Origin of the sequence: Pelobacter seleniigenes DSM 18267 (assembly GCF_000711225.1) — a bacterium.
Lineage (GTDB): Bacteria > Desulfobacterota > Desulfuromonadia > Desulfuromonadales > Geopsychrobacteraceae > Seleniibacterium > Seleniibacterium seleniigenes.
Genome location: NZ_JOMG01000001.1, coordinates 173,015 through 230,685 on the forward strand (window position 1 = coordinate 173,015; position 57,671 = coordinate 230,685).

At 50.2% G+C, this 57,671-nt stretch carries 41 protein-coding genes and 1 pseudogene (2 of these 42 running past the window's edge); 16 read left to right on the forward strand and 26 right to left on the reverse strand.

From position 1 onward, the window contains the following. From N909_RS0100785 to N909_RS25500, 3 genes are all read right to left on the reverse strand, one after another. A protein-coding gene (locus N909_RS0100785; RefSeq protein WP_029909931.1) for a CE1 family esterase crosses the window boundary here: on the reverse strand, positions 1-1,751 show its 5' portion. It extends 52 nt beyond the left edge of the window; 1,751 of the gene's 1,803 nt are visible here — the first part of the coding sequence; the start codon lies at positions 1,749-1,751; its stop codon lies beyond the left edge, outside the window. Between the two features lie 139 nt (positions 1,752-1,890). Beyond that, entirely contained in the window at positions 1,891-4,236 is a 2,346-nt protein-coding gene (locus N909_RS0100790; RefSeq protein WP_029909933.1) for an MBL fold metallo-hydrolase, read from the reverse strand. Positions 4,237-4,637: 401 nt separating this feature from the next. Continuing rightward, entirely contained in the window at positions 4,638-5,756 is a 1,119-nt protein-coding gene (locus tag N909_RS25500) for a helix-turn-helix transcriptional regulator (RefSeq protein ID WP_155005833.1), read from the reverse strand. Between the two features lie 338 nt (positions 5,757-6,094). Here N909_RS25500 and N909_RS0100800 point away from each other — a divergent pair, with 338 nt between their 5' ends. Next, on the forward strand, positions 6,095-8,074 hold the full coding sequence (locus N909_RS0100800) for a sigma-54-dependent Fis family transcriptional regulator (RefSeq protein ID WP_029909938.1): 1,980 nt from the start codon (positions 6,095-6,097) through the stop codon (positions 8,072-8,074). A 446-nt stretch (positions 8,075-8,520) separates the two neighbouring features. Here N909_RS0100800 and N909_RS0100810 read toward each other — a convergent pair whose 3' ends face one another. The 3 genes and pseudogenes from N909_RS0100810 to N909_RS26115 all read right to left on the reverse strand — a co-directional run. Further along, positions 8,521-9,363: a class I SAM-dependent methyltransferase gene (locus N909_RS0100810; RefSeq protein ID WP_051689416.1), complete on the reverse strand. Its 843-nt coding sequence runs from the start codon at positions 9,361-9,363 to the stop codon at positions 8,521-8,523. 102 nt (positions 9,364-9,465) lie between these two features. Continuing rightward, on the reverse strand, positions 9,466-10,164 hold the full coding sequence (locus N909_RS0100815) for an SDR family NAD(P)-dependent oxidoreductase (protein WP_029909947.1): 699 nt from the start codon (positions 10,162-10,164) through the stop codon (positions 9,466-9,468). An 86-nt stretch (positions 10,165-10,250) separates the two neighbouring features. Further along, positions 10,251-10,373 (reverse strand): annotated as a pseudogene (locus N909_RS26115) (IS200/IS605 family transposase); the annotation flags it as partial. A gap of 220 nt (positions 10,374-10,593) precedes the next feature. On the opposite strand from N909_RS26115, the gene N909_RS0100825 reads away from it, so the two are divergent. Next, complete coding sequence (locus N909_RS0100825; protein WP_029909953.1) at positions 10,594-10,812, forward strand: hypothetical protein; 219 nt, start codon at positions 10,594-10,596, stop codon at positions 10,810-10,812. Positions 10,813-10,919: 107 nt separating this feature from the next. On the opposite strand, the gene ovoA is transcribed toward N909_RS0100825, so the two are convergent. Beyond that, on the reverse strand, positions 10,920-13,028 hold the full coding sequence (gene ovoA, locus N909_RS0100830) for a 5-histidylcysteine sulfoxide synthase (RefSeq protein ID WP_029909955.1): 2,109 nt from the start codon (positions 13,026-13,028) through the stop codon (positions 10,920-10,922). Positions 13,029-13,389: 361 nt separating this feature from the next. Between ovoA and N909_RS0100835 the strand changes: the two genes are divergently transcribed. After that, positions 13,390-14,568 carry an acetylornithine transaminase gene (locus tag N909_RS0100835; RefSeq protein WP_036682613.1) on the forward strand — a complete coding sequence of 393 codons (1,179 nt, stop codon included), beginning with the start codon at positions 13,390-13,392 and terminating at the stop codon, positions 14,566-14,568. A 328-nt stretch (positions 14,569-14,896) separates the two neighbouring features. Here the strand turns inward: N909_RS0100835 and N909_RS0100840 are convergent, their stop codons facing one another. Continuing rightward, on the reverse strand, positions 14,897-15,898 hold the full coding sequence (locus tag N909_RS0100840) for an aldo/keto reductase (RefSeq protein ID WP_029909958.1): 1,002 nt from the start codon (positions 15,896-15,898) through the stop codon (positions 14,897-14,899). 457 nt (positions 15,899-16,355) lie between these two features. Here N909_RS0100840 and N909_RS0100845 point away from each other — a divergent pair, with 457 nt between their 5' ends. Together N909_RS0100845 and N909_RS0100850 are read left to right on the forward strand one after the other, a co-directional pair. After that, complete coding sequence (locus N909_RS0100845) at positions 16,356-17,282, forward strand: DMT family transporter (protein ID WP_029909960.1); 927 nt, start codon at positions 16,356-16,358, stop codon at positions 17,280-17,282. Between the two features lie 665 nt (positions 17,283-17,947). Further along, the gene (locus tag N909_RS0100850; protein ID WP_029909962.1) at positions 17,948-19,165 is read left to right on the forward strand and encodes a Fic family protein; all 1,218 of its coding nucleotides are present in this window, start codon (positions 17,948-17,950) and stop codon (positions 19,163-19,165) included. Positions 19,166-19,379: 214 nt separating this feature from the next. On the opposite strand, the gene N909_RS0100855 is transcribed toward N909_RS0100850, so the two are convergent. The 3 genes from N909_RS0100855 to N909_RS0100865 all read right to left on the reverse strand — a co-directional run bounded on the left by N909_RS0100855 (position 19,380) and on the right by N909_RS0100865 (position 22,623). Further along, positions 19,380-19,724 carry a hypothetical protein gene (locus tag N909_RS0100855; RefSeq protein WP_029909964.1) on the reverse strand — a complete coding sequence of 115 codons (345 nt, stop codon included), beginning with the start codon at positions 19,722-19,724 and terminating at the stop codon, positions 19,380-19,382. Positions 19,725-19,809: 85 nt separating this feature from the next. Continuing rightward, on the reverse strand, positions 19,810-21,102 hold the full coding sequence (locus N909_RS0100860; protein WP_211253897.1) for a sulfite oxidase: 1,293 nt from the start codon (positions 21,100-21,102) through the stop codon (positions 19,810-19,812). A 540-nt stretch (positions 21,103-21,642) separates the two neighbouring features. Beyond that, positions 21,643-22,623 carry a transposase gene (locus N909_RS0100865; protein WP_029909967.1) on the reverse strand — a complete coding sequence of 327 codons (981 nt, stop codon included), beginning with the start codon at positions 22,621-22,623 and terminating at the stop codon, positions 21,643-21,645. Between the two features lie 337 nt (positions 22,624-22,960). On the opposite strand from N909_RS0100865, the gene N909_RS0100870 reads away from it, so the two are divergent. Then, positions 22,961-24,091 (forward strand): IS4 family transposase, encoded by a 1,131-nt coding sequence (locus N909_RS0100870; protein ID WP_029909970.1) that lies wholly within the window; start codon positions 22,961-22,963, stop codon positions 24,089-24,091. 82 nt (positions 24,092-24,173) lie between these two features. On the opposite strand, the gene N909_RS0100875 is transcribed toward N909_RS0100870, so the two are convergent. The 5 genes from N909_RS0100875 to N909_RS0100895 form a co-directional block, all read right to left on the reverse strand. Beyond that, positions 24,174-27,248 (reverse strand): TrlF family AAA-like ATPase, encoded by a 3,075-nt coding sequence (locus N909_RS0100875; protein WP_155005834.1) that lies wholly within the window; start codon positions 27,246-27,248, stop codon positions 24,174-24,176. An 18-nt stretch (positions 27,249-27,266) separates the two neighbouring features. Continuing rightward, positions 27,267-27,815 (reverse strand): hypothetical protein, encoded by a 549-nt coding sequence (locus tag N909_RS0100880; RefSeq protein ID WP_029909975.1) that lies wholly within the window; start codon positions 27,813-27,815, stop codon positions 27,267-27,269. A 540-nt stretch (positions 27,816-28,355) separates the two neighbouring features. Beyond that, complete coding sequence (locus N909_RS25970) at positions 28,356-28,967, reverse strand: transposase (RefSeq protein WP_211253899.1); 612 nt, start codon at positions 28,965-28,967, stop codon at positions 28,356-28,358. Continuing rightward, positions 28,964-29,380: an IS110 family transposase gene (locus N909_RS25975; protein ID WP_211253900.1), complete on the reverse strand. Its 417-nt coding sequence runs from the start codon at positions 29,378-29,380 to the stop codon at positions 28,964-28,966. Before N909_RS25975 ends, N909_RS25970 begins: the two co-directional genes overlap by 4 nt. 288 nt (positions 29,381-29,668) lie before the next feature. After that, on the reverse strand, positions 29,669-29,968 hold the full coding sequence (locus N909_RS0100895) for a hypothetical protein (protein WP_029909978.1): 300 nt from the start codon (positions 29,966-29,968) through the stop codon (positions 29,669-29,671). A gap of 462 nt (positions 29,969-30,430) precedes the next feature. Between N909_RS0100895 and N909_RS0100900 the strand changes: the two genes are divergently transcribed. From N909_RS0100900 to N909_RS26450, 10 genes are all read left to right on the forward strand, one after another. Beyond that, entirely contained in the window at positions 30,431-31,093 is a 663-nt protein-coding gene (locus tag N909_RS0100900; protein WP_029909980.1) for a class II aldolase/adducin family protein, read from the forward strand. A 271-nt stretch (positions 31,094-31,364) separates the two neighbouring features. Further along, a complete protein-coding gene (locus tag N909_RS0100905; RefSeq protein ID WP_029909982.1) occupies positions 31,365-31,655 on the forward strand; it encodes a hypothetical protein in 291 nt (96 codons plus the stop codon). Between the two features lie 1,051 nt (positions 31,656-32,706). Beyond that, positions 32,707-33,690: a sialic acid TRAP transporter substrate-binding protein SiaP gene (locus N909_RS0100915; RefSeq protein ID WP_029909984.1), complete on the forward strand. Its 984-nt coding sequence runs from the start codon at positions 32,707-32,709 to the stop codon at positions 33,688-33,690. 37 nt (positions 33,691-33,727) lie between these two features. Continuing rightward, positions 33,728-34,297 carry a TRAP transporter small permease gene (locus N909_RS0100920; protein ID WP_051689417.1) on the forward strand — a complete coding sequence of 190 codons (570 nt, stop codon included), beginning with the start codon at positions 33,728-33,730 and terminating at the stop codon, positions 34,295-34,297. A 103-nt stretch (positions 34,298-34,400) separates the two neighbouring features. Continuing rightward, positions 34,401-35,675 (forward strand): TRAP transporter large permease, encoded by a 1,275-nt coding sequence (locus N909_RS0100925; RefSeq protein WP_029909988.1) that lies wholly within the window; start codon positions 34,401-34,403, stop codon positions 35,673-35,675. A gap of 104 nt (positions 35,676-35,779) precedes the next feature. Continuing rightward, positions 35,780-37,297: a UxaA family hydrolase gene (locus N909_RS0100930; protein ID WP_029909990.1), complete on the forward strand. Its 1,518-nt coding sequence runs from the start codon at positions 35,780-35,782 to the stop codon at positions 37,295-37,297. Positions 37,298-37,459: 162 nt separating this feature from the next. Next, positions 37,460-38,077 (forward strand): hypothetical protein, encoded by a 618-nt coding sequence (locus N909_RS0100940; RefSeq protein ID WP_029909992.1) that lies wholly within the window; start codon positions 37,460-37,462, stop codon positions 38,075-38,077. Between the two features lie 26 nt (positions 38,078-38,103). Continuing rightward, the gene (locus tag N909_RS0100945; protein ID WP_029909994.1) at positions 38,104-38,727 is read left to right on the forward strand and encodes a hypothetical protein; all 624 of its coding nucleotides are present in this window, start codon (positions 38,104-38,106) and stop codon (positions 38,725-38,727) included. Positions 38,728-38,732: 5 nt separating this feature from the next. Continuing rightward, the gene (locus N909_RS0100950) at positions 38,733-40,040 is read left to right on the forward strand and encodes a hypothetical protein (RefSeq protein WP_029909996.1); all 1,308 of its coding nucleotides are present in this window, start codon (positions 38,733-38,735) and stop codon (positions 40,038-40,040) included. An 18-nt stretch (positions 40,041-40,058) separates the two neighbouring features. Beyond that, complete coding sequence (locus N909_RS26450; protein ID WP_084167316.1) at positions 40,059-40,241, forward strand: PEP-CTERM sorting domain-containing protein; 183 nt, start codon at positions 40,059-40,061, stop codon at positions 40,239-40,241. Here N909_RS26450 and N909_RS0100955 read toward each other — a convergent pair. From N909_RS0100955 to N909_RS0101005, 10 genes are all read right to left on the reverse strand, one after another. Next, a complete protein-coding gene (locus N909_RS0100955; RefSeq protein WP_029909998.1) occupies positions 40,197-41,810 on the reverse strand; it encodes a flagellar assembly protein A in 1,614 nt (537 codons plus the stop codon). The two genes, N909_RS26450 and N909_RS0100955, sit on opposite strands and share 45 nt — an antisense overlap. 138 nt (positions 41,811-41,948) lie before the next feature. Continuing rightward, positions 41,949-44,225, reverse strand: coding sequence for a methyl-accepting chemotaxis protein (locus N909_RS0100960; RefSeq protein WP_029910001.1), 2,277 nt, complete (start codon positions 44,223-44,225; stop codon positions 41,949-41,951). 200 nt (positions 44,226-44,425) lie between these two features. Further along, a complete protein-coding gene (locus N909_RS24265) occupies positions 44,426-46,627 on the reverse strand; it encodes a methyl-accepting chemotaxis protein (protein ID WP_051689418.1) in 2,202 nt (733 codons plus the stop codon). Between the two features lie 438 nt (positions 46,628-47,065). Then, positions 47,066-49,150, reverse strand: coding sequence for a TRAP transporter permease (locus tag N909_RS0100970; protein WP_051689419.1), 2,085 nt, complete (start codon positions 49,148-49,150; stop codon positions 47,066-47,068). 77 nt (positions 49,151-49,227) lie between these two features. Beyond that, positions 49,228-50,265: a TAXI family TRAP transporter solute-binding subunit gene (locus N909_RS0100975; protein ID WP_169739558.1), complete on the reverse strand. Its 1,038-nt coding sequence runs from the start codon at positions 50,263-50,265 to the stop codon at positions 49,228-49,230. 210 nt (positions 50,266-50,475) lie between these two features. Further along, positions 50,476-51,240, reverse strand: coding sequence for a dimethylarginine dimethylaminohydrolase family protein (locus tag N909_RS0100980; RefSeq protein WP_051689420.1), 765 nt, complete (start codon positions 51,238-51,240; stop codon positions 50,476-50,478). Between the two features lie 225 nt (positions 51,241-51,465). Continuing rightward, positions 51,466-53,349 carry a TRAP transporter permease gene (locus N909_RS0100985; RefSeq protein WP_051689421.1) on the reverse strand — a complete coding sequence of 628 codons (1,884 nt, stop codon included), beginning with the start codon at positions 53,347-53,349 and terminating at the stop codon, positions 51,466-51,468. Positions 53,350-53,427: 78 nt separating this feature from the next. Beyond that, positions 53,428-54,381, reverse strand: a complete 954-nt coding sequence (locus N909_RS0100990) for a TAXI family TRAP transporter solute-binding subunit (protein WP_029910011.1) — start codon at positions 54,379-54,381, stop codon at positions 53,428-53,430. Positions 54,382-54,812: 431 nt separating this feature from the next. Next, on the reverse strand, positions 54,813-56,186 hold the full coding sequence (locus N909_RS0101000) for a sigma-54-dependent transcriptional regulator (RefSeq protein ID WP_029910015.1): 1,374 nt from the start codon (positions 56,184-56,186) through the stop codon (positions 54,813-54,815). A gap of 3 nt (positions 56,187-56,189) precedes the next feature. Beyond that, positions 56,190-57,671: the 3' portion of a sensor histidine kinase gene (locus tag N909_RS0101005; protein ID WP_051689422.1), read on the reverse strand. The gene runs 375 nt beyond the window's last position; the window shows 1,482 of its 1,857 coding nt (coding positions 376-1,857); its start codon lies beyond the right edge, outside the window; it ends in the stop codon at positions 56,190-56,192.

A 57,671-nucleotide genomic window follows, 5' to 3' on the forward strand; every position in this document is an offset into this window, starting at 1 on the left:
TCCGTCCACATTTTCTCTGCCTGATCTTTTGGGGGCCAAAAGTGTGGTACATAGTCCGTGACTTGCCAGCGATACTCTGCCAATCCACTACCATCGTTAAAGATTTTTGTCGTTTTGCGCCCATCAATCTGCGTTTCAGTAGGAGTTGCATTATCCTCTACTCCATCTGGAGCTTCAGGATATCCGTTAATAACAACACGCCAAAACTTACGGGCTGCTTCCTGGCTATCGATACCAAATGGGTAAGCGTTGTCTGGCTCATCGCCTCCTCTACATTGCCAGACAGGAATGGGAACATCAGTCCGAATAGTAGGGTAATTGGTATAATTTTCGTACATATCGGGAAGTAAGTGGCCAGAATAGCAAGGCGCAATCCCTGCAAATAATTCCGGATATTCGACTGCAATCCGATTGGTGAAGTAAGCCCCCATGGACGTTCCATTTAGGATGACCCGAGAGGTGTCTATGGCATATTTGCTTTCAAGCTCTTGTAAAAGTTCAAGAATATATTCAACATCAGGATTGGGACCAACCAGCTCAGTAGCAAAATCGAATTGCCATGTTGCATTTGTACCTTGGGGATAAACAGCTATAAACCCATGCTTTTCTGCAGTAACGTGCCATTGAGTCAACATGCCCTGCCAGCGAGCAGACCCTTTACGACCGTGGAGCGAAAGGACCAGGGGCAACTTACCCCCATTAGCTGTCAGCGCCCCATAATTCGAAGGAAGGTAAGTCAACCAACGGTGAGTACCGCCAGCAGCCTCCGAAAACTTTTTAGACTCTTCAATGAGTCCCATTTCAGCAATTGATTCCCAAGGATGAAGGCTACCATTAACTCGGGTATCATCGAGAAAACGTAGAACTTTCGAAAACATATCGTTCCAAATTGTGCGGCTTAATTCTTTTCCGGTAAGCTCAGGGGATTTAAAGGTTGAAATTCTCACTTCACTTAATGAATTGTCGACATTTTGGTAAGAAGTAGTGGTGAAATTCTCATCGCTAATATCTGTGCCGGTTGCAGTGGCCGCAATATTGTTCAGATTTTCACCTTTCCAATATTGAGCTTGTTTGGTTTCTGCTGTACTCAGCGAGTCATTATCTGTCATCATCCACACTGCCATGGATGTATAGGGAAGCGAAGCTCCAGCCGGTTCTGAGCCTGTCGGCAGATTAAAGACGGCATCGTCAGCTGTCCCCCGAATTGAGGCCACTGCTGAAATGACTTGAATGGTGCTTAAATTGGAACCAATCATTGCAACTTGTTGAGCAACACTGCCTCCAGTCCCGATTCCGGTGAGATAGACCGGATTTCCACTCGATAAAGTGTATTCTGAACGAATGTATTCCCAAATGGCCAAAGTGAAAGCCACTTCATCTGCGCCGTCTGCAGACCGACTGGTATTCCAGCTTCCATCAATCGCATTAGGAAAAACGACAACAAAGCCATTTTCCTCAGCAATTTCCTGCCAGCGGGTGTTATCGGCGCTAATTTGTCCGGTCTCTCCGTCATCATGAAACGAAAAAACTAAAGGTATCTGTCTGGCATCGCTTTCATAGAGATCATCGTAATTTGAAGGCAGATACAAAGAGAATGTCCTCTGTTCATCACCAACAGTAACGGAAGCTTCCACTAATGAAAGGCTTTCAGATTTATCATGATTGCTATCGCTGTCGCAGGCATTCAGTACAAACAGCATCGCCAAAAAGGGAAAAAAACAGATGATCCTTGAAATATACTTATTCAACATAACTGTCCTTCTCTTGCGAGAGATTGCATCACTGCAAACGTTCAGAGTAACACTTGGGTCTCTGAAATGTTCTCTAAAACCCTAAGGTGTGCCTGGTTTCAGGCACACCTTAGATACACATTTTCTGCTGAAAGCGGATTTAGTGTTTCTTTGCCGCCGTAAAGGTATTTGCGACAGCATCCTGAACAATAATTGCACTGGCCTTGGTCAGGTCGACATAATAGGTGCCACCGTTCTGTACGCTATTCAGAATGGCCTGAGCATCAGCCAGTGAACTCAGGCGTTGGGTTCTCAGTACTTCTGGAGTCCCTTCTGCCGCATGCAGAGATTCGATTGGCCCACCGACATAATCGATAGCAGTCAGAGTTTTATCACCATTGATAGTTGCATAGGTCAGCTCATCTTGATGGTAGCCATCCGGCAGGTAACCCTCGTAGTCATCAACAACATCAATATAGAATTGAACGTAGTAACCGTCTTCGTCTGCTACATAATTATCCTTGGCAATGACGATACCGTCTTTAAGCAGAGGAATAAGTGGATTGACATTCTGGGCACCGTGGAAGCCACGAACGATTTTGCCACCATCTTTCAGAATAACCTGCGCATCAAGAACCCCATTTTCTCGACCAGGTTTAAATGGACCGGTGTTTTCGATACTGCTGTAGCTAGCGTTGTTTAGCTCACTGATACCGTTGGTTGCTACCTGATAACGTTTTTCACAAAAGTTCATAAATTCAGTAGCGATACCATCCTTGTCGTTTGCCATGGTCGAGGTCAAAGCATCGAGCATAGTCAGTTGCTTGCCGGCATTAGCCGGATTGTTGTTGTAGGCTTTCAGCGCCTGATAAACCTCAACAATGGGATATTGGTTGGTGTGCTGAGGAGAAACATAATCGACTTGAATATTCTGTGCCAGCCAGGCCAGGCCCAATTGGAAATTCAGGCGTTTCCAACCGTTGCTTGCGGTCGGGGTGTAAAGGCCGTTGAAACCGTAACCGCCCATGTAGCCAAAGGAAACATATTCTCCCGTGTCCGGGTTTTTAACTTTAAAGACAAATGATGCCGTTCCCGTGGTATGTCCGGGGGTCGGGGTGGCCATGATCTGGATGTTGCCATAGTCCATCCAGGTGTCGTAAGTGTAATATTGAAATTTTTCCCGAAGAAATGTTTGTGACGCAGGCAATGCCCCAGCAAGATCCCAAGTATTGCCTTGAGCATCCTCAGTGATCCCGTCGATATCTTCCTTTGGACCCCAGACATTAACTGATCCACCAGCATTCTCAATCATGGTAATCAACTCGACTGCCGTACCATAATGGTCACCATGACCATGGCTGAGCATCCAGTCGGTAACATTACGCGGGTCGTACCCCATAGCCTCAATATTCTTCCAGTATTGATAACCACTTGATGGCCAACCAGCATCAAACACAAACAGTCTATCGTCTGAAGTATCGTTCGGGGTTCCCATGTCAGCAACCATAAGGTAGATGGCTACCTCATTATCACCGATATAATAGAAACCTTTGACAATTTCAAAAGGTTCAGTACTGTCAGCATAAGGGGTTGAGGAAGGTTTACCTGAGACGATGTCGACGTAAGCTTTCCCAGAAACGGGATCGGTTCCTTTGTCGGCCAGCAATTGGCTACCGGTCGGAACATCCCAGGCAGGTTTGCCGTCCGATTCGTTTTGTGGCAGGAAATAATAAATGGCGACGACTTTTGCAGCATCTGCTTTGGTGAAGTTTTTATCAAAAACCAGGTAGGCTTCCTGCCGGTTGATTGTTGCGTAGTCATAATCTTTAGTTACAGGAATTGACGCAAAATCTGATACACTCGACAAACTGTAATCATCAGTATTGATATTATAGATGAGGGCGCTATTGGAAACAGTATAGGTTTCTTCATATCGCTTCATCGGTTCCGGCAACGCGCGCCCACTGATATCTTCGGTGAGCACGCGACCATCACCAACCGTGATCGTTTTGGTGCTGGAAGCGTCTTTTGCATAAACCCAGCCAGCAGCAACCATCCGACCTGCTTCGTTATTGACTGGCGATAATTCCGGACCATACTTCATTGAGTCAAACACCGGTGTACCGGTTGAAACGCCCAGAACCTTGTTAAAGGTCTTTGATGGATCTTCTGGAACTGAGGCAATGTAACTTTCGGCGGACGATGTCGCGACATAATCAACCAGATAGCCCTGAACAAGATTTTCCGTAACGCTGTCAATGTTATCTGAAGCGGTCAGGTCGGATTGAACCGTGATGTTCCCTCCCTGGGTCATCATATCAACGATGACATACGACTGGCCATTGCCATTATCAATGATTTCCGGATCAGAAACTATCAGACCATATTGCTGTGTTGTTGCTGTGGCACTGCTTTTAGTGTTGGTGTTATTGTCATCGCCACACGACCAAAGCAATAGACACAAAGGAACAATTAATAGAGAAAACCACAGTCTGATTTTTTTCATATTTCCTCCCTAAATTTAAATAGTTGCCATAAGGCAAGTTAAGTTCAGTAACCAACGGAAACTGAACGTAGAAGACCAAATAAAAAAGAAAAATATTTCGCTTACTTATTTCAATTTTAAGATATCTCTATCAAGCTTTACTTAAACGTACAGACATGAGTCGCTAGGCTCGGATATAAATTATTATTTTAATTATCTTTCAAACCTTTATATAATTTTCCAACTTCATTCAATAATCAGAATATCAACATAACAATTTAAACAAATTCCGCATTATGATAGCGCTATCATTTATATGGATATTAATTTTTATTCCGGACCTTGTCTTCCAAATCCATCCTTTTTTTTATAGATACTTCTGATAAATTTGATTTACTGCAAAAAGAAGTTAACGCTCGGGATTAGTAAGCTCTGTAGCGTGCCGGGGTTTGCTTCATGTAGCGTTTAAAGACACCCGTTAAGTGCGACTGACTGGAAAAACCTGTTGAGGTAGCAATTTCTGCCAGGCTTTTCTGGGGTTCGGAACGCAATAGATAAGCTGCACGGTCAATACGTTTCTGAGTAACATATTTGTGAGGTGGGGCTCCAAAGGTTGCACTGAACAGTGCACAGAAATAACTCGGACTCAAGTCCAATGCTTCGGCCATGTTTTCGATTGTCAGATTTGAGCCGAGAGAGGCGTCGATAAGTTCAGTAATTTTTGCCTTATGCTTAAATGACATCTTCTGTGGGGCATCCAGTGTCAAACTCTTGATACCATAATGCTGATCCAGCAGCCCCAAAATGGTAAGCGACAGTCCTTCTGCAAACATTGGCCCATTCCGTAAGCCCATTTCCAGTTCTTGCGCCAACAAAATAACCAACCTTCTGAACTTGTTATCGACGCAGCCAAACTTTGTTTGCAGATCAAAAGTATGGGACCGTTCAGGTAAATAACGTTGGATAAAGCTTTTGGGCAGGCTCAGGCGCAACCCCATCCCCGCCTCACCGTCTCCGTGCCCACTATCCAATTCATAGCTGGCACCATGAACATGAAACATGGGCGGCATACTGACCACTTCAGTGCGTTTAAGTCCCTGCCGGATCCAGCGAGTTCTTTTCCCTGTCACCCTGAGCAAAATCATGGGGATTCCAGTAAATTGCGGTCCAAACTCTGTAGCAGTTGCAACAACAGATTTAACAATCTGCGGGCCATGCCAATCAGGCGGAGTAAACAATAGCGGCTGGCCGTTTTTTTTCAGAACCTCTGAGCAATGGCTTACCAGCAAGGATTTATCTTCAATCACCTTGAGTGCCTTCACTGTCGTTTCGACTAAAAGCCATCCATGAGTGATAGGGGCACCTCCAGACAGAAGATTTCTATTGGATTCCAAAGCCCCAACTAAGTTTTTTTTCAGACAGTTGCCATCCGGAAAATCAAAATCGCAACTAGCCCTTTTCTGATTTGGAAACGAGCAATTTTCCGTAATGGCAATAAAATCAAGGACTTGTACTGAGACGTAGTACTTTACGTCCCACAAGCAAGTCCGCAGATTGACGCCGCCACAGCGGAAAAGAGCCGTTTCCGGACAAAACTAGATAACTCTTGAGGATTAAGCAGCAAGATGAACTTTGAACCATGGTAATTTCATAACTGGGCGTTTCTTAGAATGAGCAAAACACATACCAAATATTGTTCTATCCGAAATTGTGCAAGCTCATAAGCGGGAATATTTAAAAAAACAACTGTTTAGCCGAAAAACCAATGGCACAAACCAGAAAATTGATGTAACAGAGAAGATCAACAACAACACTTTGTTGCAAACTGCAACAATCATGGCATATTGTCAAATATTTGTTGCAGAAGAAAGGCATCCGAATGGCGAAAATCCTCTATATTGTTCCTAATGAACAAGGAAAAATAAGAATAAATGCCCTACTTGAAGAGCATCGGAAGGATTATATAAAGTCTTACCCCGCAAGGAGCTATGTTGACGTTGAGGTCGTCGTCGGAATCGACGCCGTCCCTCTTGTCCCAAGAGGACTGAATGCCGATGCCATCGTTGCGCGCGGCATATTGGCAACCAATCTCATTAAGGCGATCCCTTCAGTCCCGGTTATCCGGGTACCAGTTACGACTGCCGACATAACCCTCGCGGTGCAAGCCCTGGAAAAAAATGGTCAGCTCCAGCATAAAATTGCCGTCATCGGACTGGGCCTTGTTCCTTATCAAATTCAAAGAGCCGAAGAGATCTGCGGCAAGGAGTTGATATTAATAGAACCTCACCACCATGCCGCCGGTACAGGCGCCATATCCGACCTTTTCAGATATGCCTTAGAAAATGGCTGTCGTCATTTCATAGGAGGAGCAACGGTCGTCAAGCTTGCACAGTCCGCCGGGTTCCAGGCAAGGCTATTACATTCAAGTTCAGAATCAATTTGGGCAGCTCTTACACAAGTTCAGCAAATTTCTGAAATTAAGCGTCAATCGCGTGAGCATACCGTACGTTTTGAAACAATTTTCAACCATTCTGGTGAAGGTATCATAGCGATAGATCATGAAAAGAAAATCGTGCAGATCAACCCTACTGCGGCCCAAATTCTCCAGGTCGATGAAATAAACTCGTTGGGTTCCAGCATTGAAGACATTATTCCTGATAGCACTTTCAAATCCCTGTTAGCAAAAAACAGGAATTATTCAAACGTCCTCCTGAAATCAAAAAGTAACCAAATCATATTAAACAAAGATGTCACATCACTTGGAAATGAAGAGATCGGAAGTATTTTAACGTTCCAGGAGATCTCCAGAGTTCAGCTGAGAGAAACCAAGATCCGTAAAAGATTACACCATAGGGATCACCATGCAAAACACACCTTTGAACACATTCTTGGCAAGAGCAAAATCATGTGCGACACCATTGGAAAAGCAAAATCATTTGCTGGCGTCTCCTCAAGCGTACTGATAGTCGGCGAAACAGGTACAGGAAAAGAGCTTTTCGCTCAGAGTATGCATAATGCCAGCATCAGAAAAGATGCATCTTTCGTTGCCGTAAACTGCGCAGCCATACCTGACAATCTGCTGGAAAGCGAATTTTTCGGTTATATTGGCGGTGCGTTCACGGGAGCAGCAAAAGAAGGAAAAATGGGTCTGTTTGAAATTGCTCACAATGGAACTATTTTCCTCGATGAAATTGCGGAAATACCATTAAGCTTACAAAGTAAATTACTGCGGGTCATTCAGGAAGGCGAAGTCATGCGTTTGGGACATGACAAGATCATTCCCGTCGATGTAAGAATATTTTGCGCCACCAATCAAAACCTTTGGCAACTGGTGGAAGATGGCAAGTTCAGGGCGGATCTGTATTTCCGCCTGTCCGTATTGCACCTGAATATTCCATCGCTAAAAGAACGACAAGAAGATATCGAAATTCTCGCAGATCACTTTATCAATCAATTTTCGTCCAGCCATGCCCTGCAAAAAGCACACTTAACCGTTGCGGCAAAAAAAACACTTCGCACTTACCCCTGGGTTGGAAATATCAGAGAATTAAGTAATGTCTGCGAACAACTCATAGTTCTGAATCAGACCGGATCAATTGATAAAGAGGAAATACAAGCAGTCTTGAAATCCAGATATCAGAACCACAGAAATACACAAATTTCTCCACAACCACATAAGGCTGAAATATTTCCCCCAGTGTCATTTTCTCTCCATAACCAGCAAAGAAACCTTATTATTGAGGCCCTTCGTGAAAATAATTTTAATCGCAGCAAAACGGCGCAGAGCCTGGGTATCGACCGATCCACCTTATGGAGAAAGATGAAAGAATATAATATTACTCCTTTCTCCCTTGGCTGATATTGGATTGTCTCAAATCTTGAAGAGCTTTAAAAGCAGGCCTGGGCGCAGAAAACGCATGGAAAAACAAAGTGGAGAAATGCGATTTTTTTGTACTGGTCTCCAAAAAGCATGAGGAAAAATGGGTTTTCAACAAGAAACAGATCTATGAAATCATTTTGTACAACAAGCAAGTCTACGGAAACCGAACAGACAACAAAGAAGGCAAGCAGGTCGAAATGGATCTTGATATCGAGGTAAACGGCCGTCCGTTAACGTCTTTATTTGAAAAAAATTGCAATAATTTCGATCCTATCATTGAGGCGCTACGGGTCCAAAGATCCAACTGAGAGGCACAGAGCCCCTTCGCCTCTGATTTTTAAGTAAACATAACAAGTCTAAGCAAGAGAGTTGCCCTTTTACGCCTTAATTCCTTTTATGAATTAGACACATAGCCAGCAAGACAATTATTTTCTTCCAGCGATAATCAGGTGGTGATTTATGAAACTTGAGCCTGGAAGATGGAATGATGCGACATCAGGAAGTGGGGCCAGCCAATCTATCATTTCAACTGGAGCCTTTTTTACCATCTGAATCAAATTCTGTACAACTGCGTCAGAATCTACCACCCTCCTTGCCCATTTATCGAATTCGTGCCGCTTGGTTAAGCATTCAGTATGTTCAATTATAAATCCTGCCGATCTGAACATTTCACACCATTCATCCTCTGAGTACGCCCTGTTGTGCGCTGGATCCCGAAGTTGTTCAAAGTCATCTATAAGTCGTCCTGCAGCTCTATTTTTCGGTAATACCTGATCCTGCATGACAAAAAGGCCACTCGGTCTGAGCACCCGATAGGCTTCATTCACAAATTTTTGGCATTCGGGAAAATGATGAGGAGCTATCCGGCAGGTGACAAGGTCAAAAGTCTTATCTTCAAAAGGAAGATCTTCGGCATCCGCATGTTTAAATTCAATGTTAGTCACATTTTTTTGATTGCGTACAAATTGTTCTGCGGATGCAAGCATATTTGGAGTGATATCCGTAGCGACAACCTTCTTTACATATGCAGAGAGAGCCAAAGCAGTATGTCCCCCTCCTGTTGCAACATCAAGGGCCTCCCAGGATTTTTGAGGATTTGCTATGGCGATTAAGCGAGCAAGATCATCCCCTTTGGCATGGGTTTCACTTTTTACATAAGCATCGCCAACTTTGCTGAACGATTCAATAGAGCGTTGTTTAGAGTCGTTTTTTGTCATCAGAAGTGCCCTTTCTGCAGCGGGGTGCCCAAAGTTCTGTGCCAGGTTCATAAACTGAGGTGTTTCTCCAGCCGCCCGGGGAAACGGATCGCCAACTTGATCCGATTATGTTTCGCTCAACTTCAAACAGTTAACATTATAGAGAGCACGATTTTACCACCTCACAGGCTTACCAAAACGATCCAGGTATTGAAGGCCCGTTTTCCCTTCTTGAGAAACAATAGTATCAACAATATCGCCAATCACTTCTTCAACGGTAAATTTAGCTTCTTTGCCGCCCATGTCTGTTTTAATCCAGCCAGGGGCTAACAGTAGAAGTGCGTGATTTTTTCCCTTTCGCACAGCAAAACTTCTCATAATCATGTTCAGTGCTGCTTTACTTGCTCGATAAACGTCGTTACCACCATTTTCGTTGTCGGCAATGCTCCCTTGTCCCGATGACATAACACCAACAACGCCACCCTGCCGAACATTCTCGGTGAGTTGTTCAAGCACCCGCATTGGGGAAAGCGTATTCGTCACCATGACGCGAACAAACTCTTCCGTTGAAATCTCACCGATGGTTTCTTGCATGCCCTTTTCGTTGGCGACACCCGCACTCACAAAAAGGAGGTCCAATGATTCTCCAATTAAATTGGATTTAAGGCGTTCAATTTGAGATGGGATTGTCATATCGAGATATTTGACCTGAAGTTTACCATCCCACTTTTCAGCCAGACTATGGAGCTCAGTTCTGTTGCCCTCTCGGACAGTTCCAATGACGTTCCAATTTCGATTTAATAGTTCTTCTGCAATAGCGAATCCAAGGCCTCTTGAAGCCCCGACAATGAGAGCCGTCTTGATTTTCGACATATTTCCTCCACCAGATTCAACGCATTGGTGCGTAGCGTCTCAGCTGTAAAGCGATTAGGGGGCCGCCTGAAGGCTGCTAGTTGAGCATGACCTTCCAGAACCAAGTTTTCTCGCTGCCAAGCCAGGTCCCGAATGACTTCTCCAAGATGCTGCCGGATTGGACCATAAAGTATTTTCCGGCGGCACTTCGGTATCCAAAAATGTAGCATGGTCCTTGCTTTACTATACCGGATGACTTAAAGCTTTGTATGTTGTTCAACAGAAGCCTCCTTTTCTGTAAACGTTGAGAGGTTCAAAGAGGGGAAGCTTTCAATGACTTCAGGAACTGTCAAACTTTTCGGGTCCCCCGGCAACGCCAGGAGGATTCCATTCGTACTCAATTTGTATAACTACGGCAACCTACTGCATGCACTCAGGAGGAATCAACTCATGTCCACACGAAAATCTCCTAAAGACCTCGAACTCAAACCAGAAGATCTAGGGGGCTTTGATATAAAGGATTTAAAATGTCACGCTTGCAGCGGCTACGGTAGTTGTGGTTATCGGATGTATCGATTGCTGGATGGAAAACCCGTGCTTATATGTCAATTACGCAAACAGCAACTTATTGAAGAACGCGACCAACAGAGTGCTGAAGCATCAGAGTGACTCGTCCCCTGATGCTCCAAAGCCTGTTTCGCTCTTCCAACAAAAACTCTTATTCCAACGGCCAATCGGCAACACTGTGTGAGCACGCAAAACATCAGATATCAGCATCAGGGAAGTTTCTCCCAGATAGTCACCTGTGAGATCGTATGTTGAAACTTGCGTGCTGTTTCACGGATTACAAATTCTATATCACGTGGTTCTTTGACCAAACGGAAATGGCTGCCGAGCTTCTCCTTGAGGCCATCCAAGGTACTGAATGGTTCACCAGCAATACGGATTCCGCCAATCCAGTTTTCCTTTTTGGTAAACTCTTCCAGCCAGGTGTAAGGCGAAGCGATAACCAGCAGTCCCCCAGGACGCATCCGTTCATGAATGCCCAACAAAAACTGCGCCGGATCATAGAGACGATCAAGCAGGTTTGCTGCCAGGACCAGATCATAGTCGGTAAACTGCGGCTTCAGGTTGTGCGCATCCCCTTGCGAAAACTCAATTTTGCCGGCAAGTCCGGCGAGACCCAAATCACTCAGTCGTACTTCATGGAAGGAGACGATTTCTCCCTCTTCCGGCAGTTGGTAATGGGTGACGCCCTTTTCTTGCAGCTGATGGGCAATCCGGATAAAACGTGCTGAAAAGTCGATACCTGTAACAAAATCAAAATGTTTGGCCAATTCGAAACTGGCCCGACCGACCGCGCAGCCAAGATCAAGGGCACGTTGTTTGGGCCGGTCTGCCATGGCTTGAAGACTGATTTTCACCAACTGCGCAGGAAAATTCGGCACAGAGAATTTATCCGGTCCAAAATGAGCATCACAATACTGGGCCACGGAATCGTCAGTTTCGTACATCGCTTCTATGGTTTCCAGCTCCTGTTCTGCGGCAACATAGCGGAAACCGGCATGCTGAAAGAAGTGCCTGCGAAATGCGTAACGTGAATCCCGGGTAGCCTCGTTGCCGGTGGAAATCCACGAGCCACCCTTGATGAGATTGTGCTGAGTGTCAAAGGTAGGCGTGGAGAAATCGTCGTACCAGGGGTGCACTTCGAACCCGGTGAAACCGCTGATCGGTGTTTCGGTCCACTGCCAGACATTACCGATCAGATCAAAAAAATCACCAAAAGGAAAACGGTTCACCGGACAGGAAGAGGCCCAGAATTCGAGGTTAATATTCCCTGGCGCGTGTTCCCAGTAAGGCTGATCAGGGATTTCATGCAGGTCGTGCAATCGGTACCATTCGTCCTCGGTGGGCAAACGGATCGGTAGACCAGATTCACTGGCTTTCCAGTTGCAGAAAGCCTTGGCTTCGAGATAGTTCACTTCAACCGGCCAATCCCAGGGCATGGGGATTTCCCGGGCCATGGTCCGCAAGCGATAACCGGGGCCATCCTTGACCCAGAAAAGTGGTTGTTCCGCCTTGCTGAACTCAAGCCAACGCTGACCCTCAGCAGTCCACCAGCCCTCATTTTGGTAACCGCCCGCCTCAACAAACTGCATAAATTCCTGATTGGAAACCAGGTATTTTCCGGCCTGAAAATCATCCACATGAAACTGGTGACGACCATACTCATTATCCCAACCGTAAAGTGCATGGTCTTTCTTTTTACCAAGAATGACGTTGCCACCAGCAACCGGCAGAAGTTCATTATCTGGAGCCGGTCCTGTTTCTTCGCAAATCTCCCAGAGAGGCAACGGACGCACTTGGTCGAGCGGTAAACGACGAATAATCACGGAAGACGTTTCCAGGTGAATACGCGAATGCTCAATCCCCATCATGATTGCCCAAAAGGGGTTGTCCCAAGCGATAGGCAGTGAAAGCGGAAGAGTCTCGATCACCTGATCAACGCGGGCGCGCACCTGGTCGCGGTAGGCCTTGACTTCGGCAACACTTGGCCAATCATAATTCTCATCATTCAAGTCGTCCCACGACATCTCGTCAACACCGATGGCAAACATCGCCTCGTAATGAGGATTGATGCGTTCATCAATGATTTTGGCGACAACCAGCTTGTTGATGTAAAAAACAGCCGTATGCCCCAAATAGAATATCAGCGGGTGGCGCAACTGTTCTGCGCGCAGATAGAAGGCATTATCATGAGCCAGAGTGTCGTAGAGCTGTTCATCGATAGAGAAGGATTTATGAAAATAATCACGGATTTGTTCACGTTTATCTTCCGCTGATCCTTCATTGAGGACAATGGTACGAGTTTTACGCAGGTCCATGGTATTTCCTTTGTCTGCTCATGTCAGAGTAATTTCGTCATTATAACAAAATCAGCAACGATTATTGATGATCCGAAATAGGTACGCAGACTGAAAGTTTTAAAGTGGAAAGCTAAACGAAGGTCAAACGTTTCACACCGCTCCAAAATAGATTGACAAGAGTTTCAAAGCTCGGCAGACTGACGCGCATGATTCGACGTCAACGCTACAATTCGCTGAAAATTTTTGCCTTGCAAGGTGCGATAGAGTAGCGTGCGTTAGTATCGACACACATATAAAGCCCCCAAAACCCGCCTTTTCAAGGCGGGTTTTTTTGTTTTCTGCCTTGGTGCAACGAACACCAGACTGATCAGAGAGGAGTATCATCGTGCAGCAGAGCAACTTTAATTCCCTTTTAGCGATCACCAACAGGCCTCCCGTTGTCATGGTTGAAGGTCATGGTTCCTGGCTTATCGATAGTGACGGCAAACGTTACCTCGACTTTATTCAGGGCTGGGCCGTTAACTGCCTGGGGCACACTCCTTCCCTGCTGGTGGAAGCCGTGAACAGGCAGGCAGCACGCCTGTTCAACCCAAGCCCGGCTTTTTACAACGACCAGGCAATTCGCCTGGCGAATCTGCTGACAGAACATAGCTGTCTGGACAGGGTCTTCTTCACAAACTGCGGAGCAGAAGCCAACGAAGGCGCCATCAAGCTGGCTCGCAAGTGGGGCAGCCTTTATAAGCATGGCGCCTATGAAATCATCACCATGGACAACAGTTTCCATGGCCGTACTCTGGCGACCATGTCAGCCTCGGGAAAACCCAAGTGGAAAGAATTATTTGAACCGAAAGTCCCTGGATTTATCCAGGTTCCCTTTAACGACCTGGCAGCAGTTGCCGCAGCAGTCTCGGAACACACCGTAGCCATCATGGTGGAGCCGATTCAGGGCGAGGCCGGGGTTATACCGGCAACGAAGGAGTTTCTGCACGGTCTCAGGCAACTTGCTGATAAGGAAAATCTTCTTCTTATCCTCGATGAAGTCCAGACCGGCATGGGCCGTACCGGAACTCTTTTCGCCTATCAACAGGCTGAGGCTGAGCCGGATATTATGACGCTTGGCAAAGGTATTGGCGGCGGCGTTCCCCTGGCTGCCGTACTGGCAAAGGAGATGATCTCCTGCTTTGAGCCAGGGGATCAGGGAGGCACGTATAACGGGAATCCCCTTATGACGGCAGTAGGTGTCTCGGTTATGGAGGCAATGCTTGAATCCAGCTTTTTCAGAAAAGTCCAGGAGAACGGGGAGTTTCTAAGAAAGCAACTTGAGGAACTGTCCCGGCACCACGGACTAGGGGTGGTACGTGGCAGCGGAATGCTCCTCGCGCTTCTGCTGCCGACACCAATCGCATCCACCATAGCAGAGCAGGCTTTTGAACAGGGACTGATCATCAACGCACCACGCCCTGATGTGCTTCGCTTTATGCCTGCGCTGAACGTCAGCCGGGAGGAAATTGAAACCTGTATTACGATTCTTGGTGAGGTTCTTACCCGGTGTAAATGAAAAGGGTCATGACATAATGAGGCCCCTTATAAAAAATCTTATAAGGGGCCCAGCGTCACCACCTGACACGCGTTTTGGCAGTGGCTCAGATTTACATGCCGATGAATACACTTACAGTTAGCTAGTTGGCATCCGGAAACTCCGGATGCCAACGCATAAGTTTTCAGATTGGAAACGAGAAATTTTTCGTTGTGACAAGGAAATCAAGGGGTTATGCGGAGGCGTAGTTCTGTACGCCGCACAAATAAGCCCGCAGATTGACACCGCCACGGCGGAAAAGGGCCGTTTCCGGATAAAAACTAGCTATTCTGAAGTTACCGAGTTCAAATCAGCAGTATCGTTCCGGCCCCACCCATTGCGCCACAGAATACCGGTCGCCATGCGCCCACCCTATCGGCAGGCAATTCTCTATCGCCTGCAAATCGCTCTCACTCAGCGAAATATCTGCACCTGCGGCTAGTTCCTCCAAATGAGAAACGGATCGGGTGCCGGGAATAGGCAAAATGTGCTCCCCCTGGTGCAAGAGCCAGGCAATGGCAAGAGAAGCGGTCTTGTGCCCCATCTCCTTGGCGAGTAAGCGGAAGCGGTCCGTCGCGGCGATATTATGGTCATAATTGGGCTTCAGAAACCTTGGATTGTTTTTGAGAAAATCGATCGATTGGCATTTTTCAAATGAATGCGGATCATCTGTCAGCAGGCTGCGCCCGATCGGGCTGAACGCCACCAGTGAGGTGCCAAGATCTCTGGTTCTTTGCACAAGCCCCATTTCCGGCGATCGCGTCGAGAGTGAATATTCAGATTGCACAGCACCGACAGGATGAATGGCTGCCGCCAACTGGAGTGAGGCTGGAGCGATTTCGGAGAAGCCGAATTGTTTGATCTTGCCGGATTTGACGAATTCGGCCAGTGTCTGCGTGACCTTTTCAATGGGGCAATTGGGATCGCGCCGATGGATATAAAAGAGTTCAATCTGCTCAATGCCCAGACGCTTCAGGGATTTATCCAGTTCCGCTTGCAGGTGGCTGAAGCTGTTGTCAAAATGTCTGCGGCCATCCTTATCGCGTGTTATTGCAGCCTTTGTCGCGATCTTGAAAAAATCATTTTTGTGATGGCCCTGGTCTTTAAGAAATGAACCGATCCGTTCCTCCGACACACCCTGGCCGTACACGTTTGAGGTGTCAATATGATCAATGCCGAGGTCCAACGCCTTGCACAATATGGCATGTGATTTTTCCGTATTCGTTGGCCCGTAGAAGTCGGAAAATGACATGCCGCCTATTCCGACCGCGGAAACAACCGTCCCGATATTCCCTAGATTTCGCTGTTTCATTTTTTACAATGCCTCCTCGTTCGACACAGGTCTGGCAGGGTTGATGGTGTTGGGGATTTGCAGAATGTTTCACTCCGAAGCAAGGCCGCTATATTATATTGGTGCCACTATAGCACTGTGCAAAAGCGATGTGTCGCGCGAATCACCGGCAGCGCTCTCAACAGGGGAATGAATTAATATAAGAAAACGATACTCGGCCCTCCTCCCACTCAACTTGAGTCACCGACCTGGTTATTAAAAAACAGTCTGCCGATTTCGGGAGTGGCGGTGACTGAAATAGAAGTTAAACCTAAATGGCACCTGCTGGCCGGGGTTTTTGATTGACAGTGGTGTGCCCTGTCCCCTACAACGATAAACAGCTCGGTTTTCGGGAGGGGAGCAGTTTACAGCGCCACCGACGCGATCACCGAAAAAACAATCTCCTATCCACGTGACCTATCAGATCGTGCAGACAGCCATGAAATCGAAAAAACCTCTCGTCTCAATTATTCTGGGGACACTGATCGGCGCCTCGAGCGGTTTGTTTATTAAAAGCATCTCGTTCAGTTCCCTGGCCTTCAGCGGCTTCCGCATGGGAGTGCCTTTTCTCATTCTCCTGCCCATGATGATCAAAAAAGGCCTGGTCCTTGGTCCGAGAGTATGCCGGAAAAAACTCTGGATCGGCTCTCTGTTCAATGCGGCACGGATGCTTCTCTATATCCTGGCTTACAAACTGACCTCCATTGCCAACGGAGTGGTTCTGCTCTATCTGTGGCCCCTGTTTGCTTTGCTTCTGGAAGCAGCGGTCCGGAAAAAGAAGCTGAAACTTAAAGAGATCGGCCTGCTCTTTCTTGCCCTGGCGGGTGTGATCTGCCTGAACCTGGAGAAAGGATTCTCCCTCTCTCCGAATGACCTTATGGGAAGCGTCTGCATGGTTGCCTCAGCTTTTATCTTTGCTGCATCCGCCTTGATCTTCAAAGATGCGCTGGCGGATCACAGCGAAGTGGAAGTCCTCTACTTCCAGAATGCCCTGGGAGCAGTTGTCTTTTTACCCTTTATGCTGGCAGAGTTGCCAGGAACTGCGGCGGTGGAAACAGGAGTGGCTGCCATATATGGCCTGCTGGTGGGAATTATAGCTTTTGGCTGTATGTTCTACGCGATGAAGCGGATGCCGATGTTCCAGTACGGAGCCCTGACCTATCTCGAGGTCATCTTCGGCGTGGTTCTCGGCATGCTGTTTTTGCAGGAGGGGTTCAATCTGTTCAAGGGGCTGGGAATCCTCATGGTATTGAGCGCCAGCATCCTGTCCCGTTTTGCTGGTGATTCGGCTGAACCTGCTGTGGACAACGCCGACAGTGGCCCTGCCCAGTGTGCCACCATGGTTTCTCCGGAGAGTAAAAGATAATCCCGATAGCAGAAATTCACACTACCGGGCTACGTGCCTTTGGAGAAAAGCGGGCAGTTCCCAGCTAGTTGCCATCCGGAAACTCCTAAGGGCAACGGCTAAGTTTTCAGATTGGAAACGAGAAATTTTTCGCTGTGGCAAGGAAATCAAGGGGTTGCGCGGAGGCGTAGTCCTTTACGCCGCACAAGAAAACCCGCAGATTGACACCGCCACAGCGGAAAAGGGCCGTTTCCGGATGAAAACCAGCTAAATTCTAGGGAGAACCCTCGTACAGTTGGACCATCCTATCTCCAAACATGACATCCATGAAATATACAGTAAATGGCCCTGTCTTCCTCCCCTTCACGCCTCGTGTCCCGTACGGTTAGTTCTCTATCCCAATTCCGGTCCTTTTTGCCGCTGTCGACGTTCTGCCTTCTCGGCTTAGCCCAAGCCAGGCCTGCGGTGGCAAGCCTTGACAGCAACAAAAATAACTCAAAATTAAGACCAATAATTCACCGAACGGGACACTAGAATCAAACCACTCTTGCTATCATATGTCTCGACCGGCCACAGCATCGGCCAACTAGCCATTGTAAAAAAGCAAAAAATCCCATAAACTACTGATTTAAAAGATTGAATAAAAACAATGAACCGGCCAAAAGATCGGCCAAAAAGAGAACCAAATGACAGCAACAGCTATATACAGCAGCATATCCCAGATGGAACCATTATTCCCCTCAGTCAATGACTCCAGCCTGACCGATCTTGCCATCGAAGTTATTCGGCGATCAGCGGCTCTGAGCACATCCCTGCACCCTCTGACAAGAGGAGCTGTCGTTGAATTGGTTCGCGCAATGAACAGTCACTACTCCAACCTGATTGAAGGCCACAATACTCATCCTGTCGACATAGAACGGGCTCTGGAAAAAGATTACTCACAAGACCCTGCGATGCGGGCGATGCAGATGGAGAGCGCTGCCCATATCGAGGTGCAGAGACTCATCGAAGAAAAATTACAGAAAAACCCTGATGATGATATTTGCGACCCAGCGTTTCTCAGCTGGATTCATAGCGAATTTTACGCCCGACTCCCCGCAGAGTTCTGCCAGGTCAAAACCCCGGACGGCAAGACCAAGCAGGTTTTCCCCGGTGAGTTGCGGAAAGACGAAGTGACTGTTGGCCGCCACATAGCGCCGACCTATGAAGCTCTAGCGAATTTCCTTGGTCGTTTTCAAACAGGCTACAGCCCAACCAGGCTGAATGCAGTCAACAAAGTGATTGCAGCAGCGGCTTCTCACCATCGCCTCACCTGGATTCACCCGTTCCTGGATGGTAATGGCCGCGTCACTCGCCTCTTTACTCACGCTTATTTGATCAAGGCCCAGATTGACGGGCATGGCTTATGGACTGTCTCGCGCGGATTTTCACGAAATCGGACTGACTACCTATTTGCCTTGCAAGGAGCTGATGAACACAGGCAAGGCGACATGGATGGTCGCGGCAACCTGTCGAACCGTGGCTTGGTCAGATTCTGTACTTTCTTCCTGGAAACCGCTCTGGACCAGATCGACTTTATGGCTATGCTTTTAGACCTTGATGGCCTCCAGAAAAGGATTGCCGGATACGTGGAGCGCCAGGTTAGCTATGGAGAACTGGTGCCAGAAGCGAGCTATTTGCTCCGCGAAGCTTTATTACGGGGCGAAGTTCCCCGAGGAGAAGCTGCACGCATAACAGGACGTCCAGAACGGACAGCACGCCGCATCCTCAAAAAGCTGCTGGACAACAAGCTGCTTCAAGCCGACACCGAAAAGGGGCCGGTAAGACTTTCCTTCCCGGCAAGTGTCGCTGGATATTATTTCCCCCGGCTCTACCCCGAGGGCGTTGAAATCTCAATGGGATGATTTTATAGATTTATCAATATCTTAAAACGACGGTTTGATTACGGCCATCGGTACCAGCGACCGCAGTAAGCACTATTAATGGCATATTTGGGATCGCGAGCCATCGTGTTACTTATAAAGAGTTGCAAAATTTATTAGCCCATGTTTATTTTATTTCTGGAAATCTAAAAGAACACCCGGTCACCTGTTTTCAGATGACCGGGTGTATTGCCTTTTACTCAGGAAAAGTAATCTGCAGTGGTGGACGGCGTGAGGTGGCCGTTGGGGCGTAGTGTTTTGCCAGGTAGTCGAGAATCGTGTTCTCCAGTTTTGGTTCCAACTCCTGCAGCCCCTGTTTATCCTGCATCCAGCGGATCATATCGATCCAGCCGTCCCGGTCTGCCTTGTTCTGGGTAATCAGCATAGCGGAATGACAAACGGTGCAGGTCTCTTTTACTTCGGCAAAGCCGGGGGCAATGATCAGCCCGGTGTCTTTGTCCACCTCCGGATCAGCCGCCCAGGCTATCGTCATCATCACCAAAACCAGCAGCGGTAGCATAAGTAAGTATTTTAGGTGCATATGAGTCTCCCGTCTCATTTAATTGTTGCTATTTGGAAACTAGAAATAGCAACCAACAATTACAGGCAAGTTTTCAAGTCGGAGGCTAAATCGCTTTAACCGCTACGCGATGACAGGCGTTATTTAAATAGCCGCGCGGGTTCCAGCCCGGAACGACCATCGGCTGCATGGTGCCGTTCTCATCCGTTGCGCGCGCCCAGATTTCGTAATAGCCCGCCTGCGGGAAGCTGACCTTGGCTGACCAGTCCTGCCAGGCCAGGCGGTTGCGTGGTGCTTTGAGATCGCAGGCATGCCACGTGCTGCCAAAGTCGATGGAGATATCCACGGCCTTAATCGCAAGGTCCCCCGCCCAGGCATGACCGCGCACTTCCAACTCCTGCCCTAAGGTGGCCAGGGAACCGGAACGTGGTGAAGTAATCAGCGATTTCACCGGCATCGATTGGATAACCGCCATATCCTTCTCGGGAACCTTGGTGCCGGGGGCGACGGGATAGGCCGGGACGCGGTAGGACATGCCGGTCATCTTGGGACCATCATGCTCCTTGTTGCGGATGACGATGCGGTTGAGCCACTTGCCGCTGGTAGAGGCTGGCCAGCCGCCGGTGATCAAGCGCAATGGGTAGCCATGCAGCGGCGGAATATCTTCGCCATTCATGGCCCAGGCGATCAGGGACTCATCCTCCAGGGCTTTCGACATGGGTACCCCGCGCGAAATAACCACCTTGTTCGGGTCACCGCTGACATGGGTATCAGTCCCGTAATAACCGATGTAAACAGCATCATCCTTAATGCCGACATATTCCAGCACATCACGCAGGCGCACCCCGGTCCACTCGGCGCAGGAAACCGCACCGACACGCCACTGATTCCCTTTGGCAGGCGGGTTAAATTCTGAGCGTCCGTTGCCGCCGCACTCAAGCTGGATCTGGTAAGTATAGGTCTTGAACTTCTTTTTCAGATCGGCAATCGACAAGGATACCGACTTTTTCGCTGATTCCCCTTCGATGGTCAGTTTCCAAGTTGCGGCATCGACCTGGACCGGCGGTATCCCGTTATTACGGACGAACATCTTGTCGTAAGGGGTGACGCTGTCATCAAGAAAATGCGGGGGTGGTTCAGCGTTGAGGGGTTTGTCATTCAAGATGATCATCTCGGGTATTTTGCCGTCAATTTTTTTCATGTCGGCTGCGTGGGCCATACCAACAAGGCTCACTCCGTCCGGCAGCAGCTTTTCAAAGGGAATCTGCATACCGATGGCCGCTGCCATGGTGGCGATGCTCCCGTTGCGGAGGAATGAGCGTCTGGAGGGAGAGGAATTGGTTTCTGCCGGATCGAACTGAGAGCCTTTGTGCATTTTGGGGTCCTGAGTGTTGGCCATAAATACCTCCCTGTACCGATTGGTTTTAGGTTAACCCATTAAAGTATAGAGGGTTTTTATAATATTTCTGATATCTAGAACATGTTTTTACTTTTAGATACTTGTAGGGACATGGGATGGCAAGGCTAACAATGCTGCTGGGGAAATCGTGGGAAAATCGGGACACTTCCGAATGGCGCTCGTTTAAGCAACTTCGCAGTAAACTCGGGACTGTCCCCAGAGTCATCGGGGGCTGTCCCAAGAGTTTGCGAGCCATGAAACTGTAGGGGTTAGCACCGCAAAGACCTGGGACAGCCCCCGTGCGGGGACAGTCCCGGTTTTGCTGCCATCTGCTCTTAAACGAGCGCCATTCGGGACACTTTCCATTTTTTTTGTGGTAAACGCCCCTGTCAAAGAACGCTTAAAACTCTACTTTTCAACGGTCTACTTGACGGAGAAGCTTACGTAGCCAATTGATCCTTGCCTTGAGAGCAACGGACTTCTAATCCGTAGACCAAGAAACCGAAGCCTCTTAGTGGACCAATAAAAACGTCATGAGGGTCAGGTCTCGTTTTGACTTTTGCGAAGACACTGCTCCATATCTTCAAAGATCTTACGCACAACCTTATCTGTTTTCAGCGCTTTCTGCGCTCGGACAATGCCGCTGCTGACAGTGCTGTAATTGGCAATTTCAAAGCATTGCCCTATTTCAGCCAAAGTCTTACGTGAATATATGCGCAATAAATACATGGCCAAATCTCTCGGCTGATTCGTTTCACCACGCCTCGAAGTCAGCAGCTGCTCCCTGGTTATGCAATAAACTCGACACACAGCGGCTTCAATATCCGTGAACTCAACAGACAGTATTGCAGATTGTGGAACATCTTTAGAGCGAGGTGACGAACCAAACCGTCTGCGAATCCTATCAATAAACCCTGCTGACCCAAATATGGAAGGAAGGTTCTTCAGAGAATAAAAATGCTGCACTTCTGGAGTGTTATCCTGATCAACAAAGTGGAGATATCCGGCAAAGGCCTCTTTGGGGGAAGGTGAAAACATCGCCAGCAATTTATCCCTAAAGACCCACTCCCAACCCTTCCGTGATGGCAGATACGCACAATGACTGCTCCACGGATATGCTTCAAGCGATTCGGCCATTTTGGCTTCAAGGGGATTACGGTGGATATACCGAAGCAGTTGCAATAAATGTTCATCATCTTCAACAAGTACGGCCTTATAGCGACCTCGAAACAACTGCCCATCAAGTCGGTGCGTGCGATTAAATCGTTGCGTATAGACACCATTAAGATGCCGCAGACAACGCCCAAGATTACCATCCGGTGTTTGTACCAGAAGATGATAATGATTAGACATCAGACAATAAGCCGCCACACGCAGATTCCACATGCGCGCGGTATCTTTCAGAATCTCCAGGAATAGCTGGAAATCATCCTGATCAAAAAAAATATCTTCTTTCCGGCGGCCACGGTTCATAACATGGTACCAGGCACCGGGGTATTCTATTCGGAGAGGTCTGGACATGAACAGAGCATAACAGCCAGCAATCAAAAGTCAAAACAAGACTTGACCCCTTTGCCCACATAACATGGTACCAGGCACCGGGGTATTCTATTCGGAGAGGTCTGGACATGAACAGAGCATAACAGCCAGCAATCAAAAGTCAAAACAAGACTTGACCCCTTTGCCCAGACCCCTTTGCCTCATGTAGCGTTCGGCCTCGCCAGGAGAGCTACGGTAGGATTTTCCTAGATGTATACACTGCTGTCTCATAGATTGATCAATAAAAACAATGGCCTGGAGCCCACTTGTGTTACAATGAATTCGCCAAAATCACATTGAAAACAAGGAGTTCCAAGCCATGGCGCATTGTAGCACTGTTCTTTCTCAAATTGTACGTATTTTCCCGAGACATGAATTTCAGGCTCTGGCAAACAAACATCACGCCGGTCAGAAATTCCGCTCGTTTTCCCGTTGGACTCAATTTATAGCCCTGTTGACAGCCCAACTGACCGGCCGCAACAGTCTAAGGGATATTACCGATAATATCGCGGCTCAAGGCAGCAAGCTCTACCACCTTGGTGTCAGGCCATTCAGCCGGGCAACCTTGGCCAGAGCGAATGAAACACAGCCTCATCAGATGTACGAGGCCTTGTTTCAGCAGTTATTGGCTCGCTGCCAGAGTTGCGCACCGCGAAAGCGGTTTAAGTTCAAGGAGAAGCTCTTTCTCCTGGATGCATCAATGATTGACCTGACGCTGTCCCTGTTTCCCTGGGCAAAGTACCGCAAAGAGAAAGGGGCCGCTAAACTTCATATCGGTCTGGATGCAGACGGCTATTTGCCAGCCTTTGTCGATCTGACTGAAGGCAAGGAGCATGAAATCAAGGTCGCTCGGCAACTGGGCTTTCCCAAGGGCTCCTACGTTGTTTTCGACCGGGGCTACACTGACTACACATGGTATCAGGAGCTCACGAAAGCAGAAGTCCGCTTTGTCGCCCGGCTGAAAAGCAATGCGGTCACCATTCCCGGCAAGAAGCGTCGGGGCCGGAAAAGTCCAGGGGTCCTCTTGGATCAACAGATTCAGCTGCAAGGCATCGTGGGAACTTTCCGCAAGGTCGTGTATCTGGATGCGGAGACCGACATCACTTACGAATTTGTGACCAATGCGCTGGATATTCCAGCGGCAACGGTCGCTGAATTGTACAAAGAACGCTGGCAGATTGAGCTGTTCTTCAAATGGATCAAGCAAAACCTGCGCATCAAGAGCTTTCTGGGAACCTCGCGCAATGCCGTGATGACTCAGCTCTGGATTGCCCTGTGTGCGTATCTGGTGCTGGCGTTCTTGAAATTTCAAGCGAAGATCGGACGCTCCATGCAGCAGATGTTGCGAATATTACAGCTAAACTTGTTCGAACGACGCGATTTCAAAGAACTGTTCTTACCGCCAAAACCAAAAATACCTTTATGCAACAAGCAGTTATCTCTTATTTGAAACTATGAGACAGCAATGAGATGTATATCAGATATATGAAGGAATGTTAGAGACACAGTGATAACTTTCAGACCTAACCAACCTAATGAGTTATGACTTTATCAAGGTACTTTGAACCACGATTGTCAAAAGCTGGTCGAGTCCCTTCAAGTATGTCTACTATAAGCTTATTAATTGTTGGGTTTTCTATTGATCCAGACTTATACTCAAGTCTGTGCCCATCTTGTTTATTAATAGAGCAGCAAATAACCTGTTCAGCATCGCAAACTACTGCGAGATTCGGGTTATGTGTTATCACAACAATTTGCCTACGTTTTTTCACCTCTTTGATGCAAGGTACTAGTAAATTATAGACAGTTTGGTTGTCTAGGTTTTCTTCTGGTTGGTCTATGATAAGCGGGACATCGTCTTGATCAACCAACAAATAGAAAACTAATAGGAGAGCACCGCGTTCCCCCGGAGATAGTTCGTGTAAATCCTTCCCAGAAATCCCCATCGTATATTTTGGTTTGAGGTAATCGAAACTGTATATAAAATCATATAGTGATTTTGCTGACTGCCCCTTCCTAACAATGTCCTTTACTTCTGTTTTTGATTTACCGTCACGCTCGTCTATCAAAAGACTCTGTAGTAATCGCTCAATGAATTGAGCAACACCATCCTCAGATGCCAGGTCACTATCTAAAACAAGCTTTGTAAGTCTTTTTCTCCCTTCTTCAGTACCACAGTATGTGCCACGAACTCCTTGGCTCACATGAGTGAAAAAAGTGTCAACGAAACCTGTGTCAGCTATCTCAACATTAAAAAGCAGTTGCAATTGTTTCTTCGCTACGGGGTCTGAATTTATAAATTCCTGAACAGGCTTATAAAGCTCCCTATAAACACCAGCTAAAGTGGCCTTCTCCCTAAATATTTCTTTTGCCTTTTCAGTAGCTAATCCTCGCGTCTTTTCTATTTCTTTAGGAATATTATCAAGACTGCTTATTTGGAATTTATAGTATTCAATACTCTCAGGTGCTTCTTTTGATCCAATAATATCTTTACGCGTTTTATTCCACGCAATCATTTTGGAGAGATATGCCTCATAGTTTTTATGCGGGGCGTCAAGCTGTCCCTGAATAGATTTTAGTTCATCCTCTATTATCTTTTTATTATTAACATGTGAATTTTTTTGCTCCTCATTTAAAAGATCTTCTAGATCAGTCTTTTTCTTAATCAACGACGATCGCTTGCTAATAACGGACTCTTTTGAGAGTTTGATCGTAAAAATATCTGTCTCTTTCAGATCAAGAGTTTCAATATCTGGTTTAGCATCAGCTTTGAATGAATCTGCTTGACGCTCAAAGTTATCAATCAAAGAAATTAGTCTTTGAGCTGCTGAAATATTCAGGTTGATGGTGCCAAGTTCTTTCTTTGTGTCGGCAATTAGTGAATCGGCCTTTTCTAGAGCTTCTTTCTTTTCAGATAGTTTTTTTGTAAGTGATTCAATCTTTTCTTTTTGTTCAACAGACGCTTCAGGTTTAGGTATCTCAAGAGGCTTGTTATTATCATGCGTATCAAGCTCATGTTGTTTAGCCGCTAACGCACCTTCTAATTTAGTGCGATAATCAGATGAAGCTTTTTTCTCAAGAGAAACCAATCTGGTTGTGACTTCATTAAGCTCTTGCTTGATTATTTCTACTTTCTTATTTGCCTGGGTAGTCTTATAGTCAATCAAATCTTCTAGGCTTGTTTTCCCAAGCCTGTCTTCATCTTTAACGTGAGAAAAGATAACTGAACGCAACTCCTCATCGAAGCTCGTTTCAGCAGTCGAGTCTAATTCATTGCAAAGCCGCTCTAAATAATTTTGCGGAATATATTTTACCAGCTCATATGACTTGGGATCAGGATTTTTGTCCAATGAAACAGTTTCTTTGACTCCACTAGCCCATTCTATTGTCCCCTCAAAATGGGACGATTTATTGTTTTTTGTTTGACGAAATCGCTTATCGCTTAAAAATGAAAAAGCTTCTGTATTTTGGGTTTTACCAAGCAAGCCCACCGTTTCACCGAGAGCACTCTTCCCATTACCTTTGTTACCAATAATTGCAATTAGCCCTGGGTTAAAGGAAATTTCACAGTCAAACCAATGCTCTTTAAAAGTTGACCCTGCCTTTTTATTTATCTTGATCGATTGAATGAATTTTGTAGGGTGACTGTCTAGAATTTGCAGTTGCTTAGGATAGGCCCCGACATAAGTTCGCTCTCTTGGCTCAATCAGCGTCTTACGTAAACCCTCGAAAGTTGGGTCGGCTTTAATCCATGTTATTTTATCCCCGGGGAATACCCCATAATCCTGTATTTTGTGGGCATCACTACCAGAAACTGCTGGTTTGGGTTGTCCACCCATTGTCTTAAGGAAATTATCGAAGAACTTTTCATTTTCAGGGCTTTTCCTTGCCAAAAAAAGATCGATATTACTCTGTGATCGTGTTTCAAAAATATCCGCCGATCGCATAAAGTATTGATCGGCGCATGGATGTGCTGCCCAATCTAGTTTTTCTAGTCCATCGGACGTATCGTATGGAAGAATAATCAGGCAGGTGCCTTTTGGAATTTCATTTTTTGCACTTATTAGCGACTCACGACTTATTTCAACCGTTTGGCTCCCAAGCTGTAGAAGATTCAATGGATCATCTGCGTAGTTACCTGTAAATCCATGAATCGCTGCCTTATCTGGAGGAAGACTTCGTGCAAATTCAATCAAAGCCTCTTCAGATATTCCACGCCCAGAACCACTTATCCTTAAGGCTGACTTGAAATCAGCTCTTTGTTGTTTCGTTAGTTTGTCAGAAAGAAGGACTTGAACGTTAAGACGATAATTTACAGGTGCCTCAACTCGAAGCTCCATCCCTGGAAACACAGTTTTTTTGAGGGTCGCCCTACCAGAAGCAACATAAGAGGCAAGCTCCTCATATCCATCAAACGTCCAATAGTCGACAATACAAAATGCCGCAATATCAGAGTCATTAATTTTCTGAACAATACCCTTTAAGGAAGTTTCCTTTTCAGCACCCGTCATATCTGGGAAACGTTTCCCTCCATTCCAATGAAAAGAAGCAGGGGTATGAATATGCAAATCCCATTTGCGCCAATAAGAGCCTTGAAAAAAAGCCATTAAAACCTCCACCAAATATTAATCCAGGGCATCAATAAACTGATCCTGATGAAGAACCAGCAAATTTCTGGTGTTAAAGGTATTTTTCTCTACCCTTGTCAAGAAGCTCAAATAGTGATTAAGCTTCACAAAAGCCCGAAGTTTTTCATCTGTCCATGCAACTGCCAATCCTATTCGTCCTAAAGCCGAGGCATTAATTGCTCCTCCCATAAGATGTTTTCTACTGACATTGTTTTCTATTTCTATTGCCAAAAAACATCTTGAATTTTCATTGAAGAACGCAACATCATGAAGATTAATTTGAGCATTATGATTCCCGAACATTTGCATATTCATGTTATGGAAATTCAATAACAACTCAAGGAAATCCCACGACTCATGAACCATTTGATTGTAGTCTTCAATGTACCTTTGGTTGACGGCAAATGGTCCAACAGCAGCATCTAAACGAGGAGAATACACATTCGCAACTCCTGTCATCGTTCGCCACTCTGTCTCAATTGGCGTATTCGGATACACAACACGCAATCTGTTGGCAATCTCATGTTGATATTCTTGCAAATCCACAATACCCCCTTACTGAATAATCTTCATATTATCTTTCCTTAGCAGCATAAAGCTTTCTGACATGTTTATTTATAAATGCATTAAGCCCATCGCCTGACCTTGCAAGGGCAACCATCTGTTTAATGTTTTGCTGCCCGGCACTTGCAATGGTGTATCGATATATTGAACCATCCTTAAATTGCACTCGTATAAAATCCGCACCTATTTCATGAAAAATCCGGGACATCCATGATAAATAAAGTCAAGGGGAAAGCGGAGGTTTCCCTTTACCTCACGGGCATCCTCCCGGTGGCGACTCTGTTTTTCCTTGTCCCTTGCATCCTTCGATCTTTTTGATCTGTCCTTTTGGTCCGCTAAATCAGCGACCAGACATCCATGTGCTGTCTCCGGGATATCATCCCTTCACAGAAGATTGAGTTTGGGCCAACCCGCCGACCTTGATACACTCCCAATGTCGTGCAGCGAAGCTCACGTAGTCCCTAATCCGCAAGGCCCGGCGGGAAGATCGTTTGATGTAAAGATTATCTGTTTTTCTTCAACTCAGGCGACCTGAGATTGTCTCTCCTCAAAAGCAGTACCACGTCGATCAACGGCCAACAGATATTCAACCAGCTTGCGTGCAACAGCTAAAGTGGCTCGGTTGCGATTGCCTTTAGTCAACTCTTTTTCATGCAATTCTGCCAGTTGTGCATTCCATCGTGGAGCCAGTTTGGCGGCTTCGATCAGCATGGTCTGGAGGTGCTTGTTGCGCTTTTTGGAAAGTGGTCCTCGTTGCTCTTTTCCGGCCGATTCCCGTTGTGCGCTGCAAAGTCCGCAATAGCTGATGGCTTCCCGGTTTGTGTGAAAGCGGGTTGGATCACCGATCTCCAACACCCAGGTCAAAGCCATGATCTCTCCAACCCCGGCAATACTCATCAAAAGCTCAACCCTCCGTCGAATCAGCTCATTCTCTCGAAGAGTCCGAACCAGTGTCTTCTGGATGGCGGTAAACAGCTCAAGATTGCTGCGGCTCAGTTGTAACAGCTCTTTGACCGAATCGGGCACATCATCTACCCGCGCCATCAGTTGATTGAAGTATTTGCTCCCATACAGCCGTTTTTTGTCGTAGGTCGCGCCGACCTCCATCATCAATCCGGCCATTTTGTTCTTCATCTGCACTGCCGTGCGAACCACCATGTTCCGATAGCGAAGAATGCGCCGTCCCGTAGCTCTTCGGACATCATGTGACATTCTGGCAAAAGATTGACGCGCAGAAGGTCCGCCAACTTCTCTGCGTCAGCCCGGTCATTCTTCTTTTTGGCTGCGGTGATTGCTTTGAGCATTTCCGGGTGCGCGACTTTTAACTCAACGGCGTGAGGCTTTAGAAAGTCGTAAATCCAACCGGTAAAGAGTGTCGCTTCCATGGCCCCCATCCAGGGACAAGACAATTCCGCCAGCCAATGTCGTAGCGCGTTTCGTTCTGCGTTCACAACCCCTTGTCGAACGCTCTTTCCGCTCAGGGTTTTAATACAGAAAGCGATGGTTTTCTTGTGGACGTCCAAACCGATGTAATGAATACTTTCCATGGAAGCCTCCTCTCTGGGTCTGACTCAGGGCGATTGATTCGACCCTGCCGCTCATTATGAGCCGTCCGCCAGTTGGAGGCTTCCGCTTTCTTACTTATGCATTCAAACACTTCCCATATTTTTTCTTGGCATAAGCCTCCACGTCAAAGAACGCTGGAAACTCTATTTTTCAACTCTCTACTTAATAGGTATGCATACGTAGCCAATTGATCCTTGTCTTGAGAGCAACGGACTTCTAATCCGTAGGCCAAGAAACCGATGCTTCTTAATGGACCAATAAACAAAACCTTAATCACAACGGCAGGTCGGGCTCCTCGTCCCATCATTACAGATCCAATAACCACTGGAACCGCAGTAAGCAACACCACCATGATGCGAGCAGCAACCGCGTTTTTCATCGACCTGATAAATCGGGTTAATCGCCGTGAGTGTTATCTCGATCGGTTTATTCATCTCTTTGTCAACAAAGAGAACAGCATTTGCAGTGTCATCTTCATTGACACACTGCTGTGTTGTAGCAAAAACGGAAGAAGGGACTAAACAGACAAGAAAGAACAGGACGAGAAAAGCTTCAGCAACGAGCTTCATGAACACCCCCCATTTAGAAGGCACCAACGTGCCGAATTCATGAAAGACAAAATCCTACGATCAGCTCCCCCTCGCTATTTAGGACACCCCTCCCTGCAGACTGTTTTTTTCAATAAAAAAAGCCGCAGTTCCTTATCAACAGGCGCTACGACTTTACATTTACAGGATGCCGTTCAAACGAGCACCCTTTCAAAAATAACAATGTTTGGCAATACTAAACCATCGTCCACTCGACATCAAGAAAAACTTTAAAAACAATCACATAGGAAAAACAGTCCCCCTCCGCAATAATAATTTCCCACCTTTTTGATAAGCAGAACAAAATAAAATATGCTATATGCGGAGCATATCTGAAATTGCAATGAAGAAGCGGAGCATAAACCGTTCAATGATGATACACCGGTCTCCCCTTCGATTCAGATACGAGTCAAAAAGACAATTGAACTGCAAAAAGAGGATGGCATGAATACTGTCGAAAGAGAACTTCGCTCCCAGATCATCAGCAAGGCCTTGTGGATGAACAACTCCGGTCTCAACCAGGGCACATCGGGCAATATCTCTGCGCGTTACGAAGATCGCATGCTCATTACTCCCAGCGGCATCCCCTATGAAACCCTGGAGCCGGAATCTATCAGCTCGATGCCAATCGATGGTGAATACGGAACCTGGGAGGGTCTCTTCAAGCCGTCCAGCGAGTGGCGCTTTCATCTGGACATCATGAGAGCCCGGCCCGAGGTCAATGCGGTTGTCCACACCCATTCCATTTACGCAACAACCCTGGCGATGGCCCGCCGCGACGTGCCAGCTGCCCATTATATGGTGGCCATTTTCGGCGGTGACAGCGTCCGCTGCTCTGAATATGCGACCTACGGCACCAAGGAACTCTCTGACTATGCCCTGCAGGCATTGGCAGGCCGGAATGCCTGTCTGCTCGCCAATCATGGCATGCTGGTCACCGGTCCCAGCCTGGAAAAAGCGATGTGGCTGGCCCAGGAATTGGAGACACTCTGTCGCCAGTACTATCAGGCTCTGCTCATTGGCGGCCCGGTCATCCTGTCTGACGAAAACATTGCCGACACCATGAAAACAATCTCGTCTTACGGGTTGCAGGATAAAAAGGAATGAGGTTGAGGAGGGAGTTCGCCGCGGAGACGCTGCGCGTATAACCGGACGCCCGGAACGGACAGCGTGCCGTATTTTCAAAAACCAACTGAGCAACAACTGCTCTACGCCGACACCCAAAAGGGACCGGTCCGACTCTCTTTTCCGGCAAGCATAGCGGGATACTATTTCTCCAGATCTTACCCAGAAGGCATCGAAATATCAGCAGAATGAATGGATCTTATTGAGATCAAACTATTTTTCTGCCCCTCTGTCAGTCGATGAGGATTGTTTTATGGACAAACAAAAACTGCTGTACGCAACAAACATCCTTGGCTGTCTCATCACTTCATCGTTATTGATCTATGACTTGATCAACTATAAAAGACCTGTTCTTTTAGATAAGTTCTTCCCTCTCATAATTGCGATATTTATCGGATTATCTTCTTTAATATTTGGAAAAGAGTGGATGAACATGTCAATAATCCCTCCAAAAAGAAAATACTCAAGAAAAATAAATATAATTTTTAGTGTATTCGTAATCGTAATTTCTCTAGCATTATTTTTTATACAGATCAAAAGATGAGAAGGTGCTTCCTACAAAATAATTTCCCGTAAATTCGGGGCCGACCAAGCAACTCGCATAACCACTTGCCACAGAAACGACTTGGGAGATGGAACGATAAATTGGGGAAAAAGAGCATCCACGCGCCTCCCCTTTCATATACGGCCAGCCGTGAGAGGCTCATCACTCGCTAAAAAGAATATCTTCCACTTCCACATCAAATCCGCACTTTCAATTCGCATCGGCATAGAAGAGCACACCACCTTTATAGACTTTGTGAGCTATTTTTGAAACATATAGCCTCCAGAGGAAATGATTTGCTTTAATAGTCTATACTTTGGCGAGATCAAAGAAGGGAATCGGGCAGAAGTGGAGTATATCCTCATCGGATCACTTCTCAGCTTCACATCGGCACTGGTTATCGGGCAGTTGGTTAAAATATTCATTGCCCCTCCCCTTTGACGATCAGTGCCCCACAGCCTTAGCCGGAAGAGGCGACCGCCTCCTCCCTTCCGAAGCGGTCAAATCCTTCTGAAAGAATCGTTGGAGGTCGGACCAAGATAACATACTAATATCACTAAGTTTCAATCAATATAAAGGAGTGTTTTCGGCCTTAAACACCTCTTTTCAACCATAAAATCATACTCGTAACCATGAAGGGGGAAACCATGCCCCGTTCATCACCATTTCCTGCCAGGCAATGCCTAGCATGACCATGGCAATAAATTACGGCACAGCCAACATGTCTAGTGGCTTTAAATTCATAGTCCATCTTCAATTTGCCAATCGAGTGCGATGAATTGAAAAATTCATTAGCTCTTCATCCAGGCATTCAAAACCTAAATGATTCCACAATCCGGAACAATTGATCTTATTATGCAACAATTTTATAAAACCCTGTTACCAATGATTGACATTGCCCACCGTTTGCTATAATAAAATCGATACAAGTCATTGTAATATCTTAAAATATTTGAATTTTGATTTTATTAACAAAACACACGAATCCTCACCCGGAGGACTAAAGGAGCAGGATAAGAACAACACTTAAAACCAGAAGAGGAGAGGTAAGATGAAAAGACGTTTCGCACTACTGTTAGCTCTGATCATTGCCGTCTCGACCTTAACCCCAACCCATGCTTTTGCCGTTGAAAAACTGAAATGGGCGCATGTCTATGAGACCAGCCAGCCCTACCACAAGTGGGCACTCTGGGCTGCCGATGAGATCAAAAAGCGCTCCAACGGCAAATATGAGATCGAAGTCTTCCCCGCCTCTTCCCTGGGCAAAGAAGTCGACATCAACGAGGGCCTCTCCCTGGGCACTGTCGACATCATCTACACCGGCAATCAGTTTGCCGGCCGCACCTACGGACCGATATCCATCGCCGGCTATCCTTATGTTTTCCGCAATCTCGACCACTGGAAAAAATTCATGGCCAGTGATCTGTTCAGGGATCTTGCCGCCGGCTATGAAAAAGCCGCGGGTCACAAAGTCATCACCGCGACCTATTATGGCCAGCGTCACGTTACCGCGAAAAAAGAGGTCAGCACCCCGGCAGATATGAAGGGGCTGAAAATCCGCGTTCCTAATGCCCCGGCCTATACCATCTTCCCTAAAGCGACCGGCGCCAACCCGACCCCGATCGCTTTTGCCGAAGTTTACCTGGCTCTGCAACAGGGGACGGTCGATGCACAGGAAAACCCGCTGCCAACGATCCAGGCCAAGAAATTCTATGAAGTACAAAAGTACATCAACCTGACCGGTCATATTACCGACAGTCTGCTGCTGATCGTTGGCGGTCCGTTGTGGGACCGACTTGACGATGCCGACCGCAAACTGTTCCATGATGTGCTCATGGAAGCGGCCAACAACTGTACCGCCGATGTGGAAAACAAAGAGAAGGAACTGGTCGGCTGGTTTGAGCAGCAAGGCAATATCGTTAATCAGAAAGTCGATGTCGCGGCCATGCAAAAAGCCACCGAAGAGTACTACAACAGCCACCCCAAAGAGGTGCCCTGGCCCAAGGACATCTGGGATCGTCTGCAAGCCCTGTAACCGATCGTTGACCAGCTGAACCATGAAAGGGACGAAGATGACAGAGCCCAACAAAACATCGATCGACGCGAGTTCCCTGGATGATGAACTGGATGCCCCGATCGACTGGAAATCCTTTGGAATCGAAGACTATGTTGTGTTTTTCGTGTTTTGGATCCTGGCTCTGGACATCTTCGTCCAGTTCTTTTCCAGATATGTACTGGACGATTCCATCGGCTGGACCGAAGAAATCGCCCGCTATCTGCTGATTTCGGTCGGCTTTATCGGTTCGATCATGGCGGTACGCAAGAATACCCATATCATGGTCGAATTCCTGTTTCGCTATGTACCACCCAAATTCGGCACTATCCTGACCTATTGCGCCGATGTCGGCCGCATTGCCTTCTTCGCGCTGCTGGCCCTGACCTGTTTCAAACTGGCCGGGAAAACCCGGCAGATGATGGTCTCCATCGAGTTTCCGAAAAGCGCCATGTACTACATGGTCAGCATCTGTCTGGCAGCGATGGCCATCCGCTCGATCCAGGTTCTGATCAAGCATATCAAGCAGGGCGGCAGCCGAATCAGCCTTGAACATGCTCAACACGCCCTTCGCCCCCCGACAGACTGACAAGGAGGCATCTGTGTCCAAACGTTTTGGTCTTAAATTCAATGCATTTTTAATCGTTCTGGCTGCCCTCTGCACCATCGGTCTGGCGGTTGCCGGTGAATCGATCGCATTCCTGTTTGCGTCTGTGTTCCTGTTCCTCATCACCGGGGTTCCGGTCGCTTTGGCCCTGGCCGGATCGTCACTGCTTTTTGTCCTGATCACCGGCAAGGTCCCGGACGTTGTGGTCGCTCACCGCATGGTCAACGGAATCGACAGCTTTCCGCTGTTGGCCGTTCCCTTCTTCATCCTCGCCGGGTCTCTGATGAACGCCGTGGGCATTACCAACCGGATCTTTGCCTTTGCCACGGCCTGCGTCGGCTGGATGTCCGGCGGGCTGGGGCATGTCAATATCGGTGCTTCGGTGATTTTTGCGGGGATGTCCGGTGCGGCAGTGGCCGATGCCGGCGGGCTCGGCACCATTGAAATCAAGGCCATGCGCGATGCCGGCTATGACACGGATTTTTCTGTCGGCGTGACCGCGGCATCCTCAACCATCGGCCCGATTATCCCGCCTTCACTCCCCATGGTGATCTACGGCGTCATGGCTTCGGCCTCCATCGGTCAACTGTTTGCTGCCGGTTTTTTGCCCGGTCTGCTCATGGCCGGGGCGCTGATGGTCATGGTCTGGTGGTATGCCCGCAAACGCAAATATCCCCGTGACGCGGCCTTTTCCATCAAGGTCCTCTGGTTCACCTTCAAGCGCGCCTTCATGTCGCTGATGACGCCGGTGATCATTGTCGGCGGGATTTTGAGCGGTGCGGTCACCCCCACCGAAGCCGCGGCAGCCGCTGTGGCCTGGGCCCTGTTCCTGGGCCTGATTTGGTACCGGACCCTGAATTTCCGTCGCTTTATCCGGGTGTCCATGGAAACCATCGAGACCACCGCCATCATCCTGCTGATCGTGGCCGGGGCGTCGATCTTTGCCTGGATTCTGACCAGTAACAAGGTGACCGAACATTTTGTCAACATGGTGACCGGCCTGACCGACAACCCGATCCTGGTCCTGCTGATTCTGAATGTCATCCTGTTCGTGGTCGGCTTTTTCATGGAGACCATCGCGGCCATCACCATTCTGGTGCCGGTCATGCTGCCGGTGGCAACCCAGGTCGGCATCGACCCGGTTCATTTCGGTGTGATCATGGTCCTCAACCTGATGATCGGCCTGCTCACCCCACCCGTCGGCATGGTGCTGTATGTGCTGTCCAGGGTGTCAGGGGTGTCGTTTGAGCAATGTACCAAGGCGACCATGCCATTTTTGATTCCGCTGATCCTGGTCCTGCTGCTGGTCACCTTTATCCCGCAGTTCTCCATGTGGCTGCCGAATCTCATCTACCACTGAACTTCAGGAGCCAAAGAGTGCTATAAATAAGGAGAGTCCGTTACAAATGACGCATAACGAATGACCAGTGACCAGTGACCAGTGACCAGTGACAAAGGATGACCATGACAAAACCCCAAGTGATTCGCCTGCATGCTGACGACAATGTAGTTGTTGCGACAGATACTCTGCCGGCCGGAACCGCCATTACGGCGGAAAAGATCACCTGCAGCGAGGACATCCCGGCCGGGCACAAAGTGGCGACCAGAACCATTGCCGCCGCCGCTCCCATTTACAAGTACAGCCAGATTATCGGCTTCGCCAAGGGTGAGATCGCCGCCGGGTCTCATGTCCATGTCCACAATTGCGAAGTTCACGACTTTCAGCGCGATTACGCCATCGGTTCCGACCGCCGCCATCTGCCTCTCCTCCCGGAACAGGAGCGGGCCACCTTTCAAGGTATTGTGCGGGCCGACGGCCGGGTCGCCACCCGCAACTATATCGGCATTTTATCCACGGTGAATTGCTCGGCCACGGTCTGCCGCCGGATCGCCGCCCATTTCAATGGCGCGGCCCTGGCAGACTATCCCAACGTCGACGGCATCGTGCCGCTGGTGCACACCACCGGCTGCGCCATAGCCAACAGCGGCGAAGGCTATGACACACTGATGCGTACATTGCGGGGCTATCTGCACCATCCGAACTTTGCCGGAATTCTCCTGGTCGGCCTTGGCTGCGAGGTGTTTCAGATCAAGGATATTCTCGGCCAGCAGTCCACCAGTGCGATGATCCGACAACTGACCATTCAGGCCCAGGGCGGCACCAGCAAGGCCATTGCCTCAGGGATAGAATGCATCAAGGCGATGCTGCCCCAGGCCAACGCCATCAGTCGCCAGGAGGTTCCGGCCAGTCACCTCAAGGTGGCCCTGCAATGCGGCGGCTCCGATGCTTATTCCGGGATCACCGCCAACCCGGCCCTTGGCGCCGCCTCCGATCTGATCGTCAGGCACGGCGGCACCGCGATCCTCGCCGAGACCTCGGAAATCTATGGCGCCGAGCATCTGTTAACCCGCCGCGCGGTCACTCCACGGGTCGCAGAAAAGCTGATTGAGCGGATCCACTGGTGGGAAGATTACGTCCGCCGCAGCGGCGGGGAAATGAACAACAACCCGTCACCCGGCAACAAAGCCGGCGGGCTCACCACGATTTTGGAAAAATCCCTGGGGGCGGTTTCCAAAGGTGGCACTTCGGATCTGGTCGATGTCTACCACTATGCCGAGCCGATCACCGCCAGCGGCCTGGTGCTGATGGACAGCCCGGGCTATGACCCCTGCTCTATCACCGGCGAGGTGGCCAGCGGCGCCAACATCATCTGCTTTACCACCGGGGCCGGTTCAGCCTACGGCTGCAAGCCCTCCCCGTCCATCAAGCTCTGCTCGAACAGCCGGACCTACAAGCTGATGGAAGAAGACATGGACATCAACTGCGGCGTGATGATCGATTCCGGAGTGACCCTGAGCGAAATTGGCGAACAGATCTTCCACCAGATCCTGAGCGTCGCCTCCGGCACCAAAACCAAAAGCGAACTGCTCGATTATGGCGATTCCGAATTCATCCCCTGGCGGCTTGGCGCGGTCATGTAGGAATCGGGGCACGCATTTGAGTTGTGACAACGATGATCCCGGCAAAGACAAAAAATCACTGCAAATTCGAGAAACAAAAGAAAAAAAACAGAAAAATGTCAGAATACGGGGCTATAAAGAAATGAAATCCGAAAGCTGAAAACCATCATTTCAGGAGGGGATATGAAAAATTGTATTTTCTTGGCAATAATTTGCCTGGCCCTGGCTGGTTGCGTCAACAAACATCCCTACCCATACACAATATCTGCAGACCTTCTCAAAACAGATCCGTCAACGGCGAATTGGATCCTTGAAGACATTCAAAACGATTCAAGTATTCCCATGACGGTGCAAAAGCAGACCGACCTGACAGAGAAGATCGCTCACTACCTGCAAGAGAGCGGTTTTAATATCATCAATCACCAACAGTTTTCTGAAACCTGTCACCGTTCTTGCTTTGTCATTAAACCCAGAATCATTGAGACCAAAGCGGAGATTTCCCAGAATGAAGCGGGCTGGCATGGGACGTCTGAAGATCCTTTGAATTTCTGGAGTCACTTTTCGCCTGGTCGCGCTGGAATGCAATTCATTGAAGGAACAGCCCAGGCCCTCTCTCTATACGTAGAAATTTACGTGGACAACCAGAAGTGTTATGAAAATGCCGGTGGAATTGAACTGGTTGGAAAATACAATAAGTATTCTTTCAGAACCACGAGCAAAAAAGAATTGGTCGAAGATCCAAAAAAATTTCAAAAAGCCATGGAAATCGCTTTTAAGCCTTTAATTGAAGTTCTCGAATAGCCTAACTGAGAACCAGGAAGACGGATATGAAGCACTTTCTTCTTTTCCGGTTATTTCGAGCAAATACCCTTGGTCAACTGGCGGCAGAGCACTCCCTCATCTGCGCCGGATTCATCAATGCGGTAACGGGCTCCCTTTTGCTGGTGACCATTTTGTCCCCGCTCTTGTCTCTATTCACCCCGGCCCTGACGTTTCTGCTGGTCATTTTATTCGGTCCCCTGCTCGGTTTTTTGATCTCATCTTTTTATTCCAGGGTAGAATATGTTCTCGGCAAGTTATTTAGTGGCAAAGCAGCACTCGAACAGCTTTATCGGCTTTATGCCTGGTCGCTTCTCCCATTTGCCCTGGTCTGCTTCATTACGATATTCGCCCTGCAGCGGTTTTCTTCCCCCGACAACTTTCGCTTTGCCATGACTGGTGGAGGAATCTTCCTTTTCCTGGCCGGTCTGGTTAGCTTGCGAAATTATGGCATCAACCTCAGAGCCGTTCAGAATTTCTCTGTCATTCGCGGAATCGGTTGCCAGTTCTCGTCACTGCTGACCGCCCTGCTGCTAATGGGCGGCCTTGCCTGGCTGCTCTATTTTATGCTCGGAACCGTCCCGGATAATAGTTATTTGGGATTGTGCTTAAATGGATACTTCCATCGGTGACCACAATGTCCTCGTTTCAAAAAATCCGTCTCCTGCTTATCCTCTTATATGCCGTTTTCTTCCTCGGGCTCTGGACATACGATGAAACACCCATTCCTTCAAGAGTCACCCTGATGACAGAGGAAACTCCTGCGCTGCTATCCGCCAATAATCTCTGGTTAGCGATGCTGGGCTGTTACGCTCCGGAAGGGACCCGGCAGGTCGAAGTTGGCAAACAACAGCTTGAGGCCACCCAAAAAGCCATTGAGAAAAAGGATCTGGATGCTTTTCGGAAAGCTGCTCTAATAAGGCGACCGACATTTGAATATGAGAGAGAACTTCCCATCACGCTTTTTGAAAAGGAAACTTTGATCTCATATGTTACGGCTCATGCGGACCAGGCCAAAGCTTTCCTCCAAAAGAATGAAAAACTTCTCCAGGGATACAAAGCACTCAGGGCCTTTGACCGCTATGAGGAACCGTTGAAGATAAGCTATTTTAGCCCGACACCGGATTTCTCCCTGCTCAGAAGCGGGCAGAAAAGTTTTTTCATGGAATTGGCCATGATCGCCGCCGCTGGCAATATGACTGACGCACTGGCGGGGCTCAAAGAGGACACCGGGTTCTGGCGGTTTGTTTTGCGCAATGCTGAAACTCTTTTCCCGCGGATGACTGCAATCGGCTGCCTTCGCATGGATTTTAAATTTGCAGCTGAATTGGCCGACCATCCCCCCATCAGTCCGACAGGTCAGCAGTACCTCGACGATATTTTAATGCCTTTGGAAGGGAATGAATTACTATCGCCCAAAGTTGTCCGGGGACAAATCGGCCGAATATTGGCAGGGTTGGCTCTTGAAAGCAATTTCTGGCCAAAGCCCCTTTTGGTGGATGGCTTTTTTTTCAAACCGGAGGCCACCCTCAACCGGGAATTTCTGAAACAGCAAAAATATATTGACCTTGCCGAACTCTCTTCTCGGGATTTTGCCCAAGCCGTAACCGACGATATCAATATTTCTAAAATCAATCCGCCATTGGACGCATCTTTTCTTTATAACCCGGTCGGCGAAATATTAACGAGACTATCGCCCGGGAATTACTTCCCCGTATACATCCAGCATGGACTCAATCTTGAGGGGGTACGCAGGATGGCAAAATTAAAAATCATGGCAACGACAGAAAAAATCTCACCGAAAGAGATGTCGCAATTTCTCAAAACTCACGCCACCGATCTGGGCAATCCCTACACCGAAGAAGCGATGAGTTGGGATCAAGACAAAGGCAAGATTTTTTTTCAGGCTCCGCTGAATACAAAATTCAAGAGCCAATATTTTTAATTTGGTCAAGCTGGAAAAATCACCGCCGCAGCAGCACCGGTTCCGGAACCGGCAACGGTGCTACTGCTTGGGACCGGGCTGGCAGGGTTGATTCTCTATCGTAGGAAAAAGTTGAGCACAGTGGCAGGCGGTTATTCTCCCACAAGGAGTCGTCAGCTAAGCTGGTGGCTCCTCAGCCGTCTCTTCCTCCTCCCACAATGACTGCTCGATCTCGTCGGCCAAAAGGGCCATCGGTGACATGGGGAGAAAACGCAGCCCCCCGTCCCTGGTATTCTCGATGATAGAGACTGGTCCGCTGCGGGCGATCTTGATCTCTTCGCAGCAGTTGCCGAGAGTGAGGAGCACTCCCTCGAGCAGTTGCCCCTGGACATTGATCTTGGGATTGCGGCTGTTGAATTCCTGCGGTCGGGAGGCGGCGATTTCGGAACTTAGACGGGCTTTCTCCTCTTCCAGTTTGGCCAGATGGTCATTGAGGATATGCAGCCGTTTGCGGGCGGTTTCCGCATAGGTGGTATTTTTGGTCAGGGTTACATGCAACTGGGAGATCCCCTCGGTCAATTTTCGCAGCTGCTGATTGATATTCATCTGTCGCTCCCGCAGATACTCGAAACGATCTGCGTCCGGGAAATAAACCCCGGCGGTCAGATCGGTGCGCAGGGCGGAATTGCTGCCCAGGGTCTTAGCCTGAATCCCTTCCAGGGCGATGCAGCGACCACCGATAATGGCCCCTTTTTCGACCATGATCCGGCCGGTCGATTTGACCAGGCAGTTGCGAATTTCATTGGCGACCTGGATATGGCCGAAACTGACAATCTCGACATGATTAAGAAATTTGGCCTTGAGGTCGCCGCGGCAGACGATCTTGCCGCTGCCCTTGCCGGCCATACTGACCAGTTCGATGGAGGAGTCGGATTCAAGCAGGCAGGCGCCGACATGGCCGTGCACCTTGATCCCTTTTTTGGCAACGATATTGAAGTCGTCGAGGACATCGCCCTTGACTTCGACATAGCCGTGAAAATCGATATTACCGACACTCAGGTCAACATCACCGCTGATCACCCATTGATCCACCACGGCCAAGGTCTTTTTTTCCAGCAGGGCGCGACCGGACTTATCGGCAAATGCCACCCGGCCATTATATTTAAGGACAACGCCTTCACCGGCCTGTAATTCAAACGGCTGTCCGCTTTCGGCAGGGATCGGCAGGCCGTGGGCGGTCATTCCCGGGATTCCGGCGGTGGGGGGATGAACGATGCCGAGCTTTTGACCGGGTTCAATTTCGCTAAAGGTATTCAGCTGTTTGAAATTGACACTGCCTTTTTCGTCCTCAACGAAAGAGGCCCCCTCTTTGCCGGTCTTGACCTGCAGTTCAAACCAGCCATCGGTCCCCTTGTAGGCGGGAATGCCGCGGGCAATGACCACAGGCGCCAGTTTCTGGCCGAGTTCAATGGCCGCGCAGAGTTCGTAGACCGCTTCATAATCGATGGTCTGGACAACTCCGGCCTGATTCAGCAAGCGGATCAGCTCGACCGGGCAAAGGCCCCAGCGAGAATCAGGTTCGCCGGCACCGGTCTCTTCAGCACCGCAGCCCCCGGCGTCAGAGTCCGCCGGGGCGGCTTTGGCCGCAGGCTCCTTGAAGCTGAAATCCGCAACACACTCCATCCCGTCGTGCTGCAGCCGCAGGCAGACTTTGAACGCAGCGTTTTCTTCACATAACAGAATGTCGGTATCAGCTGCTAACGATTGCTTTTCTTCATTGCGTGTCGCCATGACCAGATCCTGATTGAATGCAATGGTTCTGAAAATCTATCCTCCGCGCCAAACCCTCTGCTTTTTCATCCGACCCTCTATTCATTTGCGGGCTTTTTGCCCGGTTGTTATGTCAGTGCTCTGCTTTTCCACAGCCGCCTAGAAACGGCCGAACTCTTCATCATCCAGACGGATTATTTTTTTAGCACTGTCCCGCTGCACAGCAGCCCAGTCCCCGCTCGGTTCCGGTTGTTTCTGCGGCTTCGGCAACACCGGCTGGGGGGCCGACGGAGCAGGGCTTGCAGCCACCCCCCGGGCCAGGACAAAACGGCTCAGCAGGTCCTTAAGCTGGGCCGACAGATCAGCCAGTTCCTGGGCTGCGGCAGCGGACTCCTCAGCCGTTGCAGTACTGTGCTGGACCGCCTGATCGATCTGACCCAAACCTTGATTGATCTGGCTGATCCCTTCGGCCTGTTCGTTGCTGGCGGCGGCTATCTCCGTCACCAGATCGGTGACCCTGGTGATCGAAGCAACGATCTCATCCAGAGCTGCGGAGGTCTGTTCGGCAATCCGGGTGCCGTTGGCAGCCTTTTCCACCGAACCTTCGATCAGCTGAGCGGTCTCCTCGGCAGCCTTGGCGCTGCGTGCCGCGAGGTTACGTACCTCTTCGGCAACAACGGCAAAACCTTTACCATGTTGTCCTGCACGAGCGGCTTCAACAGCCGCATTCAAGGCCAGCAAGTTAGTCTGGAAGGCAATTTCATCAATCACCTTGATGATCTTATTAATATTCTGCCCTGCTGCATTAATTTCGCCCATGGCGGAAATCATCTCCGCCATCCGCTCACTGCCGGTGGTTGCAGCACTCTGCGCACCATTCGCCAGTTCTTTAGCCAGACCGGCATTCTCTGCGCTCTGCTGAGTCTGCCCGCCGATTTGGTTCATGGAGCTGCCGATTTCCTCCAGGGACGCAGCCGACTGTGAGGCCCCCTGCGACATCTGCTGGGAGGTATCCGAAACCTGGCGGCTGCCAACATCAATCCGCTGGGAGACCTGGGCGACATCATGCAGGACTTCATTCAAATTGGAGACCATGGTCCTGAAGGCCTGCCCCATGCGGTCACGCTCGGAGCCGACCAGCACATCGACCTGCAAGTTCCCCTGAGCGATCTGTCCGGCCTCCTCGGCCTTGGCGGCCAGGCTGTCGATCATCCCATTGATAGCGGTGGCCAGTTCGCCGACTTCGTCCGTGCTCCGATAGGCCACGGTCTGACTGAGATCGCCGACGGCAACGCCATGGGCAGCGCCCACAAGCCCTTGCAACGGGCCAATGACACGCCGCGTGATCAGGAAAACGGTCGCAAAGATGATTATCACCAGGACTGCAGCGCCACTGCCGAACCGCCAGTTCAGCTTGCCGATGGTCGCAGCCCCGGCCGCTTTGATGTCGGCCGACAATTGTTCAATATTGTTCATATTGTAGACCAAAGCCATCATGCCCACAATTTTTCCGGAGTAATCGTTGACGGGGAAAACATTCACATAATGGTGGTCAATAACCTGGTGCTGTTCGCTCTGCCCGCCCTGGTCAAGCACCGCTGCCGTCAGCAATGGTGTGGTCTCTTCCGGCCGGGTCGACGACAGAAAGACATATTTTCCTCCCAGGACCGGATTTTTCGCCGGATCCTGTAATTTTTTGGCAATTGGCAGAAAATCCGCCAGCATATAGACGGCGATCTGATAGCTGTCATCGGTATGGTTGGCGCTAACGACATCGGCAAAGGGGATCAACACCTCGCATGAACCCAGATGTTTGCCTTCCCGGGAAGTAATCGGGGAAAGTCCGCGCAGGGCAAAACCGCCTCGACCGATTTCGATCCCCTTGATCGGCTTGTGATCCCCCTGGTTGATTTCGACCACGGTCTTCCGGAACGAGGACAGATCATCTGATACATCGAGCTTTTTACCGTCCCGCTGGACCTGCCAGCCATCCCGCCACAATCGGACCAGGCTGCGAGCGCTGGGGGTATGAAAATGGAGCTGCAGGGACGGCTGGCCGGTTTGCCGTTTATAACCGGCAATGTAGGGAGCCATGACTTTACGCAGATGCTCACGCGCCATTTGCAGTTCATGATCATTTTCATCATTCTGGTCGCCAAGCAGCGCCAACCGGTAAGCAGTCTGTACGTCAGGGATTTCGGTAAAGATCGAAGAGAGCTCCAGAGCTTTGGTGCCGAGTTGATCAATACTGGTGTAAATATTGAATTTACGTTGTTCCGCTTTGCTTTCCAGGTTTTCCCGGGCAAAATTCAGGGAAGCGTCCTCCTGGCTCGCCACCAGCCCCTCCACTGTCCGGTTGATGGCAAACACTGTCACCAAAGCAAAAACCAAAACCAGAATCGTCATCGGCAGAACAAATTTCGTTCTTATCTTCATGCAGAACTCTCCGTCGAAAACAGCGCCCTCTTTCCGGATTCGATGATTGGACACTTGGATGAAAAAAATACAACTCAACCCTTGACCACCAAGGGTGCTTCAATAGGACTCTCGCTTCGTTGAACGGCCGCAGCTGCCCCTTCCGACCTTCAGAGGCATATATTTTAGACAGCAAATTAAAGCCTGCCGTTCCTCCTTGTTTAATGCAGCACAAACCGCTTCAGCATGTCCTGCATCTGCAGCGCCTGACCGGACAGTTCTTCTGCGGCGGCGGCACTTTCTTCAGCGCTGGAGGTATTCTGCTGCGTGACCTGATCGATCTGGGCCAAGCCGCTGGATACCTGGCTGATCCCCTGGGCCTGCTCATTGGAAGCCGCGGCGATTTCTTCCAGCAGTTCCGCCACCTGATTGGTCCCGCTCATGATCTCTTTCAGTGCGCCGGCGGTCTGCTGCGCCATCTGGTTACCACGATCAGTTAAGGCCACCGAACCTTCGATCAATGCGGCTGTTTCCTTGGCCGCTTTGGCGCTGCGGGCGGCCAAATTGCGAACCTCTTCAGCCACCACGGCAAACCCTTTGCCGTGCTGGCCGGCCCGGGCGGCTTCCACGGCCGCATTCAAGGCCAGCAGGTTGGTCTGAAAAGCGATCTCGTCGATGACTTTGATGATCTTACTGATGTTTTGCCCGGCCTGGTTGATTTCCGCCATGGCCTCAACCATCTCCGCCATCTGCCGATCGCCTTTTTCCGCAGCCTGCTTCGACTCTCCGGACAGGCGGTTGGCGGTGCCGGCATTTTCGGCATTGATTCTGACCTGGCTGGCCATTTCATCCATAGATGCGGTGACCTCTTCCAGAGAACTGGCCGATTCGGTGGCCCCCTGCGACAGGGCCTGACTGGCGTCCGCAACCTGCCCGGCCCCGGTGGCGATCTGCTCACCGGCCAGTTGAATACTACCAACCATGTCCCGCAGGCCTTCAAGCATTGCTTTCAAAGCATGACCAAGCTGATCATGCGCAGAGGCAACTGTCACATCCCGAGTCAGGTCGCCTCTGGCAATGGCTTCGGCCAACTCGCTGCGCCCCTGCAGGCTCTTCGCCATCCCGACCAGCACCGAGCCAAGCTCGGTGATCTCATCCCGGGCATTATAAACCTTGCATTCACGGCAATCCCGGTAGGTGCCGTCCGTCAACTTGACACAGACCGGGTTGGGTCCGAAGGTGCCGCTATCGATCCAGCAATAAACCTCTTTGCCAAAACTCGGACAGCTGTTCTGGCCGCAATGATTGACGACCGAGCAATTGACAGGACCCCCCATGGGTAGATCCTGGTCCCTGGTGTCCCCTTGACCGTATTGACTGATCACCGCAAAAGCCCGCTGCAGCGGCCTGGTAATGCTGCGCGAAATGATGAAGGCAAGCCCCATCCCGACTAGCAACGCCACAATCCCGATCACACTGATCCCGGTCCGGGTTCCGACCGCGGCTGCAATCATCTTGTCATCGGTCATGATATGCTCGGTTGAGACCCTGATCATATCGTGCAGAATTCCCTGTACCTCCTGCAGATAGCGCTGGGTTTCACCGGCAAAAATCAGGTTGGCCTTCCGTTGCCCATCCAATGCCGCGGTTGCGGTCCGGGTTGCATCGGCCAGTGCCTGTCTGGTTTCTCCCAAGGTTGGGATCACCACCTCGGAAAAATAACCGGAAGCTTCGGCAAAACGCCCTGCAGCCAGCAAGTCATTAATCTTCTTGCCGTATTCATGCAGTCGCTTATGGGGTTCTTCAGCAGCACTCAGGATGGCCCCAAGCTCCGGGTTCCGGCGCGCTTTTTCGCCCTCCTCTCCATACAGAAACTTGCCATAGCTGCATTTGGTCGGATCAAACTGAACCGCAACCGAATCAGCTTTCGCCAAAATGGCGCTTTGAATCTGATAAATCCAGTTCATATGCTCCAGTTCTTTCTCGGTCAGAAACTGGGGCAAATAAGGATCCGCCGGCTGAAAAGCCTCCTTTATCTTGCGCGCGGATTCATGCAGCAGCTGATGCGGCTTTTCCAATGCTTTAAAAGCGTCGGCCAGTTCAGGAACCAGCGCTTCGGCCTGCTGCCGACCTTCACCGTACAACCACTTGCCAAGGGCGCACTGGGTATGGTCCATCTGCACACTCAAATCGGTCACATCGGCATTGGTCAGAAAGGTTGACACTTGTTTAACCCAATTCAGATGATCAACTTCCCGGGCCAGAAGTTCGCCCCGCAGCTTGTTTCCGGCTGCCATCTCTTTGCCGTTAGCCACAGTTCTGGACAGACCGGAAATCCCCCAGAGCAGCGTGACAAGCAACAAAGTCAGAATAGAACCGGTCAGCAGCAACATCTTGTAGTTAATCTTCAATCTCTTCAGCATGTCAGTTCCTCTCTTCAACATTTATGATTGGCCTGGTTGCATGGGCTAAACATCGCTAATTTACTGCAAAATTAGTACCAGCCAATTATTCAAATATCTTGCTGTTTTTGTTGAAGATTTTTGACACGTCTCAAGAGCCGGGTTTCAATCTAAGTTGATCTCCTTTCTGCAATCCCTACATAAGCTACTGATATTAATAGATTTTCAGTGTTTTTAAAAAACTTGCGGCTGCAACAAAAATTGCACCGTTCCTGTAACTTCAAAAAATTGTAATAGAAACCTAACATAAACATAATGAAATTAAAATAATCATAATAAAAAAGTCCGGCAAAAAAGCCGGACTTTGATCATTTACTGGTCATGACGCTATGTTTTTCGGGTTTTGGACCGGTGCAGCCCTTAGTCTGTTCAACAGGTCTTCGCTCCGGCAAAGATCTTTCAGGCTGGAGCCTGCTGCAATTTGTTGCCGCTTTTGTCTTTATGTTTACTCAGGATGAACAGGCCGATGAGAACGACTAACCCAGTCAGATGGACCAACCAGGAAGCCGGCCACAGCAATGCGGCGGCAGCGGCCAGCGAGAGCAGCCGGAACGGCAGATTCAGCTTGGCTTCCATGAAGCCCTCAATTCCAGCGGCAAAAGCGTACAGGCCGAAAAAGGCGAAGAAAAATATGGTCAGATCCCCGGACCAGGTGCCGCCGATAAAGGGCGTATAGGCAAACAGCAGCGGTACCACATAAAGCCCCTTGGCCAGTTTCCAAGCCTGCAGTCCGGTCGCCATCGGTTTGGTGCCAGCAATAGCCGCGCCGGTAAAGGCTGCCAATGCCACTGGCGGGGTCACATTGGAGTCCTGGCTCAGCCAGAACACGATCAGATGCGCCGAGAGCAGGGCAAAGGTCAGACTGTGCTGGCTGAGAACCGCTTCGCGCACCATGCCGGCCATGTCCATGGGGATGGCGTCGACAATAGCTCTGGCCGTGGCCGTATTCATGGGGTTGCCGATCTCTGCCAGATGCTGCGGTGCCGCGAGCATGAAAATCGCCTTGGCGGCCTCCGGGATCTGCCCGCTGACCAGCGCCTTGACCATCAGACCATCGGCGATCAGTCCGTGCAAGGCAGGCGCTGACAGGGTGCCCAGAACAATGTAGGCCGCCGTCACCGGCAGCCCCATGCCGAGCACCAGGGACGCCAGCGCGATGAGCAGGATGGCGATCACCAGGCTGTGACCGGCCCATTGGTTGATCATCAGCGAAAAGGTATTGCCGATACCAGCCGTTGAAATAACATTGACGATCAGGCCGACGGTGCAGAGCAGGATGGCGGTCATTACCATATTCCGGGCGCCCAGCGCCATGGCTTCAATGATTTCCTTCGGCCCCATCCGGTTGCCGGTCAGCCAGGACGAAGCAACCACGGCGATAATACTGATCCCGGCCGCATAGGTGGGGGTAAAACCGTAAATCAACAGTCCGATCAGCACACCGATGGGCAGCAGAAAAACAATCCCGCCTTTTTTCAAAACCTCCAGGGCGGCAACCTTCTCATCGTCAAGGGCGGTCACATAACTTCTTTTCGCTTCGATCCGAACGAAGAACGCGACCGTCGCAAAATAGAGAATGGCCGGCAGGATACTGACCAGCACAATAGTGTTGTAGGAAATCTGTGTATAAGTGGCCATGACAAAGGCCCCTGCGCCCATGATCGGCGGCATCAGCTGCCCCCCGGTCGAGGCAGCAGCTTCGGTCCCGGCGGCGAACTTGGCCGGGAAACCGGCCCGTTTCATCAGCGGAATGGTGATGACTCCGGTCGAAGCGGTGTTGGCAACCGCAGAGCCGGAGATCGTACCCATCAGACCGGAGGCCAGCACCGCGACCAACCCGGGTCCGCCGACCATCCGGCCTGCCACGGCGCGGGCCAGATCGATGACAAACTCCCCGGCCCCGGAGCGCAGCAGAAAAGCACCGAACAGGATGAACATGAAGACGTAGGATGAGGAAATCAGCGCAATGGTGCCGAACAGGGCATCATCGCCATAAACACTGCGGAACAGAATGGTTTCGGTGCTGAGCCCGGCAAATTTGAACACCCCGGAGATATCCGCCCCCCACCAGCCGACATAGGTCAGGGCGATGATGATGAGAACGGGAATAAACCAGCCAGCCACCCGGCGGGTAAATTCAAGGGCACAGAGGATCAGTACGATTCCGGCGATCCATTCGGGCGTAGCCAGGCGTACCCCTCGGGCATAAATGGCATCTTCCATGGCGATCATGTAGATGGCCGAACTCGCCGCAGCCAGCCCGAGAAGGACATCGGGAATCCGCCACGCCCAGGACGGATCTTTCCGCAACGGATAGACATAGGCCGCCATCAGGGCAAAACCGGCAAAATGCAGGGCATTCTGCCACAGGGACGAAAGCACGGTGAATACATTGAACCAGATATGCAGCAGAGCGATAGCGACCCCGAGGACAAGCAGGATTTTTGATTCAGTCTTAAACGGCTCGGATTCTGTGGCTGTCATAAGAAAGTAAGCTCCAGATATAAAAACCCGGCCACCCCTTGAGCAGGCGGCCGGGTAAACCGGCAATCAGGTGACGATCACTTGGCAATCAGACGGGCGGGAACTTTGATGCCGACTTCCTGGTAATACTTCAAGGCACCCGGATGCAACGGCATCGGCAGCCCTGAAATCGCTTTTTCAATGGCCATGGCTTTGGTAGCGCCATGGATCGCATTCAAGAACGGCAGGTTTTCATAAATCGTTTTGGTGATTTTATAAACGGCATCTTCATCAACATCGGCGCGGACTCCGAGGAAGTTCGGCTGGGCGATGGTGTTGATGTCTTTCTTCTGGCCGGGATAGGTGTCGGCTGGGATGACATACCGGGTCCAGAGTTCCAGGCCGCCATCGGCCTGTTTAAGCTGCTCATCGGTGAAGTCGAGGATGACCATGTCGTCACCGAGGTTCGCCATCGCCTTGGTGATGGCGCTGGCCGGCACTCCGGCCGGGATGCCGAAGCCGGCGATCTGGCCGTTTTGCAGGGCATCGGCCGTCGGGCCATAGCCGACATAGATCAGGTTATAATCCTTGTCAATATCAATGCCGAGGTTACCCAGAATAACCTTGTTGGAGCCGATGGTGCCGGAGTTCTTTTTCCCCATCGACATGGTCTCGCCTTTCATACCAGCGAGATCCGATGCTGTCCCGGTTTTGGCAAATTTTTTGAGAACCCCGTAATGTTCAACATTCTGCCAGAGCATGGTCACCGAGCGCAGGTTTTTTTGCGGACCTTCGCTGGCAATCGGCCCGGTGCCGTTCCAGGCATAGGAACCGAAGAGCCCCTGCAAGATGGCGAACTGGACTTCGTTTTCGCGCAGCAGCTTGATGTTTTCACCGGAACCAGCCGAATTGATCGCTGACATGCCAATCTTTTCCGTCGGCTGGAGTTTGACTTTCACCAGAGTCGACAGAGCAACCCCGACCGGGTAATAAGTTCCACCGGTTGAAGCGGTGGCCATCAGATAATTCCGTTCTGCCGGAGCGGCCTGTACACCGCTGCCGAAACCCAACACAAAAGTCGTCGCAACAACAACAAACACCAGCTTCCTGAAACATCTTGCAAGTGACATTTTCATCCTCCTCGACAGTAGGGGGGTAGGTGGTGGTCAGGGAAAAGTCCCTGACGATGTTTGTCCGTTCAACAGGCTTATAATCCTTTCCAACAGCTGCAAGCATACCAAAAATAACATAGTTTTATAGTTGTTTTATAGGTTTGTAACAGAAAAAGCCGTATGAGCGAAGATCATACGGCTGACAGAGGTGTGCAAAGGGGGAGTCTGGGCTGATTAAAATCGCAGCGAGAGGCAGGTCAGACCGCCGTCGATTTTCGCAAACTCGGAGATATCCACTTCGATCACCTCCCGACCACAACCGCTCAGCATCTCCTTAAGCGCCGGAAAGCCGGCCGGCATTAACAATTTTCCATTGATCGCAATACAATTGGCCGCGGCAGCGGAATCCGCTCCGACATTGATTTTTTCAAAGTCGGCAAACCCCGGAAATCCGAGCAGGCTTTCCGTGCCGAGCAGGGTCCGCTCGGCGATCCTGGTCACGCCGGTTTTCAAATGCAGGCACCCGCGAACCGGAACCGCACTCACCCGCAGACCGTACGCGCTAACGATCTCGCTCAATTGCTCGATCCCCTGCTGGTTGGTCCGCCCAGAGAGTCCAACATAAAGACAGGAATCGACCGCCATGACATCACCGCCGTCCAACTGACCGGGAGGCTCTATCCTTCTGACCTCCGGGAAAAAATCGTCCAGCACCGGGGCTATAGCAGCGACCTCCCGGCGCCGCGAGTTGGCTCCCGGTGCGGTCAAGATCGCACAGTTTTTGATGAGCACCGCCGTGTCTTCCACAAAGGTCGAATCGGGGAACTCCTCCAGCGGGTCCAGGCAAATCACCTCCAGCCCACACCGCTGTAGAGCCTCAATATAGGCATCATGCTGGGTCAGCACCCGCGGATAAGACGGCTGGCCAAGGTTCGAGGTGGAGAGGCCATTGCAGATACTGCGGCCAGGGCGGCGAACCAGGGCGTATTTAAAGATCATGACAGTTCCTTTCTACCAGGAGAGGTTGGAGATGTCGCAGAATATACGATCAGAGACCGATTATTCAAGCCCCGAGGCCACCATTCCTTGTAGGCTTGGCCACTTAGCGAGGAAAAAAAATCCGCAGAAGCGGGCAGTCTTCTGCGGATCATTAGCAATGAATGGTTCTGCCTCAGACACAGGCAGGAAAATAAACTCAGACCGGCAACGGTACCGAAGAGGGGCTCAGTTCTGCACCGGCAGGGTCTTTTTAAAGGCCGCCTCTTTAAATTGCAGAAGGACCAGCACACCAATCCCGATCGCCAGGCCAACCAGCCGGTAAGGCCAGTGCGGGAAGAAACAGAGCACTCCGGTGGCGATGATCAGCGCACGACTCCAGGTGGCCAGTTTGGATTGGAAGAAACCGGCAAAGCCGACCGATAACAGGTAGCCGGCCACCGTGGCAGAAACAATGACCCCCACGGTCTCCAGCCAGGTTCCCTGCAGCAGCAACGCCGAATCATAAGCAAACGCAAAGGGGACGATAAACGCAACCACACCGATACGCATCGCGGTCACAGCAATCTTCATGGGACTGTCTCCGGCAATCGTTCCCGCCGCAAAGGACGCCAACGCCACCGGCGGAGTCATGTTGGACAGCACCGCGAAATAGAACACAAACAGGTGCGCGTTCAAAGGGGCAAAACCGAGCTTGGTCAAGCTGCTGACCCCCAGAGCCGCGGCGATGATATAGGCCGAAGTCGTTGGCAGCCCCATGCCGAAGATAACCGCCAGCAAGGCGATCAGGAACAATGCCATGAAGGTCGAATCCCCGGACAGGGTCGAAATCAGCGCCCCGATCTTGAAGCCGATCCCGGTCAGGGCGATGGAACCGATAACGATCCCGGCTGAGGCGCAGGCAATGGCGATGACGGGTACGGATTTCCCGGCCATGATCAAGGCTTCAACCAGACGTTTGGGTCCCATCCGGTAACCACGATTGAACAGAGACACGCCCCAGGCCAGGATAATGCCGACCAGGCCGGCCAGCATCGGGGTTTTCCCCATCAGCAAGGCGACCACCAGCACCAGAATCGGCAGCAGCAGAAAACTGCGCTGCAGCACATGGGACCAGCGCGGCAAATCCGCCTCTTTCAGGCCGACAAAACCATCCCGCTTGGCCACATAGTGGATCATCAGCAGCGCGGTCCCGTAATAGAGCAGCGCCGGCAGCAGCGCGGCAACCATGATCACCTTGAACTCTACCCCGAGATAGGCGGACATGACAAAGGCCCCGGCCCCCATCAGCGGCGGCATCAACTGCCCGCCGGTGGACGCCATGGTCTCGATCCCGCCAGCCAGCACCGGCGCGAAACCGGTCCGCTTCATCATCGGAATGGTGAAGTTCCCGGTCGAATAAACATTGGCCACGGCCGAGCCGGAAATGGACCCGAACAGACAAGAGCTGACCACGGCGATTTTGGCCGGACCGCCGATGGATTTACCGGCCACCCGCGATGAGAACTCCATAAACCAGGGACCGACCCCGCTGACTTCGAGAAAGGCTCCGAAGATCAGGAAAATCACCACGTAGGTCGCGGAAACCCCCAAGGGCATGGAAAAAATGCCGTCCTGGGTCAAAAACAGGGATTCAATAACCTCCCGCAACGAGAAATCCTCACCGCGCATGATCCCCGGGAAATAGGCGCCGAACACCATGTAAAAGGCAAAAAAGGAACTGATGATGGTCAGCGGCCAGCCGAGCAGGCGGCGGGTCGCCTCGATCAGGCAGAGCACCAGGACAATCCCCAGAATCAACTGGGCATTGGTCACCGGGTCGACCTGGTCGATGCGAAACAGGATCAGATCGGAATTCCAGATGCCGTAGGCACCGGGCAGGATGGAGATAAATGCGAGAATATAGTCGTAAAAAGGAACCCTATCCTTGGGCGATTTGTTGCTGAACGGCCAATAGATAAAAGCAATCGGGAAAACCCAGGACAAGTGGACCATACGTTGCATCCAGGCTTCGAGAACCCCGAACGCTGCCGTATACAGGTGAAAACAAACGCCGAGAACCAACCACAGGCCAAGCAGGATGTTCAGTGTTTTATTATTAAATTCCCTCATGCAGGAGCTCCTTACTCAGGGGAAAACCGGGATCACGCCCAACTCTGTGCGTGATCCCGAGATATTGCGCAGTCTTGATTACTGTTGAGCTTCGAAAAATGCTTTTGCAGCGGGGTGCATCGGCAGTTTTTTGGCAACTGCGCTGGTCGCATTGAAGGCTTCGAAATCTTTGATGGTGGTTGCCAGGTTGTCTTTGTTTTCCAACAGGGTGGCAGCCATTTTCTTGACGACATCGTCAGGCATGTCTTTGCGGACGATACAAACTGTGTAATCGCCGACAGTCGGGATGTTGGAGGTCACACTTTTGTAGATACCGGGTTCAATGTAGTGGGTTCCGGTCCCATAGGCATCACTGAGGGCCTGCAAAGCGTTATCGTCAACCGGCAGGATCACGATATCAGTCTGGCTTTCGATATTCATGATAATGGAAGCGATCTTGCCGACCGAAAAGGCAAACATATCGATATGATTATCAGAGATCAGACCGGCACCGTCAGAGTAAGAGGCAAACTGAACCTGGCCGCCGCCTTCTTTGATCGATTTCCAATCCATTCCGTAACCGAGATCCAGCAGGGAGCTGACCACGAATTCGGAAGAGGTGCCGGGCTTCAGGCTGGCGATCCGCAGCGATTTGACAGCCAAGGCATCCTTCAGGGTTTTGATATTATTCTCTTTCACAAAATCTTTACGGGCGATGAAATAGGTGATCTGGGGATAGAGGTTCGACAGCACAACGGCATTGCTGATCGGCTTTTTGAAAACGCCTTTCCCTTTGGTTGCTGCGCCCAACAGCGAACCGACCGTAAAGCCGAGATCAGCTTTACCGCGATCGACGTTCATGACGTTGGAGACTCCGCCGCCCGTTGAGCTGGAGGTGTTCATGCCGGCTTTACTGAAATACGAACTGATCGCCCCACCCAGCACGAACCAGTTGCCGCCCTGCGGACCCGAAACGAAACGATAATTCGCGGCAAAAGACAGCGATGGGACCAGCAGCAGGGTGATAAAGATTGCAGACAGGAAACGCTTCATACTTTTTCTCCTTAAGTGAGCGTACCGGAAGAATACGATTCAACCCGGCAATACCGGAATGGCAACCGCAGAGCTCCCAGAGAGGTTATGCACGCGTCAAACGTGCGGCCAAAAGCATCCTAAAGATCCCGGCAGGAGCAACGACGGTTATCCGATGACAGCCGCCCGGCCGGAGCATTCATCTAACTAAGATTTTGGAAAACGGATCGAGGCGGGGTTAGACGATAGAGCCGGAGCGGATCGGCTCAGGCTCATGGCAGTGACGTCAATCAAGAACTCCCCGTTGAGAATGATCCCGTTGGAATGCATCTTCAAAGGACGTGCCATCTTTGAAAGGCTGAAAAAACGGAGTTTTAAAAAGAAAAGCAGGATATTTCGGCAAGATCTTGCCGACAAATTTGCGCCAATCGGCAAGATCTTGCCGATTGGTTTTAGCGATAACTCCTTCGGTCCAGGCCGTGCCGCGACATTTTTTCATTCAAAGTCCGGCGGGGAATATCCAATTCATCCATGACCGCCTGGACATCACCCCGAAACCGGATCAAAGCCTGTTCAAGCAACATCCGTTCATGGCAACGCAAGCGATCCTGCAACGATCCGCCCGCACATTCGTCCGCATTGCGCTGGGGATGATGCATGATGCTGCTGAGCCGTTGTTCCAGGGGCAAGGATGAGAGCACAAAGCGCTCGGCGATATTCTTTAGCTCGCGGACATTGCCCGGCCACTCATGACTCATCACCGGTCCGATATCGGCCAGCTGCAGGGACACCTGCGGCCGGTGATAATCTTCGGCGGCTCGAGCGGCGAAATAGTCGAACAGCAGCGGGATATCCTCACTGCGCTCGCGCAGGGGCGGAACGCGCAGTTCGACCACGTTGATCCGATAGTAGAGATCCTCCCGAAACCGACCGGCGGCACAGTCTTCCAGCAAATCCGTGTTGGCCGCGCTGATCAGCCGCAGGTCAAGGGTGTGTGCCTCGTTACTGCCGATCCGCACAATTTCCTTCTCCTGCAGCGCCCGCAGGACCTTGACCTGGAGGGGCAGCGGCATGCTGCCGATCTCATCCAGGAACAGTGTCCCGCCCTGGGCATACTCGAAGCGCCCGATGCGGCGCTGGTCAGCGCCGGTAAAAGCCCCTTTTTCGTGACCGAACAACTCGGATTCAAAAACCGTCTCCGGAACCGCACCGCAGTTGACCGCGACAAAACGGCCGTCCTTGCGAGCCCCGAAATCGTGCAGACAGCGCGCCACGATCTCTTTACCGGTGCCGGTCTCCCCCAGAATAAGGACTGGTGCGTCGGTCTCCGCGATATCGAGAATCTCTTCGCGAAGCCGCCGCATCGGGGCGCTGTTACCGATCAATTTTCGCTCAATGCCGCCATCGTTCGACAACTTGCGGCGTAATTCACGGTTTTCCATAACCAGCCGACGCTTTTCACAAGCCCGCTCCACGACATCAAGCAATTGTTCCGGCTCAAAAGGCTTCTCTATGAAATCATAGGCACCCTGGCGCATGGCATCCACCGCCATTTGCACATCGCCATGGGCAGTCACCAGAACCACCGGGATGTCCGGATCAAGGGCCGTGATCCGGCCCAATAAAGCCATCCCGTCCATCCGCGGCATCCGAACATCGCTCACCACCACCCCGGGAAAAGCTTCCGTCAGCTGCTGAAGGGCAGCCTGGGCCTCAGGAAAACTTTTAATCGTATAGCCGGAAAGTTCCAGCCACTGGCCGGTGGCCGCCCGCATATCGGCGTCGTCATCGACGAGAAAAATAATTTTTTTATCTTCTGTACTCATCTTTTAAAGATTCCTTCTCGGCAGCCGGACCACAAACCGTGCGCCGCCTTCAACCAGATTCTGAGCCCGGATTGTCCCGCCAAGATCAGAAACGATGCGGTAGGAAATCGACAAACCGAGCCCCAGCCCTTCTCCGACATCCTTGGTGGTAAAAAACGGCGTAAAAATTTCTTCAATATGCTCCTTTGCAATTCCGGGGCCGCTGTCGCGGATGGTAAGTTCCACATCGATATTGTCCGCAGTCACTTTGATCCAGAGATTTTTTTCCGGACATTCCAGCATCGCATCAACGGCATTGCCGATCAGGTTGACCAGCACCTGCTTGATCTTGGCGCGTTCCCCGGCCAGCACCAGCGGACTTTCAGGAAGCTCGCAATGGAGCTTGATGCCGTTGGCCGTCAGCAACGGCCCGGTGATGCCCAGCACCTCATCAAGGCAATCCTGCAACACCACCTGTTCCTTCCGCTTGGGTGCCTTATGGGCGAAAATTTTCAGCTGGGCGGTTATCGACGCCATATGATCGGTGATTCTGGACATCGAAACCAGGGTATCCCGGACCTGTTCGGTATTGTGCCGCTCCAGCAGCAACCGACAACTGGCCGCGTGGGTCCGAATGGCGGCAATCGGTTGGTTCAACTCGTGGACAATCCCTGCCGCCATATGGCCAAGAGCCGCCAGCTTTCCGGTTTGCACCAGTTCATCCTGGGCCGCACGCAAAGCTTTTTCGGTCCGGATCCGCTCGGCCACTTCATCCTGCAGCCGCAGGTTCATTTCGCGGACCGCTTCGGCTTCCTGGGCCTTGCGCCGGGAAATCTGCTTTTGCCGGCGCTCGCGGACATACATGCCGAAAGCCAAAAACAGCAGCGCCAAAACCGAACCGATGACGGCCACCGATTTTTCCCGTTCGTCGACAGCCGCCAGGGGCAACAGGTGGTGAATCTGCCAGCCCTGATCCGGCAATGGCCGTGACAGCATCAGATACTTTTCGCCCTGATAGCGAACGATCTTCTTCCCTTGCGCCAGAGTCTGAAGCGGTTTCAGATCGAGCAGATCCAACGCCTGGTTGCCGTATTGCTTGCCGGCCTGGATGGCCGCGATCTGTTCCTGCCCAAGGGGCGTCAGGGTACGGTAGCGCCAGTCCGCCCGGCTGGACAAAAAGAGGACGCCGTTGGAATCGCTGACCAGCACGGTCTCCCCTCCCTGGTGCCAGTCATCCTGCAACGGGGCCAGGTCAACCTTGACGATCACCGCGCCGAGGAATTCGGAGTCCTCAAAGACGGGATGGGACATGAAATACCCGGGCTGCCCGGTGGTTGCCCCGATGCCGAAATACCACCCCCTGCGGCCGGCTTTGGCGTCCAGAAAATAGGGGCGGAAACCGTAATTCTGCCCAGCGTAGGTGTGCTCGTCCCGCCAATTGCTGGCCGCCAGAGTATCTCCGTCGATATCCATGACGTAAAGAGCTTCCGAACCCGCTTCCCTGTT

What these genes read in the sequence shown, in the direction of transcription:
- N909_RS0100940 (WP_029909992.1), top strand. Translation starts at nt 37,460, where the DNA reads ATGAAAAATTGTATTTTCTTGGCAATAATTTGCCTGGCCCTGGCTGGT.
- N909_RS0100855 (WP_029909964.1), bottom strand. Translation starts at nt 19,724, where the DNA reads ATGCACCTAAAATACTTACTTATGCTACCGCTGCTGGTTTTGGTGATG.
- N909_RS0100990 (WP_029910011.1), bottom strand. Translation starts at nt 54,381, where the DNA reads ATGAAGCGTTTCCTGTCTGCAATCTTTATCACCCTGCTGCTGGTCCCA.
- N909_RS0100915 (WP_029909984.1), top strand. Translation starts at nt 32,707, where the DNA reads ATGAAAAGACGTTTCGCACTACTGTTAGCTCTGATCATTGCCGTCTCG.
- ovoA (WP_029909955.1), bottom strand. Translation starts at nt 13,028, where the DNA reads ATGGACCTGCGTAAAACTCGTACCATTGTCCTCAATGAAGGATCAGCG.
- N909_RS0100810 (WP_051689416.1), bottom strand. Translation starts at nt 9,363, where the DNA reads ATGAACCTGGCACAGAACTTTGGGCACCCCGCTGCAGAAAGGGCACTT.
- N909_RS0100850 (WP_029909962.1), top strand. Translation starts at nt 17,948, where the DNA reads ATGACAGCAACAGCTATATACAGCAGCATATCCCAGATGGAACCATTA.
- N909_RS0100825 (WP_029909953.1), top strand. Translation starts at nt 10,594, where the DNA reads ATGTCCACACGAAAATCTCCTAAAGACCTCGAACTCAAACCAGAAGAT.
- N909_RS0100980 (WP_051689420.1), bottom strand. Translation starts at nt 51,240, where the DNA reads ATGATCTTTAAATACGCCCTGGTTCGCCGCCCTGGCCGCAGTATCTGC.
- N909_RS0100800 (WP_029909938.1), top strand. Translation starts at nt 6,095, where the DNA reads ATGGCGAAAATCCTCTATATTGTTCCTAATGAACAAGGAAAAATAAGA.
- N909_RS0100845 (WP_029909960.1), top strand. Translation starts at nt 16,356, where the DNA reads ATGAAATCGAAAAAACCTCTCGTCTCAATTATTCTGGGGACACTGATC.
- N909_RS0100930 (WP_029909990.1), top strand. Translation starts at nt 35,780, where the DNA reads ATGACAAAACCCCAAGTGATTCGCCTGCATGCTGACGACAATGTAGTT.
- N909_RS0100960 (WP_029910001.1), bottom strand. Translation starts at nt 44,225, where the DNA reads ATGAAGATAAGAACGAAATTTGTTCTGCCGATGACGATTCTGGTTTTG.
- N909_RS0100815 (WP_029909947.1), bottom strand. Translation starts at nt 10,164, where the DNA reads ATGTCGAAAATCAAGACGGCTCTCATTGTCGGGGCTTCAAGAGGCCTT.
- N909_RS0100840 (WP_029909958.1), bottom strand. Translation starts at nt 15,898, where the DNA reads ATGAAACAGCGAAATCTAGGGAATATCGGGACGGTTGTTTCCGCGGTC.
- N909_RS0101000 (WP_029910015.1), bottom strand. Translation starts at nt 56,186, where the DNA reads ATGAGTACAGAAGATAAAAAAATTATTTTTCTCGTCGATGACGACGCC.
- N909_RS0100895 (WP_029909978.1), bottom strand. Translation starts at nt 29,968, where the DNA reads ATGAAGCTCGTTGCTGAAGCTTTTCTCGTCCTGTTCTTTCTTGTCTGT.
- N909_RS0100860 (WP_211253897.1), bottom strand. Translation starts at nt 21,102, where the DNA reads ATGGCCAACACTCAGGACCCCAAAATGCACAAAGGCTCTCAGTTCGAT.
- N909_RS25970 (WP_211253899.1), bottom strand. Translation starts at nt 28,967, where the DNA reads ATGAAGAACAAAATGGCCGGATTGATGATGGAGGTCGGCGCGACCTAC.
- N909_RS0100975 (WP_169739558.1), bottom strand. Translation starts at nt 50,265, where the DNA reads ATGAAAATGTCACTTGCAAGATGTTTCAGGAAGCTGGTGTTTGTTGTT.
- N909_RS25975 (WP_211253900.1), bottom strand. Translation starts at nt 29,380, where the DNA reads ATGGAAAGTATTCATTACATCGGTTTGGACGTCCACAAGAAAACCATC.
- N909_RS0100945 (WP_029909994.1), top strand. Translation starts at nt 38,104, where the DNA reads ATGAAGCACTTTCTTCTTTTCCGGTTATTTCGAGCAAATACCCTTGGT.
- N909_RS0100790 (WP_029909933.1), bottom strand. Translation starts at nt 4,236, where the DNA reads ATGAAAAAAATCAGACTGTGGTTTTCTCTATTAATTGTTCCTTTGTGT.
- N909_RS0100985 (WP_051689421.1), bottom strand. Translation starts at nt 53,349, where the DNA reads ATGAGGGAATTTAATAATAAAACACTGAACATCCTGCTTGGCCTGTGG.
- N909_RS0100870 (WP_029909970.1), top strand. Translation starts at nt 22,961, where the DNA reads ATGGCGCATTGTAGCACTGTTCTTTCTCAAATTGTACGTATTTTCCCG.
- N909_RS24265 (WP_051689418.1), bottom strand. Translation starts at nt 46,627, where the DNA reads ATGCTGAAGAGATTGAAGATTAACTACAAGATGTTGCTGCTGACCGGT.
- N909_RS0100970 (WP_051689419.1), bottom strand. Translation starts at nt 49,150, where the DNA reads ATGACAGCCACAGAATCCGAGCCGTTTAAGACTGAATCAAAAATCCTG.
- N909_RS0100950 (WP_029909996.1), top strand. Translation starts at nt 38,733, where the DNA reads ATGTCCTCGTTTCAAAAAATCCGTCTCCTGCTTATCCTCTTATATGCC.
- N909_RS0100900 (WP_029909980.1), top strand. Translation starts at nt 30,431, where the DNA reads ATGAATACTGTCGAAAGAGAACTTCGCTCCCAGATCATCAGCAAGGCC.
- N909_RS0100920 (WP_051689417.1), top strand. Translation starts at nt 33,728, where the DNA reads ATGACAGAGCCCAACAAAACATCGATCGACGCGAGTTCCCTGGATGAT.
- N909_RS0100865 (WP_029909967.1), bottom strand. Translation starts at nt 22,623, where the DNA reads ATGTCCAGACCTCTCCGAATAGAATACCCCGGTGCCTGGTACCATGTT.
- N909_RS0100905 (WP_029909982.1), top strand. Translation starts at nt 31,365, where the DNA reads ATGGACAAACAAAAACTGCTGTACGCAACAAACATCCTTGGCTGTCTC.
- N909_RS0100955 (WP_029909998.1), bottom strand. Translation starts at nt 41,810, where the DNA reads ATGGCGACACGCAATGAAGAAAAGCAATCGTTAGCAGCTGATACCGAC.
- N909_RS0100875 (WP_155005834.1), bottom strand. Translation starts at nt 27,248, where the DNA reads ATGGCTTTTTTTCAAGGCTCTTATTGGCGCAAATGGGATTTGCATATT.